50 protein-coding genes and 1 tRNA gene (2 of these 51 only partly in view) are annotated in these 57085 nt (G+C 71.5%); 4 read left to right on the top strand and 47 right to left on the bottom strand.

Annotated elements, in window-relative coordinates:
* The 41 genes from H6693_00465 to H6693_00265 form a co-directional block, all read right to left on the bottom strand.
* On the bottom strand, positions 1-446 hold the 5' portion of the coding sequence (locus H6693_00465) for a hypothetical protein (GenBank protein MCB9514650.1). It extends 367 nt beyond the left edge of the window; 446 of the gene's 813 nt are visible here — the first part of the coding sequence; the start codon lies at positions 444-446; its stop codon lies beyond the left edge, outside the window.
* Between the two features lie 105 nt (positions 447-551).
* Entirely contained in the window at positions 552-1478 is a 927-nt protein-coding gene (locus H6693_00460) for a sugar kinase (protein ID MCB9514649.1), read from the bottom strand.
* A gap of 40 nt (positions 1479-1518) precedes the next feature.
* Positions 1519-3189 (bottom strand): arginine--tRNA ligase, encoded by a 1671-nt coding sequence (locus H6693_00455; protein ID MCB9514648.1) that lies wholly within the window; start codon positions 3187-3189, stop codon positions 1519-1521.
* Complete coding sequence (rsfS, locus tag H6693_00450; protein MCB9514647.1) at positions 3186-3581, bottom strand: ribosome silencing factor; 396 nt, start codon at positions 3579-3581, stop codon at positions 3186-3188. Before rsfS ends, H6693_00455 begins: the two co-directional genes overlap by 4 nt.
* Positions 3581-4576, bottom strand: coding sequence for a polyprenyl synthetase family protein (locus H6693_00445; protein MCB9514646.1), 996 nt, complete (start codon positions 4574-4576; stop codon positions 3581-3583). Before H6693_00445 ends, rsfS begins: the two co-directional genes overlap by 1 nt.
* Before the next feature lie 60 nt (positions 4577-4636).
* Positions 4637-5413, bottom strand: a complete 777-nt coding sequence (tatC, locus tag H6693_00440) for a twin-arginine translocase subunit TatC (GenBank protein MCB9514645.1) — start codon at positions 5411-5413, stop codon at positions 4637-4639.
* Positions 5413-6321 (bottom strand): hypothetical protein, encoded by a 909-nt coding sequence (locus H6693_00435; GenBank protein MCB9514644.1) that lies wholly within the window; start codon positions 6319-6321, stop codon positions 5413-5415. Before H6693_00435 ends, tatC begins: the two co-directional genes overlap by 1 nt.
* A complete protein-coding gene (nrdR, locus tag H6693_00430) occupies positions 6318-6794 on the bottom strand; it encodes a transcriptional repressor NrdR (protein ID MCB9514643.1) in 477 nt (158 codons plus the stop codon). The genes H6693_00435 and nrdR overlap by 4 nt, the downstream gene beginning before the upstream one ends.
* 48 nt (positions 6795-6842) lie before the next feature.
* Positions 6843-8120, bottom strand: coding sequence for a serine hydroxymethyltransferase (locus H6693_00425; GenBank protein MCB9514642.1), 1278 nt, complete (start codon positions 8118-8120; stop codon positions 6843-6845).
* 42 nt (positions 8121-8162) lie between these two features.
* Entirely contained in the window at positions 8163-8624 is a 462-nt protein-coding gene (gene rpiB, locus H6693_00420) for a ribose 5-phosphate isomerase B (protein MCB9514641.1), read from the bottom strand.
* The gene (locus tag H6693_00415; GenBank protein ID MCB9514640.1) at positions 8624-9565 is read right to left on the bottom strand and encodes a branched-chain amino acid transaminase; all 942 of its coding nucleotides are present in this window, start codon (positions 9563-9565) and stop codon (positions 8624-8626) included. The genes rpiB and H6693_00415 overlap by 1 nt, the downstream gene beginning before the upstream one ends.
* Before the next feature lie 30 nt (positions 9566-9595).
* Entirely contained in the window at positions 9596-10051 is a 456-nt protein-coding gene (locus H6693_00410) for a low molecular weight protein arginine phosphatase (GenBank protein MCB9514639.1), read from the bottom strand.
* Positions 10052-10072: 21 nt separating this feature from the next.
* Positions 10073-10723, bottom strand: a complete 651-nt coding sequence (locus H6693_00405) for an L-threonylcarbamoyladenylate synthase (protein ID MCB9514638.1) — start codon at positions 10721-10723, stop codon at positions 10073-10075.
* A gap of 1 nt (position 10724) precedes the next feature.
* Positions 10725-11183: a 5-(carboxyamino)imidazole ribonucleotide mutase gene (purE, locus tag H6693_00400; protein MCB9514637.1), complete on the bottom strand. Its 459-nt coding sequence runs from the start codon at positions 11181-11183 to the stop codon at positions 10725-10727.
* Positions 11180-12502, bottom strand: a complete 1323-nt coding sequence (gene purD, locus H6693_00395; protein MCB9514636.1) for a phosphoribosylamine--glycine ligase — start codon at positions 12500-12502, stop codon at positions 11180-11182. Before purD ends, purE begins: the two co-directional genes overlap by 4 nt.
* Before the next feature lie 69 nt (positions 12503-12571).
* Positions 12572-13456, bottom strand: coding sequence for an ABC transporter permease (locus H6693_00390; protein MCB9514635.1), 885 nt, complete (start codon positions 13454-13456; stop codon positions 12572-12574).
* Positions 13453-14556 carry an ABC transporter permease gene (locus tag H6693_00385; GenBank protein ID MCB9514634.1) on the bottom strand — a complete coding sequence of 368 codons (1104 nt, stop codon included), beginning with the start codon at positions 14554-14556 and terminating at the stop codon, positions 13453-13455. Before H6693_00385 ends, H6693_00390 begins: the two co-directional genes overlap by 4 nt.
* The gene (locus tag H6693_00380; protein ID MCB9514633.1) at positions 14549-16087 is read right to left on the bottom strand and encodes an ABC transporter ATP-binding protein; all 1539 of its coding nucleotides are present in this window, start codon (positions 16085-16087) and stop codon (positions 14549-14551) included. Before H6693_00380 ends, H6693_00385 begins: the two co-directional genes overlap by 8 nt.
* Before the next feature lie 3 nt (positions 16088-16090).
* Positions 16091-17092: a BMP family ABC transporter substrate-binding protein gene (locus H6693_00375; GenBank protein ID MCB9514632.1), complete on the bottom strand. Its 1002-nt coding sequence runs from the start codon at positions 17090-17092 to the stop codon at positions 16091-16093.
* 15 nt (positions 17093-17107) lie between these two features.
* The gene (gene arcC, locus H6693_00370; protein MCB9514631.1) at positions 17108-18064 is read right to left on the bottom strand and encodes a carbamate kinase; all 957 of its coding nucleotides are present in this window, start codon (positions 18062-18064) and stop codon (positions 17108-17110) included.
* Between the two features lie 16 nt (positions 18065-18080).
* The gene (locus tag H6693_00365; GenBank protein ID MCB9514630.1) at positions 18081-19292 is read right to left on the bottom strand and encodes a pyridoxal phosphate-dependent aminotransferase; all 1212 of its coding nucleotides are present in this window, start codon (positions 19290-19292) and stop codon (positions 18081-18083) included.
* A gap of 116 nt (positions 19293-19408) precedes the next feature.
* The gene (murQ, locus tag H6693_00360) at positions 19409-20320 is read right to left on the bottom strand and encodes an N-acetylmuramic acid 6-phosphate etherase (protein MCB9514629.1); all 912 of its coding nucleotides are present in this window, start codon (positions 20318-20320) and stop codon (positions 19409-19411) included.
* Positions 20321-20343: 23 nt separating this feature from the next.
* Positions 20344-24444 (bottom strand): hypothetical protein, encoded by a 4101-nt coding sequence (locus H6693_00355; GenBank protein ID MCB9514628.1) that lies wholly within the window; start codon positions 24442-24444, stop codon positions 20344-20346.
* A gap of 228 nt (positions 24445-24672) precedes the next feature.
* Positions 24673-25251 (bottom strand): hypothetical protein, encoded by a 579-nt coding sequence (locus H6693_00350; protein ID MCB9514627.1) that lies wholly within the window; start codon positions 25249-25251, stop codon positions 24673-24675.
* A 208-nt stretch (positions 25252-25459) separates the two neighbouring features.
* Positions 25460-26035 (bottom strand): hypothetical protein, encoded by a 576-nt coding sequence (locus H6693_00345; GenBank protein ID MCB9514626.1) that lies wholly within the window; start codon positions 26033-26035, stop codon positions 25460-25462.
* Between the two features lie 185 nt (positions 26036-26220).
* Positions 26221-26679 (bottom strand): hypothetical protein, encoded by a 459-nt coding sequence (locus tag H6693_00340; GenBank protein ID MCB9514625.1) that lies wholly within the window; start codon positions 26677-26679, stop codon positions 26221-26223.
* Between the two features lie 271 nt (positions 26680-26950).
* Positions 26951-27583 (bottom strand): hypothetical protein, encoded by a 633-nt coding sequence (locus H6693_00335; GenBank protein MCB9514624.1) that lies wholly within the window; start codon positions 27581-27583, stop codon positions 26951-26953.
* A gap of 340 nt (positions 27584-27923) precedes the next feature.
* Positions 27924-27996 (bottom strand) — tRNA-Val (locus tag H6693_00330).
* On the bottom strand, positions 27987-28223 hold the full coding sequence (locus H6693_00325) for a hypothetical protein (protein MCB9514623.1): 237 nt from the start codon (positions 28221-28223) through the stop codon (positions 27987-27989). The genes H6693_00330 and H6693_00325 overlap by 10 nt, the downstream gene beginning before the upstream one ends.
* Positions 28224-28270: 47 nt before the next feature.
* The gene (gene larE, locus H6693_00320) at positions 28271-29149 is read right to left on the bottom strand and encodes an ATP-dependent sacrificial sulfur transferase LarE (GenBank protein MCB9514622.1); all 879 of its coding nucleotides are present in this window, start codon (positions 29147-29149) and stop codon (positions 28271-28273) included.
* Between the two features lie 42 nt (positions 29150-29191).
* Positions 29192-30202: an endolytic transglycosylase MltG gene (mltG, locus tag H6693_00315; GenBank protein ID MCB9514621.1), complete on the bottom strand. Its 1011-nt coding sequence runs from the start codon at positions 30200-30202 to the stop codon at positions 29192-29194.
* Positions 30199-30651, bottom strand: coding sequence for a Holliday junction resolvase RuvX (gene ruvX / locus H6693_00310; GenBank protein ID MCB9514620.1), 453 nt, complete (start codon positions 30649-30651; stop codon positions 30199-30201). The genes mltG and ruvX overlap by 4 nt, the downstream gene beginning before the upstream one ends.
* Positions 30641-32875 carry a PP2C family protein-serine/threonine phosphatase gene (locus H6693_00305; protein ID MCB9514619.1) on the bottom strand — a complete coding sequence of 745 codons (2235 nt, stop codon included), beginning with the start codon at positions 32873-32875 and terminating at the stop codon, positions 30641-30643. Before H6693_00305 ends, ruvX begins: the two co-directional genes overlap by 11 nt.
* Positions 32876-32895: 20 nt before the next feature.
* Complete coding sequence (locus tag H6693_00300) at positions 32896-33366, bottom strand: ATP-binding protein (protein ID MCB9514618.1); 471 nt, start codon at positions 33364-33366, stop codon at positions 32896-32898.
* Positions 33367-33400: 34 nt separating this feature from the next.
* Positions 33401-33742, bottom strand: a complete 342-nt coding sequence (locus H6693_00295) for an STAS domain-containing protein (GenBank protein ID MCB9514617.1) — start codon at positions 33740-33742, stop codon at positions 33401-33403.
* A complete protein-coding gene (locus H6693_00290; protein ID MCB9514616.1) occupies positions 33739-34725 on the bottom strand; it encodes an RluA family pseudouridine synthase in 987 nt (328 codons plus the stop codon). The genes H6693_00295 and H6693_00290 overlap by 4 nt, the downstream gene beginning before the upstream one ends.
* 23 nt (positions 34726-34748) lie before the next feature.
* Complete coding sequence (gene lspA / locus H6693_00285) at positions 34749-35246, bottom strand: signal peptidase II (protein MCB9514615.1); 498 nt, start codon at positions 35244-35246, stop codon at positions 34749-34751.
* Positions 35227-38412 carry an isoleucine--tRNA ligase gene (locus tag H6693_00280; protein MCB9514614.1) on the bottom strand — a complete coding sequence of 1062 codons (3186 nt, stop codon included), beginning with the start codon at positions 38410-38412 and terminating at the stop codon, positions 35227-35229. The genes lspA and H6693_00280 overlap by 20 nt, the downstream gene beginning before the upstream one ends.
* Complete coding sequence (locus tag H6693_00275; protein ID MCB9514613.1) at positions 38409-39254, bottom strand: purine-nucleoside phosphorylase; 846 nt, start codon at positions 39252-39254, stop codon at positions 38409-38411. The genes H6693_00280 and H6693_00275 overlap by 4 nt, the downstream gene beginning before the upstream one ends.
* An 83-nt stretch (positions 39255-39337) precedes the next feature.
* A complete protein-coding gene (locus tag H6693_00270) occupies positions 39338-40057 on the bottom strand; it encodes a YggS family pyridoxal phosphate-dependent enzyme (GenBank protein ID MCB9514612.1) in 720 nt (239 codons plus the stop codon).
* A complete protein-coding gene (locus H6693_00265; GenBank protein MCB9514611.1) occupies positions 40054-40629 on the bottom strand; it encodes a thymidine kinase in 576 nt (191 codons plus the stop codon). Before H6693_00265 ends, H6693_00270 begins: the two co-directional genes overlap by 4 nt.
* Before the next feature lie 197 nt (positions 40630-40826).
* Between H6693_00265 and H6693_00260 the strand changes: the two genes are divergently transcribed.
* Complete coding sequence (locus H6693_00260) at positions 40827-42488, top strand: alpha/beta fold hydrolase (protein ID MCB9514610.1); 1662 nt, start codon at positions 40827-40829, stop codon at positions 42486-42488.
* Positions 42489-42658: 170 nt separating this feature from the next.
* Positions 42659-43306, top strand: coding sequence for a 50S ribosomal protein L3 (gene rplC / locus H6693_00255; GenBank protein MCB9514609.1), 648 nt, complete (start codon positions 42659-42661; stop codon positions 43304-43306).
* Positions 43307-43395: 89 nt separating this feature from the next.
* Here the strand turns inward: rplC and H6693_00250 are convergent, their stop codons facing one another.
* A complete protein-coding gene (locus H6693_00250; protein ID MCB9514608.1) occupies positions 43396-44550 on the bottom strand; it encodes a citrate/2-methylcitrate synthase in 1155 nt (384 codons plus the stop codon).
* A gap of 174 nt (positions 44551-44724) precedes the next feature.
* Between H6693_00250 and H6693_00245 the strand changes: the two genes are divergently transcribed.
* Positions 44725-46410, top strand: coding sequence for a hypothetical protein (locus H6693_00245; protein MCB9514607.1), 1686 nt, complete (start codon positions 44725-44727; stop codon positions 46408-46410).
* Between the two features lie 129 nt (positions 46411-46539).
* On the opposite strand, the gene H6693_00240 is transcribed toward H6693_00245, so the two are convergent.
* The 4 genes from H6693_00240 to H6693_00225 form a co-directional block, all read right to left on the bottom strand.
* Positions 46540-49632 carry an SUMF1/EgtB/PvdO family nonheme iron enzyme gene (locus tag H6693_00240; GenBank protein MCB9514606.1) on the bottom strand — a complete coding sequence of 1031 codons (3093 nt, stop codon included), beginning with the start codon at positions 49630-49632 and terminating at the stop codon, positions 46540-46542.
* A complete protein-coding gene (locus H6693_00235) occupies positions 49629-50339 on the bottom strand; it encodes a T9SS type A sorting domain-containing protein (protein MCB9514605.1) in 711 nt (236 codons plus the stop codon). The genes H6693_00240 and H6693_00235 overlap by 4 nt, the downstream gene beginning before the upstream one ends.
* 83 nt (positions 50340-50422) lie before the next feature.
* Positions 50423-51325, bottom strand: a complete 903-nt coding sequence (locus tag H6693_00230; protein ID MCB9514604.1) for a Ppx/GppA family phosphatase — start codon at positions 51323-51325, stop codon at positions 50423-50425.
* Complete coding sequence (locus H6693_00225; protein MCB9514603.1) at positions 51322-53448, bottom strand: Na/Pi cotransporter family protein; 2127 nt, start codon at positions 53446-53448, stop codon at positions 51322-51324. Before H6693_00225 ends, H6693_00230 begins: the two co-directional genes overlap by 4 nt.
* Positions 53449-53693: 245 nt before the next feature.
* Here H6693_00225 and H6693_00220 point away from each other — a divergent pair, with 245 nt between their 5' ends.
* Positions 53694-56174, top strand: coding sequence for a T9SS type A sorting domain-containing protein (locus H6693_00220; GenBank protein ID MCB9514602.1), 2481 nt, complete (start codon positions 53694-53696; stop codon positions 56172-56174).
* On the opposite strand, the gene H6693_00215 is transcribed toward H6693_00220, so the two are convergent.
* Positions 56171-57085, bottom strand: the 3' portion of a protein-coding gene (locus H6693_00215) for an MBL fold metallo-hydrolase (GenBank protein ID MCB9514601.1). The gene runs 495 nt beyond the window's last position; the window shows 915 of its 1410 coding nt (coding positions 496-1410); the start codon falls outside the window, past its right edge; it ends in the stop codon at positions 56171-56173. The genes H6693_00220 and H6693_00215 overlap by 4 nt on opposite strands.

The following is a 57085-nucleotide window of genomic DNA, read 5'->3' as shown; positions in this document are numbered from 1 at the left end:
CCCTGGGCGTGCGTCACCGTGAGCTTCTCGTAGAGCACGCGCGGGGCCATCAGATCCTCGAAGTCGCCGGAGTCTAGCGAGTCGTCGTCGTCGGGCTCGTCGAGCAGGACGTCGGGCTCGGGCTCGAGCTCGGGGGCGGGCTGCTCGTCCTCCTCCACGATCAGCGACTCGAGCGCCTCCGCCGGCGCCGCCTCCACCAGGAGTTCCCCGTCGGGGGCCGTCGCGCCCGGTCGGTGCGCGGCGGGGTCCAGGAGGGCGACCTGGATCTTCCGGTGGTCGATCTCCACGCCACCCTTCACCTGCAGGATGGTGTTCACGTCCCGGGCGATCTGCTTGGGCGCGCGGTCGGAAATCGCCGTGACGTAGACGTCCGAAATCTCCCCGCCCGCGTCCACGACGATCCGGCAGCCCACGACTTCGCGCAGGCCCGTCACCATGGACTCCAAGTTACTGATATTGATAGGGTTGCCTGCCATGTTGTCGCTGCCGGGCTGAGGGGTCGTGGCAAGAGTGTGGCTGCGGCCTATCGTATCACATTCCTGCGAGGGATGCTAGCCGCCCGCGAGGGGCGGCGCCATCAGCCGCAGCAGGTCTTCGCGGCGCCGGACGAGGTCGGCCGGCCGCCGGGCCGCGAGCCCCGCCGTGCCGAGTCCCTCCACCGCGAAGCTGGCCACGGCGCTGCCCGTGACGAGGGCGCGCCGCAGCGCGTCCAGGTCCCAGCGGCCTTCGCGCGCGAGATGGCCCATCACCCCGCCCGCGAAGGCGTCGCCGGCGCCGGTGGGGTCCACCAGCGCATGCACGGGGTAGGAGGGACAGGGATAGACCGCGTCGCCGGCGAAGAGCAGCACGCCGTGCTCGCCCTTCTTCAGCACGCAGTAGCGCGGGCCGAGCTCGAGCAGCGCGCGGCCCGCCCGCAGCAGCGAACGCTCGCCCGTGAGCTGGCGGGCCTCCTCGTCGTTGATGAAGAGCAGGTCCACGCGGCGGATCACTGCCAGCAGATCCGCGAGGGCCGAGTCAATCCACAGGTTCATGGTGTCCATGGCCGTGAGCCGCGGCGAGCGGACGGCGTCCAGCACCCGCGCCTGCAGCGAGGGCCCGATGTTCGCCAGGAAGACCAGCTCGCAGGCGGCGTGTTCGTCCGCCAGCGCGGGGGCGAAGTCGGCGAAGACGCCCAGCTCGGTGAACAGCGTCTCCCGGCCGACGAAGTCCTCGCCGTAGCGGCCGCCCCAGCGGAAGCTGCTCCCGCTGGCGCGCGCCACGCCGCTGACGTCCGCGGGCAGGGCGGCGAGCAGCTCGAGGTGCTCGTGCTGGAAGTCCTCGCCCACCACGGCCACCAGGACCGGCGCGGCGCCCGCGAGGGCGGCGGCCAGGCTGAAGTGCGACAGGCTGCCGCCCAGGAGGCCTCGACCGGCCGCCACGGGCGTCTCGATGTCGTCGTAGGCCAGCGAGCCCACGGCCAGCAGGCGGGTCGTGCTCATCCCGTCTCCCTCGGCTCGGCGACGCGCCCCGCGCGCCGCGCTACATTCGCTCGGGCGCGTCCACGGCCATCAGGCCGAGCCCGTTCGCCAGCACCTGCCGCGTGGCGCGGCAGAGGGCCAGCCGGGCGCGGCTCAGCGCCGCATCGTCCCCCACCACCTGGCGCTCGTGGTAGAAGCGATGGAAGCCGGCGGCCACGTCGCTGAGGTAGTTGAAGAGTCGGTTCGGCTCGCGCGCCGCCGCGGCGCCGGCCACCTGGTCGGGGAACTCGGCGAGCGTCCGGATCAGGCCCAGCTCCTCCTCGCTGGTCAGGCGCGCCAGGTCCTCGCCCTCGGGGGCGGCGTCCAGCCCCGCCTCCTCGGCCTTGCGCAGGATCCCCGCGATGCGCGCCGTGGCGTACTGCGCGTAGAAGACGCGCGACTTGCTGCTCTGCTCGCGGGCCTGCACCAGGTCGAACTCCAGGTGGCTGTCCCGCCGCCGCGCGAGGAAGTAGGTGCGCGCGACGTCCACGCCCACGTCGTCCACCAGATCGCCCATGGTGACGAACTCGCCCGCGCGCTTGCTCATGGCCACCGTCTCGCCGTTCTCCACGAGCGTGACCCACTGCAGCAGCAGGATCTCGAGCCAGCCCTCGGGCGCGCCGATGGCCTGGGCGATGGCCTGCATGCGGGCGACGTGCCCGTGGTGGTCCGGCCCCAGCACGTTCAGCGCCTTGTCGTAGCCGCGCCGCAGCTTGTCCAGGTGGTAGGCGGCGTCCGCGAGGAAGTAGGTGGGGCGGCCGTCGCTGCGCAGCACGACGCGGTCCTTGTCGTCGCCGAAGTCGCTGGAGCGGAACCAGCGCGCGCCGTCGGCCTCGTAGACGAGACCCTTCGCCTCGAAGAGGGACAGCGCCTCGTCCAGCTTGCCGCCGTCGTGGAGGCTGCGCTCGCTGAACCACACGTCGAAGTCCGTGCGGAAGCGGGACATCTCGCTGCGCAGGCTCTCGACGATGCCGGCCAGCGCGTGCTCGGCGTAGGCCCGGCCCCGGGCCTCGGCGGGCAGCGTCTCCCAGGCGGCCACCTGGGACGGATCCAGCGCCTCGGCCATCGCCTTGACGTAGAGCCCGTGATAGCCGTTCTCGGGCAGCGCCAGCGGCTCGCCCTGCAGCTCGCGCCAGCGCGCGCGCAGGCTCTCGCCCAGGGCGTCCACCTGCGAGCCGGCGTCGTTCAGGTAGTACTCGCGCGTGACCGCGTGGCCCGAGAAGGCGAGCAGGTTGGCGAGCGTGGAGCCGAAGGCCGCCGCCCGCGCGCTGACCACCACCGGCGGACCCGTCGGATTCGCGCTGACGAACTCCAGGTCGACCTTCTGGCCACCGCCGGCCTCGCTGCGCCCGTAGTCGGCGCCCGCCGCCAGGATGCGCGCCACCAGGTCCTGATGCGCCGCAACGGGCAGCCGGAAGTTGAGGAAGCCAGGCCCGGCCACCTCGGCCCGCAGCCCCGGCAGACGCTCCTCGCACCAGCGCGCTAGCGCGAGGGCCAGCTCCCGCGGCGGCTGCCCGCAGAGCTTGGCCGTCACCATGGCGGCGTTGCTCGCGAGATCGCCGTGCGCGGCGTCCCGCGGCGGCTGCACGGCGAACTCCGCCGGACCCTGGTCGCCGCCGTCGAAGGCCCAGTTCAGCGCGGGAAACTGCGTGCGGAAGTAGTCCGCCAGCAGGGCGGCCAGCCGTTCCTTCACGCCTGCGGCCTCCCCGCTGGGGGCGCGGGCGGGTCGGCGATCTCCTCGCGGGGCGCGTCGCCCCAGAAGCGCTCGAGGCCGTAGTAGTCGCGCGTCTCGCTGCGGAAGACGTGCACCACCACGTGGACGTAGTCCAGCAGCACCCAGCGCAGGGTGTCGTAGCCCTCCATGTGCCAGGGCTTGGCCTTGCGCTCGCTCTCGAGCAGGCCGTCGCGCACGCCGTCGGTGATGGACTTGACGTGCGCCTCGCTCAGCCCCGTGGCCAGCACGAAGAAGTCCGCGATGGGACTCAGCCCGCGCAGGTCGAGGACGAGCAGGTCCTCGGCCTTCTTCTCGAGGGCGAACTGGGCGGCTTCCCGCGCCAGGGCGTGGCTGTCGGTGCCTGTCTTCATCAGAGTTCGCGCTCGATGACGTAGTCCACGGTGGCGTCCAGGGCGTCGCGCACCTCGCCGGCGGGCAGACGGCCCAGCGCCTCGCGCGCCGACTCGCCGTAGCGGCGCGCCTCGGCCAGCGCGGCCCGCGCGCCGCCCAGGGAATCCACCAGGCTCAGGATCTCCTCGCGCCCGCCGTTGGTGTCGGCCAGGAGCGTCTCCAGCCGCGCGCGCTCCGCCGGCGGCGCCGCGGCGTGGGCGAGCAGCAGCGGCAGGGTCTGCTTGCCCTCGGCGATGTCGCTGCCCACGGGCTTGCCCAGGGTGTCGGGGTCGGCGGCGTAGTCGAGGACGTCGTCGACGATCTGGAAGGCCATGCCCACGTTGCGCCCGAAGTCGCCGAAGGCAGTGACGGTCCGCGCGTCCGCGCCCGACAGGATCGCGCCGCTCTGGCAGCAGGCCTCGATCAGCCGGGCCGTCTTCTCGTAGATGACGTGACGGTAGGCCTCCTCGGAGAGCAGCCGGCTGCGCCGCAGGTCGAGCTGCAGCAGCTCGCCCACGCTCATGCGGTGCACCGTGGTGGCGAGCAGTCCCAGCACCTGGGTCAGCTCGGCCTCCACCAGCAGCGTGATCGCGCGCGAGTAGACGTAGTCGCCCATGAGGATCGCGGCGCCGTCGCCGACCTCGGCGTTCAGCGTGGGACGCCCCCGCCGCCGCAGGCTGCCGTCCACGACGTCGTCGTGCAGCAGCGTGGCGGTGTGGATCATCTCCACCACCGCGCCGGCCAGCAGCACGGCGCCTGACGACTCGCCCGGCCGCCCGGCGGCCAGCAGCACCAGGGCCGGGCGCAGGCGCTTGCCGCGGGGCGCGAGGACCGTCTCGTTCAGCCCCTCGATGAAGGGCAGGTCCGAGCGCAGGCTCTCGCGGATCAGGCGCTCCACCTGGGCCAGATCGCGGTCCATGGCGCTGCGCAGCGGCGCGCTGCCCAGCTTGATGCCCTTGAGGAAGGCAGGCTTCATTGAACTCCAGCGCGTCCCGGGCCGAGGTGAGTGGCTAAGCGGCTGCCGGGACGCAAATTATCACAGGTTCTCGGGGGTGTCAACGGAGCCGCCGTCCGTCGCTTCACGCTTCCGGCGCTCCACGAGCAGCGCCACGACGGCGCTGACCAGGTAGAGCAGGAAGAGCGGCCCGGCCATCAGCAGCTGGCTGACCACGTCCGGCGGCGTGAGCACCGCGCTGAAGACGAGAATCAGCACGATGGCCACCCGCCACTGCCCCAGCAGCCAGCGCGGCGAGACCAGCCCCAGCAGGGTGAGCAGGAAGATCACCAGCGGCAGCTGGAAGACCACGCCGAAGGCCACGCTGAGCTTGGCCACCACCCCGAAGAGCTGCGTGACGCCGATGGTCATCTGCATGCTGTCGGTCAGCAGGCGAAAGAAGTAGCCCATCGTGATGGGGATGATCACCAGATAGGCGAACGCCGTGCCGGCGTAGAAGAGCAGCGTCGACAGGATGAAGAGCGCGCTCACCCGCCGCCGCTCCGCGCGGTAGAGTGCCGGCGCGAGGAAGGACCAGACCTTCCACAGCACGATCGGGGCGCCCGCGAAGAGGCCCGCCGCCGCGCTCACCTTGAGCCGGATGAGGAAGGCCTCGGCCGGCGCGAAGACGTGCGCGGGCATGTCGTCCGGCAACAGGCGGATGACGAAGTCCAGCAGACGCCCGGCGAAGGGCCACGCCACGAGCGTGCCAACGCCCACCACCACCAGCGCGGTGATGAGCACCGAACGCAGCGCCTCCAGATGCTGGAGGAAGGGCATGCGCGGCAGGCTGTCGCGCTCGCTGGAGCTGGCGGCCATCAATCGCCGGTGTACTTGATCTTGAAGCTGAGGTTCTGCACGAGGCTCTGCTCCGCCCCCTTGGGCTTGCCGCGCTCGTCCAGCTCGCGCTGGTTGATGATCACCTTGGACTTGCCCTCGACCGAGAGCATGAAGCCGCGCGCCTTGTCGTACAGGTTGTCGCCCTGGCTCTCGATCTTGCCGCTGACCCGCGCGCGGCTGCCGGCCATGGGCCCCTGGTCGGCGGTGAGTTCGCCGTCCAGCGGGATCTTGCCTTCGAAGCCCAGGCGGGCGCAGTCGCGGCCGGCGAAGGTCTCGTCGCGCAGGTAGCGCACGGTGGTGACCGAATCCTGCATCACGGTCCGCAGCTGGCCCAGCGAGCCGTCGTTGGCCGTTTCCTGCCAGCTCTGGCCGACGCTGACGGGCGACGGCGGCGTCTTGAAGTCCAGCGGCGCGAGGCCGGCCTGGAGCTGACGGAACATGCCCATGAACTCGCCGTCGCGCGCGGGCTCGAGCACGGGCTCGAAGCCCTTGCCGTCCTTGCGGTAGCGCGTGGTGAAGCCCTCGAGCTGGTCGAAGCCCTCGATCGGCTCCATGCCGATGCCGCTGCCGCTGCGCATGGCCGCCTTGATGTCGCTGAAGGTGACGTCACAGGTCCAGGCCTCGCCCTCCTGCTTCCAGTCGCGCGCGCTCCAGCTGTAGCGGATGCTGGCGATGTAGGCCGTGCCGTGGAACTCGGACTCGCTGCTGAAGTCGACGCTGAAGCGCATCGGTTCCACTGGCGTGAATGCGAAGCTGAGCACCTCGCCGGTGGCGGCCGTCTGCATCGCCACGCCGCCCCCCGCGCCGCCGCCGCAGCCGAGCGGAGCGAGCGCGAGCAGGGCGACGAGCGCCAGGTACGGAAGCGGGGACAGGCGCGCGCGGATCATCGTTTTCCCTCCTGGTCACGTTGATCGAGAAGCCGGTTGAGCTCGGCGGAGAAGTGGCTGAGATCGGCGAAACGCCGGTAGACGGACGCGAAGCGCACGTAGGCCACCTCGTCCAGGGCCGCCAGGCGCTCCATCACGGCCTCGCCGATGGCCTGCGAGGTCAGCTCGCCGCCGAGGCTGGCGTAGACCACGTCGCGCTCGACGTCCTCCACCAGCTGCTCGAGCGATTCGCGCGACACCGGCCGCTTCTCGCAGGCCCGCAGCAGGCCGTGGAGGATCTTCTCGCGGTCGAAGGACACGCGGCGGCCGTCGGCCTTGACCACGGTGACGGGACTGCGCTCCACGTACTCGTAGGTGGTGTAGCGCGCGCCGCAGCCCAGGCACTCGCGGCGGCGGCGCACGGCCTCATCGTCGCGGGTGCTCCGCGAGTCCACGACGCGGTCTTCCTTGTGCGAGCAGAAGGGGCACTTCACCGATATCCTCCCGGCGCGGACGTCACGCCTCGCGGCGACGCCCCGTGGCTACCAGACGGCGCGGCTGCCCGCCGCGTAGAGCGGGAAGCTGGCCGCCAGCTCCCGCGTGCGCGCCTTCGCCCGGCGCTCGCGGTCCTCGCGCGCGGCGTCGGACGCGCCCTGCGCGTCCAGCACGTCGGCGATCAGACCGCCCACCTCGCGGAACTCCGCCTCGCCGAGGCCGCGCGTGGTCAGCGCGGCGCTGCCGACGCGAACCCCGCTGGTGACGAAGGGACTGCGCTCCTCGAAGGGCACCGTGTTCTTGTTGACGGTGATGCCCGCGCGCTCCAGCGCCGACTCCGCGTCCTGGCCGGTGATCGCCATGCCGCGGAAGTTGATCAGCAGCAGGTGATTGTCCGTGCCGCCGGAGACGAGCGTGTAGCCGCGGTCGAGAAGCGTGCGCGCGAGCACCTGCGCGTTCGCCACCACGCGCGCGGCGTAGTCCTTGAAGCCGGGCTTCAGCGCCTCGCCGAAGCAGACGGCCTTCGCCGCGATGATGTGCATGAAGGGTCCGCCCTGGTTGCCCGGGAAGTTGACCTTGTTGATGACGTTGACGTGTTCCGCCTTCTCCAGGATCAACCCGCCGCGGGGACCGCGGAGCGTCTTGTGCGTGGTGCTGGTCACGACGTCCGCGTAGGGCACGGGGCTCGGGTGCGCGCCGCCGGCCACCAGGCCCGCGATGTGCGCCATGTCAACCACCAGCACGGCGCCCACCTCGTCGGCCACCGCGCGGAAGCGGGCGAAGTCGATGAAGCGCGGATAGGCGCTCGCGCCGCACATGATGAGCTTGGGCTTCTCGCGGCGGGCGGTCTCGGCCATGGCGTCGTAATCGAGCGTCTCCTCGCCCTCCTTCACGCCGTAGGAGACCACCTTGAAGAAGCGGCCGGAAAAGTTCAGCGGATGCCCGTGGCTCAGGTGCCCGCCGTGCGAGAGGTCCAGGCCCATGATCGTGTCGCCGGGCTCGAGAAAGGCCATGTAGGCGGTGATGTTCGCCTGCGTCCCCGAGTGCGGCTGCACGTTGGCGCGCTCGGCGCCGAAGAGCTCGCGCGCCCGCTCGCGGGCGAGGCGCTCGGCCTCGTCGACGATCTCGCAGCCGCCGTAGTAGCGCTTGCCGGGATAGCCCTCGGCGTACTTGTTGGTGAGCACGGAGCCCATGGCCTCGAGCACCGCCGGAGAGACGAAGTTCTCCGAGGCGATCATCTCGAGCCCCTCCTCCTGACGGCGCAGTTCGCCGATCAGGGTGGCGTGCAGCTCCGGATCGGCCTTCGCCACCTGCTCCCACTGCATCCAGTCCACGCCTTCGACCTCCCTCGGGACGGCCGGCCCGGCTCAGCGCCGCGGCTCGTCCTGCCGGTCCCGTTCGTAGTTCGTGATGCGTCCCACGCGGCGTTCGTGGCGGCCGCCCGCGAAGGGCGTCGCGAGCCAGAGCCGCAGCCACTCGCAGGCGCGGCCTGACTCGAGCCAGTTGCCGGGCAGGACGAGGATGTTCGCGTCGTTGTGCTCGCGGGACAGGCGCACGGCGTCTTCGTCGTAGACGAGGGCCGCGCGCGCGCCCTGCACCTTGTTGGCCGCGATCGACATGCCGATGCCCGTGCCGCAGACCAGCACGCCGCGCTCGGCGCGCCCGGCGGCCACGCGCTCGGCCACCGCGATGGCGAAGTCGGGGTAGTCCACCGACGCCGCGCCGTGGCTGCCGAGGTCGTCGACCTCGTGGCCCGCCTCACGGAGGCAGGCCACGAGAGCGTCCTTGAGCGCCACCCCGCGGTGGTCGGTGGCGACGGCGAGGCGCACTAGCCCTCCACGGGCGCCGGCTTGACCGGAGTCAGCCAGCCGTAGCGGTCCTCGTAGCGGCCGTTGAACATGCCGAAGAAGCGCTCCTGGAGCTGCTTCGCCACCGGCCCGCGGCTGCCGCTGCCGACGGTGATCCGGTCGATGCTGCGGATGGGCGTCACCTCGGACGCCGAACCCGTGAAGAAGACCTCGTCGGCGATGTAGAGCATCTCACGCGCGATGGTCTCCTCCCGCACCGTGTAGCCCAGCTCCTTCAGCAGCGTGATGATGGTGTTCCGCGTGATGCCCACCAGGATCGAGCCCGCCATCGGCGTGGTCCAGACGACGCCGTCGCGCACGAGGAAGAGGTTCTCGCCGCTGCCCTCGCTGACGTAGCCGTTCACGTCGAGGCCGATGCCCTCGACGTAGCCGTTGGTGATGGCCTCCATCTTGATGAGCTGGCTGTTCATGTAGTTGCTGCCGGCCTTGGCCATGTTGGGCATGGTGTTCGGCGCGCTGCGGTTCCAGCTGGCGACGCAGACGTCCACGCCCTGCTCCAGCGCCTCCGGGCCGAGGTACTTGCCCCACTCCCAGACGGCGATGGCCACGTCGATCGGGCAACCCTTCGGGTTCACGCCCACCTCGCCGTAGCCGCGGTAGACCAGCGGGCGGATGTAGCACTCCTCGAGGCCGTTGACCGTGACGGTCTCCAGCATGGCCTCGCGCAGGGCCGCGAAGTCGTAGGGCACCTGCATGCGGTAGATCTTCGCGGACTCGAGCAGGCGCCGAACGTGCTCGTCGAGGCGGAAGACCGCCGGCCCGTCCGGCGTCTTGTAGACCCGGATGCCCTCGAAGACGCTGCTGCCGTAGTGAAGCACATGGCTGAGGACGTGCACCTTGGCCTCATCCCAGGGCACGAGCTTCCCGTTCATCCAAATCGTGTCGGCCTTCTTGACCGGCATTGCCGCCTCCCTTGCCTGGGCCGGCGCGCGCTAGAGACGCGCGAGGGCCCGCTTGATGTAAGCCTCGATTTCGTCGGCTGTCCGGGCGTAGTCGGCGAGACTGCCGCCGATGGGGTCGGCGATCCCCGGCCCCAGACGCGGCGCTCCCGCCCACTCGCTGAGCAAGACCACGGACTTCAGTGCTGCTGCGGGGTACTCCTGGACGGCCAGGCGGTGTTCCTCCTCCATGGCCACGATCACGTCGGCCCAGGCCACCAGCTCACCGTTCAGTCGCTGGGCCTGGTGCCCGCTGATGTCGATCCCCCGCTCGCGCAGGGTGCGCACGCCGTTGTCGCTGGCGGCGAGCCCGTTGCGGGCGATCAGCCCCGCGGAGGCACAGTCCAGAGCATGCCCCAGCGCGGCGGCGTGGTGACGGGCGAGACCCTCGGCCATGGGGCTGCGACAGATGTTGCCGGTACACACGAAGAGCACGCGCAGCGCCGCCATGTTGTCCTTCCGGGTCTCACATCACGTGGCCCCCATCGTCAGGACGAAAGGGGTCCGGCCCTCCCGCAGTACCTTCGGCGGCCGGCAGGTCAGGTCCACCAGGGTCGAGGGCAGGGCCCCCTCCTCGGCGACCCGCAGCTCCAGCTCGGAGTCGGCGACCACGAGATCGACGTTGTCCCCAAACAGCTTAACAATTTCCTCCGCGCTTTCAAGAGGCGGCTCGCCCGCCCGATTCACGCTGGTGGAAAGCAGGGGCGCCTCCAGGCAGCCGAGCAGCTCCTTGAGGAAAGGCGTCTCGGGCAGGCGGAAGGCGACGCGCGGCGCGTCGTCCTCGCCCAGGCTCGTCCAGGCTCGAGGTGTCGCCGGCAAGGCCTTGAAAATGAACGTGATGGGACGATCGCGGTTGGCGTCCACGTGGCCGCGCTGTTCCGCGTCCAGCTCCGCATAGCGCTCGATGCAGGCCGTGTCGGGGGCCAGCAGGATGAACGGCCGGCCCGGCGACTCGTAGCCCTTGAGGCGCGCGATCTTGTCGACGATCCCGGGCGAGGTCGCCAGGCCGTGCAGCCCGTAGAGCGTGTCCGTGGGCAGCACGGCCACATGCCCCATGACCAGCGCGCGGGTCGCCTCCAGCAGTGCCCGCCGCTCGTGGACGGAGATCGAGTGATCCTTCATCTCAGCTCCATTCCTCCCTGTAACTGACCAGCTTGGCCGCGATCGCGTCATCGCTGACACCCAGGATCGCCGCGGCCAGGAGCGCGGCGTTCACCGCCCCGCCGCGCCCGATGGCCACGGTGGCCACGGGGATGCCGCGGGGCATCTGAACCATGGAGAGCAGGGCGTCCACGCCGGACAGCGCGCCGGCCTGCACGGGGACGCCGATCACGGGCAGCGTGCTGTGCGCCGCCACCACGCCGGGCAGCGCGGCGCTCAGCCCCGCGATCGCGATCAGAACCTGGAGCCCGCGGTCCCGCGCCGTGCGCGCCCATTCGGCCACGCGCTCGGGATTGCGGTGCGCGCTGGCCACCAGGCTCTCCGAGGGGATGCCCAGCTTGGCCAGCGTTTCCTCGCAGGGGGCGAGGGTGTCCTTGTCCGATGCGCTGCCGAGGATGATGCCCACGCGCGCGTTGCTCATGTCCGACCTCCGGCTCGGGAGAGGGCGCGCCAGCCGATGTCCCGGCGCAGGTAACGGTTCGCGAAGCGGATGCCGTCCACGCGTCGATAGCAGCGGTCGGCGGCCTGCTGGAGATCGCGCCCGAGGGCGGTGACCGCCAGCACGCGGCCTCCCGACGTGAGCAGGCGCTCGCCGTCGAGGCGCGTGCCCGCGTGGAAGACCCAGCAGTCGTCGTTGTCGGCGGGGGCGTCGAGGCCCTCGATGGGCAGCCCCGTCGCGTAGCTGCCGGGATAGCCCTCGGACGCCAGCACCACGGTGAGGCTGGCCTCGGGCCGCAGCGGCAGCCCCGTCGCCGGCAGTTCCATCGCGCCGGCGGCGGCGCCGGCGAGCAGGCGGCCGAAGTCGCAGTCCGCCGCCAGGCGCGGCAGCACGGCCTGCGTCTCGGGATCGCCGAAGCGGCAGTTGAACTCGAGGACGCGGGGGCCGGCCGGCGTCATCATCAGCCCGGCGTAGAGCACGCCGCGGTAGTCCACGCCCTCGGCGGCGAGGCCGTCCAGGGTGGCGCGGAAGATCCCCTCGGCGACGGGCAGCAGTTCGCCCTCGGGCAGCTCCGCCACGGGGCTGTAGGCGCCCATGCCGCCGGTGTTGGGGCCCAGATCGCCGGCGCCCGCGCGCTTGTGGTCCTGGCTGGCGGGCAGCAGGGCGAAGCGGTGGCCGTCGCAGACGGCGAGCAGGGACAGCTCGTAGCCCTCGAGCCGCTCCTCCACCAGCAGGCGACGGCCCGCGCCGCCCAGGGTCTCGCCGGCGAGCAGCTCGCGTCCCGCGGCCAGCGCCTCGGCGCGGGTGGACGGCAGCAGCACGCCCTTGCCGGCGGCGAGGCCGTCGGCCTTGAGCACCACCCGGCCGTCGCCCGCCGGGGCGAGCGCGTCGAGGGCCGCCTCCAGGCCGGCGGGGTCGTCCACCTCGCGCGCTGCGGCGGTCGGCAGGCCGTGGCGCTGGCAGAAGGCCTTGGCGTGGACCTTGGATCCCTCGAGGCGGGCGCCGTTGGCGCCGGGGCCGAAGGCGGGGACGCCCGCGGCGCGCAACGCATCGGCCAGCCCCGCGACGAGGGGGGCCTCGGGGCCGATCACCACGAGGTCGGGGCCGAGGGCCGCCAGAGCGGCGGCCTGGGCGCTTACGGGTCCGTCCGCGCGCAGGTCCGACGCGTCGAGGCTCCACCCCGCCCGGGCCGTGCCCCCGTTGCCGGGCCAGACCTGGACCCGCTCCACCGAGGGAGACTGCGCCAGACGCCAGGCGAGCGCATGCTCCCTGCCGCCGGAACCGATGACGATGACGCGCACGGGTAATCCTTTCCTTGCTGGATTGCAAATCTACCGCGAAGGCGCGTCATCGACAACCAGATTCAGGACTCAAACGCGGGAAAAGCGACGACCCAGCGCCGCGGGCGCTCGGCTCCGCCCGATGACCCCCGCGAGGGCCACCATCGTGAGCAGATAGGGCAGCATCTGCACGAAGCGCAGCGGCAGCCACGGCAACTGCAGCTGTCCCTGCAGCGACTCGGCGAAACCGAAAAGCAGCGTCGCCGCGAGCACGCCCCGCGGCCGCCACTTGCCGAAGATGAGCGCCGCCAGGGCGATGTACCCGCGCCCCGCGCTCATGTTCTTGACGAAGTAGCCCGCGCCGAGGCTGAGGAAGGCGCCGCCCAGCCCCGCGAGCGCGCCGCTGAGCAGCACGCCGGCGAGGCGCAGGCGCAGCACGGGCAGGCCCAGCGAGTCCGCGGCCTCGGGGTGCTCGCCCACCGCGCGCAGGCGCAGGCCGAAGGGCGTGCGGAAGAGCGCCCAGCCGCAGAGCGGCACGGCCGCGAGCGCGAGCAGCGTCAGCGGCGGCAGCTCGACGAACACGCGCCCCAGCGCGCCGCCGGGTCCCGTCAGCGCGATGCGCGGCGAGTTGGCGCCGCTGCCGTAGAGCATCCACATGAGGAACTCGGTGGCGCCCATGGCGAGCATGTTGAGCGCGACGCCGCTGACGATCTGGTCGACCCCGAAGCGCAGCGTGACCAGCGCGTGCAGGCTCGCCAGGAGCACGCCGGCCAGCACGGCCGCCAGCAGCGCCACCGGCAGCGAGCCGGTGGCGATCGCGGCCGCGGCCGCGGCGAAGGCGCCGACGAGCAGGATGCCCTCCAGCGCGATGTTCACCACGCCCCCCCGCTCGGAGAACATGCCGCCCAGGCCGGCGAAGAGGAGCGGCGTGGCCGTCCGCAGCGTGCCGAGCAGCAGGCCCAGGACGAGGTTCATCGCGTCCCCCGTTCGCGCGCGAGGCGACGGCGCCGCCGCGCCGCCAGCTCGCCGATCGTCACCACGAAGAGGATGATCAGCGCCTGCAGCACCACCACCAGTTCGCGGGGGACGTCGGTGAAGATGTCGATCTCCAGCGCGCCGGTGCTGAGGAAGCCGAAGAGCAGCGCCGCGAGCAGCACGCCCAGCGGGTGGTTCTTGCCCATCAGCGCCACCGCGATGCCCAGGAAGCCGAGCCCCGAAGAGAAGTTGTCCAGGAAGCGGTGGCGGTAGAGGAGCACCTCGTGCACGCCCACCAGCCCCGCCAGCGCTCCGCTCACGGCCATGGCCCGCAAGGTGACGCGGCCCACGTCGATGCCCGCCTGCCGCGCGGCCGCCGGACCTTCCCCCACCGCCCGCAGCCGATAGCCCGCCACGCCCCAGCGAAAGACGGCCCACACCGCCAGCACCGCCGCCAGGGCCAGCAGCAGCGATGGCCCCAGCGGATTCGCCGACTGGAGCCCCAGCCACGCGCCGAGCCGGCTGTCTGCAAAGGGATGCAGGTGATAGCTCGCGGCGATCGCGCGGGTGTGCGGGATCATCTGATCCGGCTCCTTGAGCGTCCGCTCCACCAGGTAGCCGGTGATGCCCACGGCCAGAAAGTTCATCATGATCGTGTTGATGACCTCGTGCACGCCGTAGCGCGCCTTGAGCCAGCCCGGAATCGCGCCCCAGAGCCCGCCGCCGAGGGCCGCCGCGACGATGGCCGTGGGCAGCGCGATCCAGCGCGGCGCGCCGGGCAGGGCCAGCGCCACGGCCGCGGCGCAGAAGGCGCCGGCGTAGAGCTGCCCCTCGCCGCCGATGTTGAAGAGCCCGGCGCGGAAGGCGTAGGCCACGCTGAGACCGGTGAAGATCAGCGGGGTGGCGTCGAAGAGCACGCGGGCGAAGCCGTCGGTGGAGCTGAGGCCCTGCTTGAAGAGCATGGGCAGCACCACCCACGGCGACGCGCCGATGGCCGCGACGATCACGCCGCAGACCACGAAGGCCAGCGCCAGCGCCGCCAGCGGCGGCCAGAGCGCCTCCCAGGCCGCGCGCGCCCAGCGTGCCGTCCGCTCAGGCACGGCGACCCTCCGCGGGCGTGGCGGCGCCGGCCGCGCCGGTCATCCAGAGGCCCAGGGTCTCCTCGTCCACGGCGTCCGCCGCGAAGCTCGCCACGAGCCGGCCCTTGTAGAGCACCGCGACGCGATCGCTCAGGGCCAGCAGCTCGGGCAGCTCAGAGGAGATGAGCAGGATCGCGAGGCCGTCCGCGCGCAGCGCCAGCAGCTGGCGGTGGATGGCCTCGATGGCGCCGACGTCCACGCCGCGGGTGGGCTGCGCCGCCACCAGGACGCGCGGACGGGCGTCCAGCTCGCGCGCCAGGATGAGCTTCTGCTGGTTGCCGCCGGAGAGCTCGGCGGCCAACTGGCCGGGGTCGGTGACGCGCAGGTCGTAGTCGGCGATGCGGCGGCGGGCCAGGGCGTCCACCGCCGCGGGGCGCAGGAAGCCGAGGCGGCTGAGGGCGGGGTCGTCCTCCTGGCCGAGGATGAGATTCTCGCGCAGGCTCATGGAGAGCACGAGGCCGCTCTTCTGACGGTCCTCGGGCACCAGGCGGATGCCCAGCGCGCGGGCGCGCTTCGGGCTGAGCGGGCCGACGCGCCGGCCGTCCAGGTGGATCGACCCGGCGTCGGGCGGCAGCAGGCCCGCCAGCACCGCCGCCAGCTCGCGCTGCCCGTTGCCCTCGACCCCCGCCAGGCCGACGATCTCCCCCGCACGCAGCTCGAGGTCCACCTTCGTCAGCGGCGCCACGCCCGGCTGGCGGTCCACGCAGAGGCCCTTCAGCGCCAGCCGCACGGGCCCCGGCGTGGCCGGCGGCTTCTCCACGCGCAGGAGCACCTCGCGGCCCACCATCATGCGCGCGAGCGTGGCCGCGTCGGCGTCCTCGCGCTCGAGCCGCCCCACGTGACGCCCCCGCCGCATCACGTCGACGCAGTCGGCGAGCGCGAGCACCTCGTCGAGCTTGTGTGTGATGAGGACGATGGTCTTGCCCTCGCCCTTCAGCCGCCGCAGCATCGCGAAGAGGAAGCGCGTCTCCTGGGGGCTGAGGACGCCGGTGGGCTCGTCGAGGATGAGGACGTCCGCGCCGCGGTGCAGCACCTTCAGGATCTCGAGCATCTGCGCCTGGCCGACGCTGAGGTCCTCGGCGGGCAGGTCGGGATCGAGTTCCAGGGACAGCCGCTCGGCGCTCTCCGCCACGGCGCGCCGCGCCGCCGCGCGGTCCAGGCGCAGGGGCGAGCCGGGCTCGGCGCCGAGCACGAGGTTCTCGGCCACGCTCAAGGTGTCCACCAGCATGAAGTGCTGGTGCACCATGCCGAGGCCGCGCGCGATCGCGTCTTCGCTGCTGCGGAACTGGACGGGCTCGCCGTCGAGGAGGATGCGCCCCGCGTCGGGCCGCAGCATCCCGAAGAGCAGGCGCATGAGGGTGGTCTTGCCGGCGCCGTTCTCCCCCACCAGGGCGTGCAGGCGTCCCGGCGCGAACTCGACGCTGACGTCCTGCACCGCGGCCACGCCGGGGAAAGAGCGGCTCACGCCCTCCGCTGCCAGGCGCCGCGCCACGCGCTATTCCCGGGGCACGCGGATGCGTCCGGCGACGATCTCCGCGGCCAGCGAGTCGGCCATGGCGGTGAGATCGGGCGTGAGCACCTCGCGGTTGTACTCGTCGACGGTGTAGCCCACGCCGCCCGAGTCGAGGCCGAACTCCTGCACGCCGCCGGCGAAGTGGCCGGCCGCGACGGCCTTGATCGTCTCGAAGACCGCGCGGTCGACGCGCTTCTCCATGCTCGTGAGCACGGTGCCGGGCGCCATGAAGTCCTGGTTGGAGTCCACGCCGATGGCGAAGACGCCCTTCTCCCGCGCCGCCTCGATCACGCCGTTGCCCGTGGTGCCCGCGGCGTGGAAGATGACGTCCGCGCCGCGGCCGATCTGCGACAGCGCCAGCTCCTTGCCCTTCACGGGGTCGGCGAAGGCGCTGGGCGTCACGCCCGCGTAGCCCACCAGCACCTTCACGTCCGGGCGCACGGCCTGGGCGCCGGCGCGATAGCCCGCCTCGAAGCGCTTGATGAGCGCCACCTCCATGCCGCCGACGAAGCCGATCACGCCGCTCGCGCTCTTCTCGGCGGCGATGGCGCCCACCAGGTAGGAGCCCTCCTCCTCGCGGAAGAGCAGGCTGGCCACGTTGGGCCGGCCCTCCACGCGGCCGTCCACGATGGCGAAGTGCGTGTCGGGGTAGTCCGCCGCCACCTTGCCCACGGAGTCCGAGAAGAGGAAGCCCACGCCGACGATCAGGTCGAAGCCCCGCTCGGCGAGCTTGCGCAGGCCCTGCTCGCGGTCCGAGTCCTGGCCGGGCTCGAACTCCACGGCCTTCACGCCCAGCTCCTGCTCGGCCTGCAGCAGCCCGCGGTAGGCGGAGTCGTTGAAGGAGCGGTCGCCCTTGCCGCCGATGTCGAAGACCATGCCCACGCGCAGCGCGTCGCCACCCTCGTCGGAGTCCGAGCCGCAGGCGGCGGTCAGCAGCAGGAGCGCGGTGAGCAGCAGCGCGAGTCGTCGCACGATGACCTCCATGCCCGGCGAACGGGTCTAGACGGTGACGCGGGTGCCGTCCGTGCCGGCCAGGGCCTCGCCCAGGTTCTCCGGCGCGCAGACCAGCACTTCCCTGCCCCCGCGCTCGAGGAAGCGCGCGGCGGCCTCCATCTTGGGGCCCATGCTGCCCGCGGGAAACTCGCCCGCCGCCTGGTGGCGGCGCAGCTCGGCCAGGTCGATGCCGTCCAGATCGCGCTGGTCCGGCTGGCGGAAGCGCACGGCCACGCGGGGCACCCCGGTGACGAAGACCAGCACGTTGGCGCCCAGCTCGCGCGCGAGCTCGGCCGCCGCGAAGTCCTTGTCGATGACCGCGTCGATCCCCTTCAGCAGCCCCTCGCGGTTGCGGCGAACGGGCACGCCGCCGCCGCCGGCGGCGATGACCACCACGCCGCTCTCCACGAGGCGGCGGATGGAATCGATCTCCACGATGTAGCGCGGCTCGGGGCTGGCCACCACGCGACGGATGCCGCGGCCGGCGTCCTCGCGCATCACCCAGCCCTTGTCGCGCGCCAGCGCCTCCGCCTCCTCCGGCCCGTAGAAGGGCCCGATGGGCTTCGTGGGCGCGCTGAAGGCGGGGTCGGCGGGGTCCACCTCCACCTGGGTCACGACCGTGGCCACCGGCCGGCGGTCGCCGATCAGGTGCAGCTCGTTGCGCAGCGCGTTCTGGATCATGAAGCCGAGGCCGCCCTGGCTGTCGGCGCCGCAGATGAAGAGCGGCATGGGCGGGATCTGGCCCTTGGCGGCCTCGTTGCGCAGCACGATGTTGCCCACCACGGGCCCGTTGCCGTGGCTCAGCACCACGCGCACGCCTTCGCGACAGAGCGAGGCCACGTGCGCCATGGTGCGCCGGGTGGTGTCGAACTGCTCGTCGATCGTGCCCGAGGACCCCACCGGCAGGACGGCGTTGCCGCCCAGGGTGATGACGAGCAGATCTGCCTGGGTATAGCGCCCCATGCCCCCCGGCCCTGGCCTAGAGGATCCGCTCGAGGGTGCCGCGCATCTGCTCCAGCGCCTGCTCGATGTTCTCCACGGAGTTCGCGTAGGAGAAGCGCAGGTAGCCCTCGCCGTGAGCGCCGAAGGACGTGCCGCTCAGCGCCGCCACGCCGGCCTCTTCGAGCAGGGCGTCGGCCAGGGGCTTGGACTTCCAGCCCGTCTCCTTGATGTTGGGGAACACGTAGAAGGCGCCTTTGGGGCTGAGGCAGCTGAAGCCCGGCAGGGCGTTCAGGCCGTTCACGATCACGTCGCGGCGCTCCTTGAAGGCGGCCACCATGCGATCCACCTCGCCCTGGGGGCCGGTGAGCGCCTCGGCGCCGGCCTTCTGGGTGAAGGCCGCGGTGCAGCTCGCGCTGTTGGTCATGAGCTTGGCCACGCGCTCGGCGAGGTGCGCGGGGAAGGCGCCGTAGCCGAGGCGCCAGCCGGTCATGGCGTAGGTCTTGGAGTGGCCCTCGAGCAGCACGGTGCGCTCGGCCATGCCCGGCATCGCGTAGAGGCTCTTGTGCTCGCCCTCGTAGATGATGCGGCTGTAGATCTCGTCGGACAGGACGAGCAGGTCGTTCTCGCGGGCGATGGTCGCGATCTCCGTCAGCTCGGCCTCGCTCAGCACGCCACCGGTGGGATTCTGGGGCGTGTTGATGATCAGCATGCGCGTCGCCGGCGTGATCGAGTCCTTGATCTTCTGGATGTCCATGCCGAAGCCGGTGGACTCCAGCAGCGGAATGGGCACGGCCTTGGCGCCCACGAAGTTGATCATCGACTCGTAGATGGGGAAGCCGGGATTCGGGTAGAGCACCTCGTCGCCGGGCTCCACGCAGGCGAGGATCGTGTAGAACATGATCGGCTTGGCGCCGGGCGTGATGACGATCTGGCCCGCGTCGACCTTCGTCCCGCGCGTGCGGGACAGGTAGTCCGCGAAGACCTCGCGCACCGCGGGGATGCCCGCGCTGGGCACGTAGTGCGTGTCCCCGCCCTGCAGGGCGGCCACGGCGGCGTCGATGATGTTCCGCGGCGTGTCGAAGTCCGGTTCGCCGATCTCCAGGTGGACGATCTTGCGGCCCTTGGCCTCGAGGGCCCGGGCCTTGGCGAGCACCTCGAAGGCGGTCTCGGTGCCGAGACGGGACATGGCGTTGGCGTAGAAGCGGCCGCGGCGGCCGCTGCCGGGAAGGGCCTTCTCGATGGACTGCATCGCGAACCTCGACTTGCTTGCTGGATGGAGTGCTGGCGCCTGCTGTCAGGCGCGGCGCGGGGCCAAGGACATCAAGGTACACGGGGTCCGGAGGGCTGTCAATCCGGAGCGGGCGGTCAGGATCGAGGGCCGTCCGAGGCGCCGGGAGCGCCGTCGAGCGCGCGCCGCAGCTGCCCGCCGGCCGCCGCGAGCCGCGCCTCGGCCGTCCGCCGATCCACCGCGGCGAGCTCCATCAGCAGCGCCGTCTTCACGCTGCCGCCGGCCTCCACCAGCCGCGACGACGCCGCCGCGTAGTCCAGGCCCGCCAGTTCCATCAGCAGGCCGCGTCCGCGCTCCACCAGCTTCGCGCTGAGCGCCTGCAGGTCCACCATCCGGTTGCCGTAGACCTTGCCGCTCAGGACCATGGCGGCCGTGCTGATCATGTTGAGGACGAGCTTCTGCGCCGTCCCCGCCTTGAGCCGCGTGGAGCCGGTCACGGCCTCGGGACCGACCAGCAGGCGGATGACCACGTCGCCGGGCACCGCGACCTCGGCGTTGGCGGTGATGAAGGCGGTGGCGCAGCCGCGCCGGCGCGCCTCCTCGACGGCCGCCACGGTGTAGGGCGTGCGGTGGCTGGCGCTGATCCCCACCACGGTGTCGACGGGGCCGGGGTCGAGCGCGGCGAGATCGTCCACGCCGGCCTGGGCGCTGTCCTCGACGCCCTCGGCGCTGCGCAGCAGGCTCGGCGCGCCGCCCGCGATGATCCCGACCACCTGGCCGGGCGGGCTGCCGAAGGTGGGCGGACACTCGGCGGCGTCCAGCACGCCCAGGCGCCCGCTGGTGCCCGCGCCCACGTAGATCAGCCGCCCGCCCGCCGCGAAACTCGCCGCGGCGCGCTCGGCCACCTGTGCCACCGCGGGCAGCGCGGCGGCCACGGCGGCGGGCACGCGGGCGTCCTCGGCGCTCATGCGCTGCACGATGCCCAGCGCGTCGAGCCGATCGAGATCGACGGTGTCCGGGTTCACCTGCTCGGTGCTCAGTCCGCGCAGCTGCCTGAGCAGTTCCTCGCCCACTAGCGCATCCTCACGACGCGGTCTTCCCAGACCACCTCGTCGCCCGCCAGATCCGTGAAGACCAGGCGCATCAGGTAGACGCCGTTGGCCACCGGGTCGCCGACGTCGTCGTGGCCGTTCCAGCTGAGCACGTGCTTCTCGCCTTCGGACAGCGCGCTCACCTGCTCGCGGTGGATGCGCCGCCCGCTCAGCGTGTAGATGCTCAGCGAGCCGTCGCGCACGCCGCCGCTCAGGGTGTACTGGAAGGTCGTGACCGCGCGGAAGGGGTTGGGGAAGATCACGCCGTCGAGCAGGCGCGCGCGCGCGTCCACCTGCAGGGCGATGCTGTCGTAGACGTCGCCCTGGTGGTGAAGCTCGAGCTGGTGCTCGCCGGGCGCCCAGGCGTAGTCGGCGTCCATCAGGTAGAGCGTGGTGTCGGGATTGTCCCCGGCGAAGGACGCCACCACGTCGGCGCGCAGCGCGCCGTCCTCCCAGAAGCTGAACTCGCCCGGCGCGAAGGTCGTGGACGGCACGCGGATCCGCATGTGCAGACGCCCCTCGCTGCGCACCCACTGGCCCTCGCGCAGGCTGTCGCCCTGGTCGCTGTAGAAGCGCACCACCTTGGCGGCCGGCAGCTCGAAGCGGCCCTCGCGGCCGGCCTGGTCGGTGACGGAGACCGACAGGTAGTCGCGGTCGCCCTCGTAGGGGACGCGCGCGGCGAGATACCAGCCCCTGGCGCCGGCGCCCTGGTCGGCGGCCAGGCTGTCCAGGGGCGCGGTCAGGTCCACCAGCAGGGTGTCGGTCTGGGTGAGCAGGCTGTCGAAGAGCGCGCTGTCCGCGTGGAAGGGCACCCAGGCCGCGCGGAGGTCGGCATTCAGGGGGCCGAGCTGGTCGTCGAGGCGCGGGGGCGCCATGCGGCTCTCGTCGACGGCCAGCGCCTCCAGCAGCAGCGTGTCGCCCGGCGAGAGAACGGGAATGTAGTCCTCGCGACCGAGCTCCACGCCGTCGGCAAAGAGCCGCACCCGCGGCGGGCGTGGATCCACGCGCGTGAGCGGGTCGCCGAGGAGGTCGTAGCGCAGGCTCGAGTTGTACTGGCCGTAGCGCAGCTCGGCGGCGAGCTGCAGGGTGCCCAGGCGCCAGTCGGGCGACAGCTGCAGCTCCGTCGGGCTGGTGCTGAACATGAGATGGATGAGCTGGCGCTCCAGGTCGACGTTGGGGAAGAGGTACTCGTAGCCGGCGCTCGCGTAGCTGGCCACCGCCCCCCGGCCACCGGAGAGGAAGAGCAGCTTCTCGCCCATGCAGTCCGCCGCGAGGTTGCCCTCGTTGAAGACGGCGAAGTCGTTGCCGTGACAGCCCAGGACCGACCACACGAAGGGCTTGCCGCCGTTGGTGAGCAGCTCCTGGTCGTCGGCCCCGTAGAGCGTCTTGAAGTACTCCTCGTGCCCGAGCAGGTTGCGGTTCGCGTGGCTCTGCACGGTCACGAAGCCCCAGCCCTTGCTCAGCGTGTCCGTGAACGCCGCCGACACGATGGGCCGCAGGTTGCTCTGCACCTCGGAGAGGATCGCCGTGGGGTGCTCGGCGAACCAGGGATCGGTGAGCACCGACAGGTACCAGGGCTCGGCGTGCAGGTCGCCGGGCACGTTCTCCGCCGCCATGTAGCTGCGCAGCTCCTCCTGCCCGCCCTCGAATTCCATCTCGTGGGTCTTGCACTCGAAGGGCTCGTAGTAGCCGTCGTAGACCCAGCAGTCGTCGGCCGCGAAGAGGAAGCGGCTGCGCCAGTCGTCGCCGCCTGCGTTGCCGTAGGTCTCGTAGCCCTCGATCTTGTCGAGCAGGGTATTCAGCTCGGTGACGTTGCCCACCGGCAGCCGGCCCATCATGAGCGAAGGCCAGGCGCCGATGCTGAACTTGACCGCGGCCTCGTCGAGCGTGACGAGCTCGTAGTTGCCGAGCACGTCCTCCTGCCGCTGGAAGCTCGGCACGAAGTCGGGCCGGGCGAGGGCGTTGACCTCCCGCGCGTCCTTGTTGGAGTCGCCGACCAGGACCAGCGCGGCGGCCCCCCACTGCTGATGGGCGAAGCGGGCGGCGTTGCGGATCGCGACGCCGCTGCGCACGCCGCCGCCGAAGAGATCCCAGACGGTGTCGTTGTCCAGCAGCCGCGCGCGGTAACCCTGGGACTCGCGGAAGTCGACCCAGCGCTGCATGCCGGCGACGAAGTCGGGGTGGCTCACGGCGAGGACGTCGCAGGGGCCGGCCTCGCCCAGCACCGCGACGTCGGCCGCCGCCGCGAGGGTGGGCGCGCGGAGCGCGTTCTCGTCCACCAGGAGAAAGCGCTCATCGCCGAGCGTGCTCTGGCGCAGGGACAGCGTGTAGTCCCCGGCCGTGCCGCTGGCGTTGGCGGCCTCGAGGAGCAGCCGCGTGGGCGTGGCGCCGGGAGCGCCGACGCGCAGCAGCTGCCAGCCCTGCCAGGGGCCGCTGAGGCCCCCGACGCGAAGCTCCAGGTCGCCGGAGAGATCGCCGCAGGTGAAGGCCAGGGAGTCGTCGACGGCCTCGTAGCGCGAGCGGTAGCTCAGCATCCAGTTGTCCAGCAGCGCGCCCCAGATCCGGTCGCGGCGAATGCGCAGCGTGTTGTCGCCGTCGGCGAGCGCGCCGGCGGGCACCACCGCGCCGTAGTCGTAGGGTTGCGCGAAGGCGAAGACGCACTGATCCAGCGCCGTCGTGCCGCCGCCGTTGACGATCTCGATGTCGAAGACGCGGGCCGTGGCGCTGTTCAGCGAGCCCTGGAAGTGCAGGTCGAGCCGGGCGGGCACGCCGTCCACGCGGCCCGGGCTGGCCATGGGCGTGTTCAGCGTGAAGCCGTCGGACGCGCTGGGCAGGTTGAAGTAGTAGAGGTTGGACGCCCAGCGCTCGTTCACGCTGTCGTAGAGCACCGTGGGCGGAAAGGCGAGGAAGTAGTCCTCGCCGACCGCGCGGCGGCGGCGCTCGAAGTCCGCGGGAGTGGTCCAGACACCGCCGTCCGTCCAGGCGGGCTCGGTGGCCATGTCGGACACCAGCGCGGGATCCACGCCCACGAAGACGGCCGCGTCGCGACCGTACCACTCGAGCCGGTCAGGGCTGTCCGTCTCGTCGGCCAGGCGTCGGCCGAGGAAGACGAGCACGTCGTCATCGTTCAGCAGCCCGTCCGCGTTCCGGTCGATCACGTAGCGCTCGCGAGGGGACTGGGTGAAGATGGGCTCGCCGCCACCGCTCCAGCTCAGGCGCTGCGTGAACACCGCCAGGCTGGCGAGCGGCGTGCCGCTGGCGATGCCCCAGCCGCCCAGCTGCGCGCCGGTGATGCCGTAGAGGCCGTCGTCGTGGGTGAGCGCCTTCACGCTGGCCTGCGCGCGCCCCGCCCGGTCGGCGTTCACCGGCGGCACGCGCCGCGCCCAGCCCGCGGCGACGTCGGCGTTGAGCAGCGCGCTGTCGTAGATCGGCTGAAAGAGCCGGTCGGGGCGCCGCAGCGTTTCGGCCGCGCCCGCCGCGGCCGCCGCATCGGGCACGAAGCGCAGTTCGATCACGAGCGTGTTCGCGAGGCGCAGGCCGCTGCCCGGCGTCCAGCTCGCCGGCGAGACGAGCAGTTCCTGAACCCGCTGATCGCGAAGCTGCCGCAGGGCGCCCAGGCGGACGTCCACGGGGTAGTCGCGGCCATAGGCCAGCGGATCGCGCAGGTACCGCTCCGAGGGCAGGCTCTCGGGCCCGCCGATGTCGTCGCGCGGGGTCGGAAAGGGCAGCGGAGCACCCGCCAGGGGCGTGCTCCCCAGCAGCTGCCAGCTCAGCACGGCGCGCTTGCCCGGGGGCAGCGCCACCTGTCCGCGCCAGCGCGGCAGCAGCGGCGCGCCCGTGAGGACGGAGTCGGCCGGCCCGGCGCTCTCGAGGTTGCAGCCGTCCAGTCGCAGGAGCACGCCGTCGGCGCTTTCGCGGATGGCGTCGGTGTCGAAGTCGAGCCGGAGGCGCAGGCCGTCGGCATCGTTCCGGAGGACCTGGCTGACGGGCGCGCCCGAGCGCGCAGCGGCGGGTCCAGCCGGCAAGGCGAGGACCAGCCCGGCGCCCAGGAGCATGGGGAACAGCAGGCGTCGAAGCTGCACGGATCCCTCCCGGTGAGGGTTGGGGTGAAGGATCGCATCCAGCAGGGATGGTGGCACAGGGCAGGTAGAGCGGCCCCTGGCTTCAATTTAGCATCCGGCGCGGGCCCTGTCCAGCGCCGCACGGGCCGGGGGGCGCAGCCGTGGCCCGAAGCGCAGAATCCCTCCCCTCGCGGTACAACCGCGTGGAGAGGGATTCTGCGTGAAGCGCTCCAGGAGGGCGCTAGTCGACTAGTACAGCGACTTGACGCTGCCCCAGCTGCTGACCTCGGTGGCCGTGCCGCAGCCGCAGCTGCAGTTGCCGGTGGTGCAGTTGACCGTGAAGGTGCAGCCGCTCACGGGGATCTCATCGAAGTTCGTGTCCACGATGATGATGTTGCCGCCGCCGCCGACGTCGCCGGGCACGATCTCCATCTGGTAGTCGTTGCCGAGCCAGGTGTCGCTCAGCGGGAAGAAGTCCACGGTGCCCAGGAAGGCATCGGGGCCCGCGAGGGGCACCTGGAAGGCCAGCGAGAGGTCGGTGGCCGGTCCGCCGATCACCAGCTCGGTGTCCCAGTTCTGGGTGATGAGTCCGCCGGCGCCGGGCCAGTTGGCCACCTTGAACTCGACGGAGGTGCACGCGTCGATCTCGGCGGGATCCATGTGGGCGTAGAAGTACACGGTGACCGTGACGTAGGCCGTGTTCATGACGGCGTCGCAGGACGACATGAGGTCGTCGCTGTAAATGCCGATCCACGAGGTCTGAGACTGCGCCTGCGCGGAGCCCACAGCCAGCGCCAGCAACGCAAACACCACGAGCATTTTCTTCATCATGACCCTCCTGCGGGTACCTCGGAGTAGAGCAATCCGTCGCCTGAGTACGGCGTCGAGCCCGGGTAAACTAACACCGGGCTTTTCGGAGTGTCAATAAAAAGGGGGCCGCCGTGTGGGGAATTCACGCGATGTTCTCGCGGAAACAGAGAAGGCCGCCGGCGATGCCGGCGGCCTTCGAAAACCAGGACTTGTGCTAGCGTCTAGACTAGTACAGAGCCTTGATCTGGCCCCAGGTCGCATCCTCGGTCGCGATCGTCTCGGTGCAATCGCAGCCGTAGGGCAGGCCACCCGTGCAGTTGAAAGTGAAGAAGTGCTGCGCGGTCTCGCAGGGCACCTCGTTGAAGTCCGTGTCCACGACAACCAGGTTGCCGCTGTCGTTGCTCGCCATCACGGTCATGCGGAAGTCCGGACCGAAATCGCTGAGCACGAAGAAGTCAACGGAACCCATGAAGGCGTTCGGACCAGGAATGGCCGGCGAGAAAGCCAGCGCGATGCCGTAGCCCAGATCACCGATCACCAGGGTGGTCTCCCAGTGAGGGGTCATCAGCGCCATGGTGGCACCGGGCAGGTTGTCCACGCTGAACTCGGCCGCGGTGATCGCGGTGATTTCCGGAGGCAGGACCGCGAAGAAGTACACGGTCGAGGTGGCGTACTGCGTCACGTCCGCCTGGCAGAGCACACCCTGATCGTCGGCGTACATGCCGATGAAGGGCTGCGTCTGAGCGGCGGCGAGGCTGCTCATGGCGGCCAGAAGCAGAAGAGCGACCATCAGTTTCTTCATGTTGCAACTCCTTGAGATGTAAGAAGTGGTGTCAAGCCTGAGCTTGGTACCTTTTGCCCAGTTTAGAGCCTGAGCTTCGCTCTTCGAACCCTGCTTGCCAGCCGGAGACGTCTCCAGGTACTCGGCCGGCGTTTCTGGGTGGGGCCACCGGAGAACCGGCGGCCCCGATCAACCGCAAGTCGAAACTAGTACAGAGCCTTGATCTGACCCCAGGTCGCATCCTCGGTCGCGATGCCGTCCTGGCACTGGCAGCTGCCGTAGACGCCGCCGGGCGTGCAGTTCACGATGCAGCTCCAGCCAGCGGCCGGAATCTCGGCCGCCGTGTCCGCATCCACGACCAGGATGTTGCCGGCGCCCGAAGGCACGACTTCCATCGCATGATCCGCCGGGACGGCGGCCAGCAGGAAGTAGCTGATGCTGCCCAGGTAGGCCAGAGGCGCATCGAGCGGCGTCGTGAAGGCCAGGGCGACGCCATCCGGGGTCATGATGTCACCGATCACCAGGGTGGTGTTCCAGGCGACGGTGGCGATGGCCATGCCGGTCAGGTTCACGCCGGAGGCGCCGAACTCACAGGCGGACATAGCGCCGATGTCGTCCAGCTGGGCGAGGAAGTAGACGGGCACGGTCGTATACTGAGCGGTCATGTTCGCAGTGCAGTTCAGGGCACCCTGGTCACCGAAGATACCGATGACGCTGGCGCTGGCCGCACCGGCCATGAGCATCAGGCTAAGAGCCAAAGCAGCGATCACACTCTTTTTCATTGGGCGAACTCCTCTACTAGTTGATGCCGACAGGTGAACAAGCTGCAACGCCAACGTACCGTTTTCAGCTTACACTCTTCGGTTCCGGGTCCCTTCCAGCGGGCCCCGGTGTGCCCCGCGGCGATCCGCGGGGCACAGTGGGGTCAAACCTCGATTAAGGGCAGTCGCTGTTGTTGTAGAACCCAGCGAAGATACCGAAGTCCGCGACCGTAACGCTGGGCGTGCCGCCGCTCTCGTTAAAGTCCGCGCAAGCAAAGCTGCCCTGGTAGTACGCACCGAAGATACCGAAGTCGCCAGCCGTCACCGCGCCGTTCCCATTCAGGTCCGGGCTGTTGAAGCTGAGCGTCAGGTTCTCGATCACGTTACCCACGGCAACGACGTCCATGCTGATCGTGGCGCAGTCGTAGTCCACACCGGACACGCGAGCCGCCACGCCGCCGCGGGGGGTACCCGTGAACGTGGTGTGGCCCTCGTCAGGCGCGAAGGTGGAGCTGTCCGCAACGACGCCACCGGGGCAGAAGGACGTGATGGAAGTGGGATCACTCAGCCAGATGTCGGAAGCGACCACCTCGACCGGGTTGTTGCCCGTGTCGTTCAGGTAGACGTCGATCCGATGGTTGGTCGGGATCGTGAAGCTGTCGGCGCCGCCGGGCGCGATGGTCATGATACCGGTAGAGGCGATCGTCGCGTAGCTATTCGTAGGATCGACGATACCGGCGTTGGCGATGGAATTGATGGCCAGGAGCGCCAGCGCAGCCATCAGCGCGAAAACCTTCCTGCTAGTCATTGGCAGAAGCACCTCCTACAAAAGGTAGCATTGAGCGACAGTCCCGACTGGCAAGGACGAAGCGATCGCTCGGTTGTATGTAAGCAAGGGCACTACTTGCAGGGGCCTTAAGGATACCACCTTCGTCCCCACTTACTCAAGCCACAGTTGCGTTACCGTTCGCTGAACAGCTCCACTCCCGTGGGGAAACTTCCTGCGGTGGATTGGAATTATATCAGAGCCCCAAAATCCGTGTCAACCGGCATTCTGGGGTGACTGGCAATACTAACGCTGTCTTGTCAAACCGCTTACAGGACATGCAGGGCCTTTTCGACCCGGACCGGGAAGCCCGGGGACTCGGTGGGCGAAACAGGGCTCGAACCTGTGACCTCCTGCGTGTAAGGCAGATGCTCTCCCAGCTGAGCTATTCGCCCTCGCGGCGCCCGGCGCCGGCGCCCTTCCGCTCCCCAGCCCCGGGTCCCGGCCCGGAGTGGCCGAGTCGGAAGAGGGCCGTCGGGATCAGCACGCAGTAGCCCACGACCAGCAGTGCCGGCGCCAGGGTCATGCTGCCCCCCTTGAGCGTCAGGTAGCCGAGAACCACGGCCGCCAGCCCGGTCAGGAACAGGCTCTTGAATCCGAAGACCTTGAACGCGATGGCCACAGTTCTCCTCCTCCTGGGGGTCGGCGACGGGCGCGCCGACGTGAACGCTACGCGGAGGGCTCGCTCCCTGTCAAGCCGCCGCTCTCCCGTGTCCGCGGGCCGCGGCTCATGGCGCTGAGGCTGCCCGAACTGAACGGCCGCAGATCCAGCGAGACGGAGGCGAAGCCGAGCGCGCGCAGCCCCGCGTCCACGGCATCGCGTCGCGACGGGTCGGTCAGGCGCTGCCACTCGTCGGCGCCCAGCTCGATGCGGGCCAGCTTGTCGTGGTGGCGCACGCGGTAGTCCCTGAAGCCCAGGTCGCGAAGCAGCTTCTCGGCGGCGCCGAGCTGCGTCAGCTTGGACTCGGTGACCTCGGAGAAGTGCGGGATGCGGCTGGCGAGACAGGCCCGCGCCGGGCGGTCCCAGATGGCCAGGTCGAGCTCCCGCGCAAGGCGGCGAATCTCTCCCTTGGCCAGACCCGCCTCGGCCAGCGGCGCCCGCACGCGGTAGCGGCGCGCGGCCTCTGCGCCCGGACGGTGCTCGCCGAGATCGCTGTGGTTCCCTCCGTAGATCAGCGTGTCGAAACCCTCCGCCGCCGCCAGCGCCTCCATGTGCTGGAAGAGCTCCTGCTTGCAGAAGAAGCAGCGGTCGGGGGCGTTGGCCCGGTAGCTGGGATTGTCGATCTCGTGGGTGGCCAGCACCCGCACCGGGATGGACTGCCCGCGCGCGAAGTCCAGCGCCTCGTCCCGCTCCCAGTCGGCCAGCGAGGCCGAGTCGGCGAGGACGGCCGTGAGGGCGTCGCCCAGGAGTCGATGCGCGACCACGGCCAGATAGCCCGAGTCCACCCCGCCCGAGTAGGCGAGGAGGGTACGGCCGCCGCCGGCGAGGATGTCCCGCAGGCGGGACTCCTTGGCGCGAAGCTGGTCGTCGAGGGGGGGCAGGTCCATGCTCAAAGGGTAGCAAGAAGCGGGCACGGCCGCCAGCCGGGCTCAGCGTCCGTTCTGCAGCCGCCGCAGGGCGGCCACGTTGCGCTGGTGCTCGGCGAAGGTGGCCGAGAAGCGATGGCCGCCCTGTCCGTCGGCCACGAAGTAGAGGCTGGAGTCGGCCGGGTCCGCGGCCAGCGGCGCCGCCAGGCTGGCGCGGCCCGGGCTGCAGATGGGACCGGGCGGCAGGCCGGCGTTGAGGTAGGTGTTGTAGGGCGAGTCCACGGCGAGGTCCTTGAAGTAGAGCCGCGGCTTTCGACGGCCGAGCGCGTACATCACCGTGGGGTCGGCCTCCAGCTTCATCCCCCGCGCCAGCCGGTTCAGGTAGACCGCGGCGATGCGCGGCCGCTCCTCGGCCAGCTGGGCCTCCGCCTCCACGATGGACGCCAGCGTGGTCCAGTCCAGGGTGTCCAGGGTCCAGCCCGGCGGCGCCTGGCCGCGCAGCAGCGTGACGCTGCGGTCGAAGGCGTCCAGCAGGACGCGCAGCACACCGTCCGGCGTGACCGGGTACTCCAGGGCGTAGGTCTCCGGCAGCAGGAAGCCCTCGAGATTCGGCCGCCCCGCGAGGAAGTCGTGGGACGGCCAGCGCGCCGGGTCGCGCACGGCCGCGGCCAGCTCGAGCGAGTCGAGGTCGAGCTGGGCGGCGATCTGCGCGACGGCCTCGTCGAGCCAGAGTCCCTCGGGCAGCGTGAGCCAGACCTTCTCGGTGCTGCCGGCGCGCAGCTGACGCGCGAGCTGGGCCGGCGAGCTGGGGCGGCGGAAGCGGTAGCGCCCGGCGCGGAGTTCGTCGGCGGCGCCGGCGAGACGGAGCCCCCAGACGAAGACCCGCGGACTCGTCAGCACGCCCGCGCCGTGGAGCTGCCGCGCGATGGCCCGCGAGCTGGCGCCCGGCGGCACGACCATGACCGTGTCGGGCGCGGCCGGCGCGCCGGCGTGCCGCCAGACGCCGCGCGCCCCCATGGACAGCAGCAGCGCCAGCAGCAGCGCGCCCCCCGCCAGCGGCAGCGCGCGCCTCACGCGGACGCCTCCGGCTCGGTGCCCGCGCGCGCGTCGAGCCAGGACTGCAGGATGAAGACCGCGGCGAGGCGGTCCCAGTCCTTGCGGCTGCCGGCGGGGAAGGCGCGCTGGGCCGCCGCGCTGGTCAGCCGCTCGTCCCAGAGCTCCACCGGCAGGCCCAGCGCCGTGGCGATGCGCGCGGCCAGCTGCCGCGCGGAGGCGGCCGCGTCGCCCTCGCCGCCGTCGAGTCGGCGGGGCAGTCCCACCACCACGCGCTCGAGGGCGTAGTCGCGCGCCAGCGCTTCGAGATGGGCCAGCAGGCTGCCCCGCCCGCGGACGAAGGTCTCCAGCCCCTGCGCCGTGAGCCCCAGCGGATCGCTCACCGCCAGCCCCACGCGGCGCGCGCCGGGATCGACACCCAGCACGCGGGGGCGCTCCGCGAGCGGTGAGCGCGGCGGATCAGCGTGCACCCCGCGCCTCCCCGGGCGTCGCCAGGCCGGGCGCGCAGCCCTGGAGCACCAGCAGGGTGCAGTCGTCGTCGGGTTCGCCGCTGGCGCTGAACTGGGCGATGTCCGCGAGGAGGGCGGCCACCACCTGGTCGGGCTCCCCGTTCAGCCGGGCGAGGGACTCCGCGAGACGGCGATCGGAGAACTGCTCGCCGTGGCGATTGACCGTCTCGCTGACGCCGTCCGTGAAGCAGACGAGGCGGTCGCCCTGGCCGAAGGGAATCGCGTGGGTCTGGAACGCGCGCGCGGGGAAGGCGCCGAGCACGATGCCGCCCTCCTGCAGCGGCACGGTGGCGCCGTCCGCGCGCGTGAGCAGCGGCGGCGGGTGGCCGGCCGACGCGTACTCCAGCTGGTTCTCGCCGCAGTGGAGGCGTCCCAGCCAGAGCGTGACGAAGCGGTCGGACGGGCTGTTCTCGTAGATGATCTGGTTCAGTTCGCCGAGGATCTCCCCCGGCGGACGCGGCCGGCGGATCACGCTGCGGAAGGACGCCTGCAGCGTCGCCATGAGCATGGCCGCAGGGATGCCCTTGCCGGACACGTCGCCGATCACGACGAAGAGCTCGCGCTCCGTCTCGTGCCAGTCGAAGTAGTCGCCCCCCACCTGCCGGCTGGGCCGGCTGTGGCCGTGCAGGCGCAGGCCGGGCAGGCTCGGCTTGCGCGTGGGCAGGAGCCCCGACTGGATGCGCCAGGCGAGCTGCATCTCCTCCTCGAGCATGCGCTTGTCCAGCAGCTCGCCGAGCAGGGCGAGATTGCGCAGGGCCGCGGCCACCTGCCCGCCCAGCAGCACCAGGTGCTCGCGCTCGGCGCCGCGCAGCTTGCCGCCGCCCTCGCGCGGCCCCATCAGCAGCAGGCCGCGGCAGGCACCTTCGTCAACCAGCGCCAGCACCTGCTCCCAGTCGCGCGCGCCGCTGGGCGGGTGGAGGTTGTTGCGCTCGCACCAGTGGCCGAACTCGTCCCAGCGCAGCGGCTCGGTGAGCAGGCGCAGCAGCTCCTGCTGACCCGCCAGCGCCACGAACCACTCGGGATCGGGCGCGGCGCCCTCGCGGCGCGGGCAGTCCCAGACCAGGAGCTGAAGGGTGTCGACGTGGAACACGTCCTGCAGCACCGGCCGCAGCGACTCCTCCACCTCCTCGCGCTCGCTCACGTCCCCCAGCCGCGCGCCCAGCCGGCGCAGCGCCTCGCGGCGGGGGTCGCCCGAGTGGCCGAAGAAGCGCCGGTCCAGCAGCGCTTCCACGCGCGAGACCAGCGGCTGGAAGAGGATGATCGCGAAGACCGTCAGCCCCGCCTCGAAGAGCGCGCCCAGGTTGCCCAGGTAGGCCGTGAACAGCGACTGGAAGCGCTCAAGCAGGAACAGGTAGAGCAGCGCGAGGAGCAGGGAGACGGCCACGTCCAGCACGCCGCGCCGGGCCAGGAGGCGGATGCGCAGGAAGCGGTGACGCACGGCGGCGTAGGCCACCACCGCGCTGGAGAGGATCATCGACGCGGCGAGCAGGTGCGGCTTGAGCGTCGCCGACGGGCTCCCGCCCAGGAAGATCGGCAGCGCCTCGGCGAGCAGGTAGCCCATCAGCGGCAGCGCGAAGCCCAGGCTGAGCAGCAGCCGCTGACGCCGCAGCGCCACGCCCCGGCGAAGCTCCTCGCTGCGCGCGAGGAGGATCAGCGCCGTCAGGCCCATCAGCAGGTTGACGCCGGGAAAGAGCAGCGCGTGCAGCGAGACGCCGAGCCCCCAGACCGTGTCCAGGGCGGAGAGCCGTCCGCCCAGGAGCCCGGCCGTGTCCTCCACCGTGTCGAAGAGGCGCGAGGGCGACACCCGCCGCACCGAGAGGATGAGCAGCAGGTGCACCACGTGCGGCAGGTAGAGCAGCACCGGCAGGGCGCGGAAGCGGTCGAGGATCGCGCGCCGCCGCGGGAAGACGAGCGCGAAGAGCAGCAGCGTCGGGAAGAAGAACTCCCAGGTGTAGCTGAAGCGGTCGAGGAAGTCGCCGAGCAGGTAGATCTCGCCCTGGTCGCTGCGGGGCTGAACGAGCCCCACGCCGGCGAGGATCGGCGCGATGCCGCCGAAGAAGAGCATGAAGGCGACGACGCGGTGCAGCTGCTCGTGGCCGAAGCGCCTGAGGAGGCCCAGGCCCCAGACGAGCATGAGCGCGCCGGTGACGAAGTAGATGAGGGGAAGGAAGGTATCAGGAGCCATGGCCGCCTTCCCGGATCCCGCTAGCCGTCGACCGTGTCGCCACCCACCGCCTTCTCCAGTTCCACCACGAAGCGGCCGGCCTCGTCCCTGCGGATGCGGATCGAGTCCATGATCTCCCGCATGATGAAGATCCCGCGCCCGCGCGCGCCGAGGAAGGCGGGGTCATCGGGCGAGGGAGCCTCGGCGTCGAGGCGGTCGACCGGGAAGCCCGGGCCGCCGTCGGTGACCGCGATGCGGAAGCGGTTCTCCCCCACGCCCAGCTCGATGCTGACCCGCAGCGAGCCGTCGAAGCGGTTGCCGTGCTCGATCGCGTTGCTCACCGCCTCGATGCTGGCGATGGAGATCTGATTGAGCGCGTCCTGCTCCCAGTCGAGGGCTTGCCCGATCTCCTGGAGGGCGGCGTTGATCACGCCGAGCCACCTGAAGTCGCTGGGCAGATCCCAGCGCAGGATGTCGACGGCTCCATTGTCGCTGCTCGATGCGTGGGGCATGGCTTCGCTCCGGATCGCGACCCGCTGACCGGCCTCAGCCGGCGAAGCTGGCGAGCGCCTCTTCCTCGGTCTCGAAGGTCTCGAAGATGCCGGCCAGCTTGGTGACCATCAGGATCGACTCGATGCGGTCGGAGATGTTCGCCAGTTTGAACTGCCCGCCGGCGTCCTGCACCGAGGTGTACCCCGCGATGAGGATGCCCAGACCCGTGCTGTTGATCCAGTTGACCTTGCCCAGGTTCACCAGGATCTGCTTCTTGCCCGCCGCAAGCTGGCTCTTGACGAGCTCGTGGAAGGTGTCGGCGTCGGGACCGCCCATCACCTGGCCACTGACGTCGAAGACCACCACCTGGCCCGCGTCGCGCGTCTTGACCTTCATCCAAGCTCTCCTTCGTGGTCTGGAGTCCAGTGCGCGCGTCCCAGCAGGGCCAGGACCGCGCACATGTCCGCCGGCAGCGGCGCGGTGAACGTCTCCTCCGCCGCCGTGACGGGATGCCGGAACCGAAGCCGCCAGGCGTGCAGGGCCTGCCGGCCCATCAGATCCAGCGCGGCGCGCTCGCGCTCCCGGGCCGCGCGTTCCTTGGCGCGCAGTCGCGCCCGGCGTCCCCCGTAGAGCGGGTCTCCCAGCAGCGGGTGTCCCAGGTGGGCCATGTGGACCCGGATCTGGTGCGTCCGCCCCGTCTCGAGTGCCACGCGAATATAGTCGAAGCCCGGAAGGCTGTCTATGCGGGAGTAGCGGGTGAGCGCCGGCTTGCCGCCGCGCTCCAGGACGGCCATCCGCTTGCGGTTGCGCGGGTCGCGCCCCAGGTTCGTGGCCACCTCCCCCTCCGCCGCGGCCAGCCGGCCCCAGGCGAGGGCCAGGTACTCCCGCTTCACCTCCCTGGCCGCGATCATGGCCGACAGGGCCCGGTGGGCGACGTCGGTCTTCGCCACCAGCAGCAGCCCGCTGGTGTCCTTGTCCAGACGGTGGACGATTCCCGGCCGCAGCCGGTCGCCGATGCCGGCGAGCCCATCGAGCCGCGCGAGCAGGCCCTGCACCAGGGTCCCCGTGGCGTTGCCCGCCGCGGGGTGCACCACCACGCCGGCGGGCTTGTCCACCACGGCGAGGTGCTCGTCCTCGTGGACCAGGGTGAAGTCCACCGCTTCGGGTTCGAGGTCGAGGGGGACGGGCTCGGGCAGGCGCAGCAGCAACTCCTCGCCGCCGCGCAGGGCCTGCCCGGCGCGGGCCGGCCGGCCATCGACGGTCAGGGCGCCCTCGCGGATCAGCCGCGCCAGCGCGCTGCGGCTGCGCTGGGGCACCGCGCCCGCCAGCCAGCGATCGAGCCGCTCGCCCGCGGCCTCGGCCGGCACGCGCAGGCGCAGCTCCTGCCCGGCGGGGGCGTCCACTAGGCGTCGCCGGGGGCGTTCGTCGCGGCCGGCCTGCGCTCCCCGCGCAGCAGCGTGAGGACGATGAGCACCGCCCCGATGCTGATCGAGGCGTCGGCGATGTTGAAGACGTACCAGTGCCGGCCGGCCACCGTGAGGTCGATGAAGTCGATGACCTCGCCGGTCCCGCGCAGGCGATCCATCAGGTTGCCCAGCGCGCCGCCGAAGACCAGCGCCAGCGGCAGCGTGAGCCGGCTCTCCTGGCCGCGTCCCAGCAGCGCGAGGATCACCACCAGCGCCGCCAGCTTGATCGCCACGAAGGCGCCCCGCGCGCCCGCGAAGAGGCCGAAGGCGGCGCCGGGGTTGTCCACGCGCACGATGCGCAGCAGGCCCCAGAGGTACTCCGCGCGCCAGTGCCCGGCCACCACCAGGTGCTTCGTCACCAGGTCCGCGGCGAGCACCAGCAGCACGGCGGCGACGAAGAGCCGCCAGTCGGTGCTAGGCCTTGTCGAGTTCAAGCGCAACCTCCTCGTCGCCCAGCGTGTAGCGCTCCGCTGCGCCCTCGCCGCTGAGGCCCTCGCTCAGGTCCACGGCGAGGGTCTCCCCCATCAGGCTCGGGCCGTGCTCGGCCAGCGTGGCGCGGGTCAGCTCGCCGCCCTCCCAGCGCAGCCGGATGCGGTCGGAGACCTCCAGCCCGGCGCCCTTGCGCAGGTTCTGCACGCGGTTCACCAGCTCGCGCAGGTGCCCCTCGCGGGCCAGCGCCGCGTCCACGGTGATGTCCAGCGCGCCGCAGAGCGCGCCGTCCATGCCCACTTCGTAGGCGCCCACGGCCTCCGCGCCGAAGTCCAGTTCGTCGCGAGTGAGCGTGAAGCGCTGGCCGTCGGCCTCCACCTGCAGCTCGCCCTGACGGTAGCCGTCCAGCACCGCGTCGGGGGGCAGCGTCGCCACCGCCGCGGCGACGGCCTTCATCGCCCCGCCCAGGCGCGGTCCCAGCTGCTTGAAGCGCGGCTTGGCCACGAAGCGCATGCGGTCACCGGCGTCGTCGAGGAGGCCCACGGCCTTGACGTTGAGCTCGTCGAGGACGAGCTCGCGCAGCGCGGGATCCGCGAGCGCCGCGCGCACGGCGTCGCCGCCGCCCGCCACCTCGAAGCTCGCCAGCGGCTGGCGCGTCTTGAGGCCCGACTGGTTGCGCAGCGTGCGGCCGAGGCCCACCACCTGCAGCACGGCGCCCATCGCCGCCTCCAGCGCCACGTCCCGGCGCGACGCGTCCGCGACGGGGAAGCGGTCGAGGTGGACGCTGCCGGCGTCGTCCGCGTCGAGATCGAGCCCCCGCAGCCCGCGATAGACGGCCTCCGGCAGGAAGGGCACGAAGGGCGCCACGAGGCGGCTGACGCCGTCGAGCACGCCGTAGAGCGTCTCGTAGGCGCCGGCCTTGTCCGCGGTCATCTCCCCCTTCCAGAAGCGGCGGCGGCTGCGGCGCACGTACCAGTTGCTCAGCTCCTCCACCACGAAGGCCACGATGCCCTTGGCGGCCTTCGTGAGATCGAGGGCGTCGAGCGAGGCGCGGGTCTCGGCCACGAGCGTCTCGAAACGCGAGCGGATCCAGCGGTCCATGAGGCTGAATTCCGGCGACGCGCAGCCCGGCGTCCACCCGTCGAGATTCGCGTAGAGCGCGAGGAAGGCATAGGTGTTGCGCAGCGTGCCCAGCAGCTTGCTGTTCATCTCGCGCGGGCCGGCGGGATCGAACTTGAGCGCGGTCCACAGCGGCGACGTGGTGGCCATGTAGAGGCGCAGGGCGTCGGCGCCGTCGGCGTCCAGCACCGCGAAGGGGTCGACGCTGTTGCCCAGGGACTTGCTCATCTTCTTGCCCTGCACGTCCACGACGTGGCCGCTCACCAGCACGCTCTTGTAGGGCACCTGGCCCTTCATGAACACGCCGATCGCCAGCAGGCTGTAGAACCAGCCGCGGGACTGATCCACCGCCTCGCAGATGAAGTCCGCCGGGTACTGTCCCTCGAAGCGCTCCTTGTTCTCGAAGGGATAGTGCCACTGCGCGAAGGGCATGGAGCCCGAGTCGAACCAGGCGTCGATGACGTCCGGCACGCGCCGCAGCGTCTCGCCCGTCTCCGGGTGGCGCAGGGCGATCGCGTCCACCATCGGCTTGTGCGGATCGATGCGCTCGGGCAGCGGCTCCATCGACAGCTTGCGCAGCTCCTCGAAGCTGCCGACGCAGACGGCGCGCTCGCCGTCCTCGCTCACCCAGATCGGCAGCGGGGTGCCCCAGTAGCGGTCGCGCGAGAGCGCCCAGTCCACGTTGCCCTTGAGCCAGTCGCCGAAGCGCTTCTCGCCCATCTCCGGCGGCACCCAGCGCACCGCGGCGTTCGCGGACAGGAAGCGCTCCTTGAGCGCCGTGGTGCGGATGAACCACGCCGGCTGGGCGTAATAGATGAGCGGCCCCTTGTCGCGCCAGCAGTGCGGGTAGCTGTGGGTGACGGTCGCGCGGGCAAAGAGCAGCCCCCGCTGCTTGAGGTCGGCCATGATGGGCGGGTCGGCCGCCTTGAAGTCCAGGCCCGCGAAGGGCGCGGCCTCGGGACGCACCTTGCCGTCCGGTCCCACCAGGTCGATGAAGGCGAGATTGCGCTCGCGGCCGGCCTCGTAGTCGTCGGCGCCGTAGGCGGGCGCCATGTGCACGAGGCCGGTGCCGTCCTCGGCGCTGACGAAGTCCGCGCAGATCACCTCGGCGATGCGCTTGCCCTCGGGCGCGGCGGCGAAGTCGTAGAGACGCCGGTAGCGCCAGCCGGCCATCTCGGCGCCCTTCATGCGCCAGAGCTCGTAGCGCTCCCGGCCCGCCAGCACGGCCTCCACGCGGTCCTCGGCGAGGATCACGCTCTCGGCCTCGGCCGCGTCGGTGTCCGCGAGGCGCAGCTTCACGTAGGTGAGCTCGGGGTGTACGGCCACGGCCACGTTGGACAGCAGCGTCCAGGGCGTGGTCGTCCAGACCAGCAGGCTGCCGTCCTCCCCGTCGAGGGGGAAGCGCACGGTGACCGACGGGTCCTCCACGTCGGCGTAGCCCTGCGCGACCTCGTGGCTCGAGTAGACCGTCCCCAGGCGCGGGTTGTAGGGCAGCACCTTGTGGCCCTTGTAGATGAGATCCGCATCCCAGAGCTGCCTGAGCAGCCACCACACGGATTCGACGTAGTCGTCGTCGCAGGTGATGTAGGGGTGCTCCAGGTCCAGCCAGTAGCCGATGCGGCGCGTGAGCTGGCGCCATTCCTTCTCGTAGCTGAAGACGCTCTCGCGGCACTTGGCGTTGAAGGCCTCGACGCCGTAGGCCTCGATGTCCGCCTTGGTCTTGAGGCCCAGGCGCTTCTGCACCTCGAGCTCCACGGGCAGGCCGTGGGTGTCCCAGCCCGCCTTGCGCAGGACGAAGTGGCCGTCCATCGACTTGTAGCGGCAGATGGTGTCCTTGGCGAGACGCGTGATCACGTGGTGCACGCCGGGATTGCCGTTGGCCGTGGGCGGTCCCTCGTAGAAGACGAAGTGCGGGCGCGACGACTCCACCTCGGCCGCCTGGGTGCGCGCGAAGATCCCCGCGCGGTCCCAGTAGCTCGCCACCGCCCGCTCCAGTTCCACCGGCTGCTTCGCCAGCTCGGGGAAGCGCTGCCTCGTGCCTTGCTCGCTCATTGCTCCACACCTTTGCGTTCGTTCAGGGCCTTCGCGAAGTCCAGGATCAGGGCCTCGAGGCGAGGCCGCGCCGCGGCCGCCGCCGCGAGGATGGCGGGCACGTCCACGGGCTCGAGGGCGTCGGGATCGCAGCGGTCGGTGACCACCGCGAGGCCCAGCACCTCCATCCCCATGTGCACGGCGGCCAGGGTCTCCGGCACCATGCTCATGCCCACCAGGTCCGCGCCGATCGACCGCAGGAAGCGGTACTCCGCCGCGGTCTCCAGATTGGGTCCGGCCACTCCCGCCAGCACGCCCTCGGGCAGCGCGTGGCCGGCCGCCGCCGCCAGCTCGCCGGCCAGCCGACGCCACGCCGGGCTGTAGGGCGCGGAGAAGTCCGGGAAGCGGGGGCCCAGCCGCTCGTCGTTGGGGCCGATCAGCGGATTCGCGCCCATCAGGTTGATGTGATCGCGCACGGCCACGACGTCGCTCACCGCGAGCGACGGCGCCAGCCCGCCCACCGCGCTGCAGAGCACCACGCCCTCGGCGCCCAGCGCCCGCAGCGCGCGCAGGGGATGCACCACCTCGGCCATGCTGTGGCCCTCGTAGTAGTGGAGGCGTCCCTCCAGCACGGTCACGGGCAGGCCCGCGAGCCGTCCCCAGTGCAGCGTGCCGGCGTGGAAGTCCACGGTGGAGGACGCGAACCGCGGCACCTCGCCGAAGGGCAGGCTGCCGGCCGCCTCGAGGCGCGAGGCGAGGCCGTCCAGCCCCGAACCCAGCACGATGACCAGCGAGGGCCGCGGCAGGCCGCGGTCCCGCAGGAACGCCGCCGACTCCTCGACGCGTGAGTAGAGATCGTCCATGCCGGGTCCTCTGGCTGGGAGTTCGCCGCGCCGCGCAGGGCGCGGGGACAAGGTTCGGAATCTAGACCGCTTGCGAGAGGGATTCAAGCGTCGAGCGGCGACGCGCCGAAGATGGCCGCGCCCACGCGCAGGATCGTGGCGCCCTCCTCCACGGCGATCTCGAAGTCGCCGCTCATGCCCATGGACAGCTCCTCCACGGGCAGGCGGGGCAGGTCGCGGCCGCGGAGCCCGTCGCGCAGCGCCGCCAGCTGGCGGAAGCTCGCCCGGACGGCCTCGGCCCCGCCACTCTGGAGCGGAGGGGCCATGGTCATGAGGCCCTTCACGACGATCCCCCGCAGCTCCGCCAGCGCCAGCGCCAGGTCCTCGGCCTCGCCGGGCGACACGCCCTGCTTGCTCTCCTCCCCCGAGCAGTTCACCTGCAGCAGCACCGGCGTGAGCAGCTCGCGCTCCAGGGATTTCTCCGACAGGCGCTGGCCCAGCTCGAAGCCGTCCACCGCGTGGACGAGATCGAAGCGCCCGAGCACCTTGTTCACCTTGTTGCTCTGCAGGTGGCCGATGAGATGCCAGACCACGTCGTCGGGCAGCAGGTCCAGCTTGGGCAGGGCGTCCTGGACGCGGCTTTCGCCGAACTCCCGCTGCCCGGCGGCGTAGGCCCCCAGCACCTGGGCCGGCGTGGCCGCCTTGCTCACGGCGACGAGGCGCACCGCCGCCGGCGAGCGCCCGGCGCGGCGCGCCGCCTCCACGATGCGCGCGCGGACCTCGCGCAGGCGCTGACCCACCTGTTCCCGGGGCGGTTCGTTCATGCCGGCGCCTCGAAGCAGTCGCGACAGCGGGGCTCGTAGGCCTCGCTCGCGCCCACCAGCACGCGGCCTTCATCCGCCACGATGCGCTGGCTGTGCGAGGCCGGGGCGCCGCAGACCAGGCAGACGGCGTGGGTCTTGGTGACCTCCTCGGCCACGGCCATGAGCTGCGGCACCGGCTCGAAGGGCTCGCCGCGGTAGTCCATGTCCAGTCCGGCGACGATCACGCGCTTGCCCGTCCGCGCCAGCTCCACGCAGAGCGCGACCACGGCGGGGCCCAGGAACTGGGCTTCGTCGATGCCGATCACCTGGGTCTCGGGGGCCAGGGCGCGGCGGAGCGCGGCCACGTCCGCCACCGGGGTGGACTCGATGCTCGTGGCGTCGTGGGAGACGATCGCCCCGGCGTCGTAGCGGTCGTCGATGCTCGGCTTGAAGGCCTGCACCGCCTGCCGCGCGATCCTGGCGCGGCGCAGGCGCCGGATGAGTTCCTCCGACTTGCCGCTGAACATGCCGCCGGCGATGACCTCGATCCAGCCCGCGTGGGCGGGGCGCAGGCGCGGTGTCGCTGAGTTCATGCCCACCTCCGGCCCACTAACTAGCACCTGGGGGGCGGGGCCGCAAGGCCGGGGCTGGAACTCCCCGCCCCGCGCGGAGTTGACTGCGGCCTCGGCCCCACGGTCGCCCGTCGCCGGGACGCGGACCATTGCCATTCCGGCGCGGTCCGCCTATGCTGGAGCGCCTGTCGCCCACCCATCCATCCACGGAGACCGTCATGACCGCTCCCGCCTCCCTCGGCCTGAGCCTGCTGCTGCTCGCCGCCTCCCTGTCCCCCGCCGTCGCCGCCGCCCCCGCTCCCGCCGAGGCCGGGACGCGGCAGTTCGTCTACTTCGTGGGGGGGCAGAGCATCGGCTCGGAGCGCTTCGACGTGGAGAACCGCGGCGACACGCTGCTCGTGTCGGGCGAGCTGGTGCTGAACCAGCCCATGGAGCGCCGCCTGCGGGCCACGACCCGGGTGGCGGGCCCGGACGAGCACTTCGTGTCCTACCTGCTGCGCACCACGCGCGGCGACAGCCTCGGCGCCTCGGTCTTCGGCGACTCGCTGCACCTCTTCGCCATCGGCCCCAGCTTCAACCGCGAGTCCAACGTGGCGGCGGGCGAGGCCAGGACCACCATCGTCGACAACGGCATCGCCTCGCACCTGTGGCTGCTCGGCCGGCATCTCGCCCGGGATCCCGACCGGCACGACGCCCTGCTCGCCGTGGTCCCCCAGCAGGTCTGGACGGGACCGCTGCTCCGCGACGCGGCCGAGCCCGCCACGGCGACCCTCGAGGGCAAGCCACTCGAAGTGCTGCGGCACCGCTTCACGATCGCCGGCATCCTGACCTTCATCGACACCAGCGCGGACGGTGAGTTCTACGCGCTGAACGTGCCCATCCAGAACTTCGAGATCCGGCGGCCCGGCTACGAGGCCCCGCTGCAGGGCGCCGCGCCCAGCGCCGCGCGCCGGCAGTTCCCCACCGAGGGCGTCACGGTGGAGGGCGGCGGCCCCGCGCTCGGCGGCACCCTCACGCTGCCCGAGGGCAAGGGTCCCTGGCCGGCCTGCATCTTCCTCCACGGATCGGGGCCGATGGACCGCGACATGGCGCTGGGCCCCAACCGCGTCTTCGCCGAGCTCGCCGACGGCCTCGCGGCCCGGGGCATCGCCAGCCTGCGCTACGACAAGCGGACCTACGTCATGAACCGCGGCAAGCAGAACCCCGCGGTCTACGAGGATCGCACCTTCACCCTGAAGGAAGAGGTGATGGACGACGCCCACGCCGCCTACGCGCTGCTGCGGGGCGACAGCCGCTTCGACCCCAACCGGCTCTTCCTGCTGGGTCACAGCCTGGGGGCCGGCGCCGCGGCCACGCTGGCGCTCGAGTTCGAGGACGAGGGCGAGCCCCTGGCGGGCATCGTGCTGCTCGCCCCGCCGGGCCGGGACCTGCTGACCATCCTCGTGGACCAGTACGACGTGCTGCTCGCCCAGGGCAGCGTGACCAAGGACGAGGTCCAGCGCGCCCAGTACCAGGCCGAGCAGATGCGAAGCGGCAACGTCGGCGAGGACAACATCATCTTCAACGCCAAGGCGCGCTACTGGGAGTCCGTCCTCTACTGGAAGCCCTGGGACGACTACCGCGCCCAGCACGCGCCGGCGCTGGTGCTCTTCGGCGCGCGGGACTACCAGATCACCACCCCCGACCAGGAGAAGTGGCGGGAGGTCATGGACGCCGACGGCCGGACAGGCTCCCGGCTCGAGGTGCTTCCGCGGCTCAACCATCTTTTCCTGCCGGGGACCGGGACGCCGGGGCCGGCCGAGTTCGGCGTCCCGGGCCATCTCGAGGCCCCGTTCCTGGAGGAGATCGGCGGCTGGATGCTGGCCCAGCGGGCGCACTGACCGCCCCCGGCGCGCCGGAAAAATGGCCCGCGCCCCTGGACAGGGCGCCTCGGGCCGCCTATCCTGTCCCGTCTCGCACGCCGCGAGCACATGAACGGCCCCGCCCAAGGGCAAGGGGCGCAACCCGCTGCGGACGTCTCAGCCGCATGGTTGTCGACGAGGAGGTACCCATGGCACTGAGGCTCCTGGGCAAGAAGCTCGGCATGACCCAGATCTTCGAGGAGGGCGGCGTCCTGACGCCGGTCACCGTCATCGAGCTCGGCCCCAACTACGTCGTCCAGAAGAAGAGCGCGGACAGCGACGGCTACTCGGCCGTCCAGCTGGGCTTCGAGCCCATGCGCGCCAAGAACAGCAACAAGCCGCGCCTGGGCCACCTGGCCAAGGCCGGTCTGGAGGCGCTGCGCTACCTGCGCGAGAGCCGCATCACGGCCGAGGAGGCCGAGGGCTACACGGTCGGCGACGCGATCACCGTCGAGAAGTTCGCCGCGGGCGACAGCGTCGACGTCAGCGGCCGCACCAAGGGCCGCGGCACGGCGGGCGTCATCAAGCGGCACGGCATGCACGGCGTGCTCAGCATGACCCACGGTTCGCACGAGGTGATGCGCCACGCGGGCTCCATCGGCTCGAGCGCCACGCCGTCCCGCGTCTTCCGCGGCAAGAAGATGGCCGGCCGCTATGGCTTCGCCCGCCAGACCATGCAGAACCTGCGAGTGGTGGCGGTGCGCGCCGAGGAGAACCTGCTGCTGGTGAAGGGCGCCGTCCCCGGCCCCAACGGCAGCCTGGTGCTGGTCACCAAGAGCATCAAGAGCAAGGGCTAGCGGGACGCTTCCGCCCCCCTCGTCACGACGAAGGGCCGACCCCAGCGGGGCCGGCCCTTTTTGCGTGCTCCCGGTGGCCGGGCGAAGGTCTAGCGCTTCTCGAGCGGCACGTAGGGCGAGCCCAGCTCGCGGCCGATGTAGGCCAGACGCGGACGGTAGATGCGGTTGTTCTCCATCTGCTCGAAGTGGTGGCCGACCCAGCCCACCACGCGCGCGATGGCGAAGACCGCCGTGAACATGTCCTTCGGCAGGCCCAGCGCCTTGTAGACCACACCGGAGAAGAAGTCCACGTTGGGCCAGATCTGCGTCTTGCCCATCTCGTCGAGCTTCTTGCGCGTGACCTCCATGAAGCGGATGGCCTTGGCGAGGTCGTGGTCGTCGTGGCGCTCCTTGGCCAGGTCCTCGGCCATGCGCCGCAGCACGGTGGCGCGCGGGTCCAGCGTCTTGTAGACGCGGTGCCCGAAGCCCATGATCTTCTTGCCCTCCTTGATCATGTTTTCCACGAAGGGCTCCACCTGGCTGAGATCCTCGATCTGCTCGAGCATCTCGATCACGCGCTCGTTGGCGCCGCCGTGCAGCGGGCCCGACAGCGAGCCGACCGCCGCGATCACCGCCGTGTAGAGGTCCGCCTCCGTGGACGTGACCACGCGTGCCGTGAAGGTGGAGTTGTTGCAGCCGTGATCCATGTGCAGGATCAGGGCGACGTCGAAGATGCGCTCCTCCTCGGGCGTGGGCACGCGGCCGGTCAGCATGTAGAGCATGTTCGCCGAGTGCGAGAGGTCGTTGCGGCGAACCACGGTGCGCTCGCGTCCGCGGAGATTGTCGAAGTAGGTCACCACGAGCGGCATCTTGGCGATGATGCGCATGGCCTTGCGCCGCTTGGCCTCGATGGAGCGGTCGGCCAGCTCCGGGTCGTGCATGGCCAGCTGCGCCAGCAGCGCCTGCAGCACGGCCATCGGATGCCCCTCCTTGGGGGTCAGCACGATGATCGCCTTCAGGTGCGGATCCAGGTAGCGCTCGCGGATCAGGTCTTCCTTGAAGGTCTCCAGCTCGCCGCGCGTGGGCAGCCGCTTGTAGAGCAGCAGGAACGCCACGTGCTCGAAGTTGCAGTTCGCGGCCAGGTCCTCGATGGAGTAGCCGCAGTAGTAGAGCTTGCCCTGCTGTCCGTCGACGAAGCTCATGCCGCTTTCGTTGACGTAAACGCCTTCCAGCCCGGGGAAGTAATTCTCCAGCCGATCAGTCATCCCTCTCGCCTCCTCGCAGTGAGCTGATGCCAGGGGGGGAACATACCAGTCCTGCGGATCCCGTTCAACAGGGTGAACAACGCTAACTGACCCGCCCTCTCGGGGGCCCTTGGCCGGACGGCGGGGATGGGTTAGACTCTGTATCCCACGTCACCCAAACGGGAGGAACGCCGCATGACCCGCCTCACCCGTCCCGCCCTGGCCCTCGCCCTGGGCCTGGCGCTCGGAGCGCTGGCCGCCCAGACCGCCAGCGCCACGCGCTGCCTCACCCCCACCCTGCCCCGTCCCGCCGACGCCGCCGCCCTGCGGGCCGAACTCGAGGCCGAGGGACGCTTCGTCCGCAGCGGCGACGCCGACCGGACCCCGCCCTCGGACCCCCAGGTGGGCGATACCTGGCTCTGGTACATCTGGGACCTCGGGGGCTTCCCCGCGGCCACGCTCAAGCCCTGCACGGTGCGCGGCATGGGCGACAACGTCTACGTGGTGGTGGACGACGACGAGTGGAACGTCGGCATCGACCAGGCCGACGTCGACCAGATCGTCGAGAACTTCGAGAACAGCAGTCCCGGCAACTTCCCCACCCAGGGCGTGTGGGATCTGAACACCGGCCACTTCGGCGACCCGCCCAACCCGCTCGACGGGCTGGATCGCATCTTCCTGCTCTACTATCGCTTCAACATCTCGTCGGACGGCTTCTTCTGGTCCTTCGACCAGTTCCCCGACGGCAGCCAGCCCTTCGCCAGCAACGAGGCGGACGTGGTCTACCTCGCGGTGGACAACGGCAACCCGGCCGGCAACTATATGCTCGCCGTGATGGCCCACGAGTTCGAGCACCTGATCCACTTCGCCCGGGACACGAACGAGGATTCGTGGCTCGACGAGGGCATGGGCGAACTGGCCATGTGGCTCTTCGGCAACCCGGACACGATCTCGAGCTTCAACACGAATCCGGACAACAACCTCATCGACTTCGGCGGCGCCTGGGCCGACTACATCCAGACCTACCTCTGGAGCCTCTACGCCTACGAGCAGCTCGGCGGGCAGCCCTTCATCTGGGACCTCGTCCACAGCCCGCTGAACGGCATGGCCTCCTACGACGCCATCATGACCGCGCACGCCATCGGCTACGGCACGGACACGCTCTTCCGCAACTGGGCGGTGGCCAACTACCTGGACGACACGAGCGTCCCCAACGGCGAGTTCGGCTACACGGGCGACACCCTGCCGCCCTTCAACCCCTGGCGGACCCACGGCACCTACCCGGCCAGCAGCAGCGGTTCGCTGCAGGGCTGGGCCGCCGAGTACATCCGCTGCACGGGCGTGGACGGCGTGCTGCACCTGGACTTCAACGGGCTGGACAGTCGGAACTTCCGCGTGGCGATGCTCGGTCTCGACGGGACCCTGCCCACGCAGGTGGAGTTCGTCACCCTGGACAGCGCCCAGGACGGCAGTCTCGACTTCGCGGCGGCGCAGGGCTACGACGAGGTGATCGTCTGCGTGGCCAACCTGTCGCCCAGCCTGGCCACCTACACCTACGATCTCAACCTGCTCGCCACCCCGGTGGAGGACGGCGCGCCCGCGGCCACGGCCCTCGCGGGGGTTCAGCCCAACCCCTTCAACCCGTCCACCCTGCTGCGCTTCACCAGCGACCGCGAGCAGCAGCTCCGCCTCGAGGTGCTCGACGCCTCCGGCCGGCACCTGCGCACGCTGGCCGACGAGCGCTTCGGCGCCGGCGACCACCAGCGCCGCTGGGACGGCCGCGACGACGCGGGCCGGCAGCTGCCGTCGGGGCTCTACTTCGTGCGGCTCAGCGGTGACGCGGGCGTCGTGGACACGGGGAAGGCGGTGCTCCTGAAGTAGCGAGCTTGTGCCCTCTCGCGCGCCGCTTCGAAGGCGCGCGACCCGGGCACAAGGCTCGCTCGCCTGGCAGAGAAGAAGGGGGAGTCGCGAGGCTCCCCCTTTTCGCAGGCAGCGGGCGCCGGCGGGCGGTTACTGCGGAAAGCCCGCCGCGCCGAGCAGCGCGTCGAGGGTGACGGGGGCGCCGTCCGGCGCCTCGCCCGGGAGCTCGCCGGTGTCGTCCTCCGTGGCGACGATCGCGTCCACCGCGATGCAGCCCCAGTCGTCCGTGGCGAGATCGGCCACCACCAGATAGGCCCAGACGCCGCGCAGGCTCTCGCAGTCCCAGACCCGCGGCGAGAGCACGTGGCTGTCCTCGCCGGTCGCCTGGAAGAGGACGGCCCCGTCGCTGGCGCGCACCAGCGCGACGAACTCGAGGTCCGGCTTGTCGCCGCCCCCCACCAGGAGCTGCAGCCGGTTCCGGCGCAGGCGGAACGGCTCGCTGACGATCCAGCCCTGGCGGCTGAAGTCGCTGTAGTGGTCGCCGGCGGCGCCGGTCTCCGGCGTGGGCTTGCGCTCGTAGGTGGCCAGGTAGCTGTTGCCCGTCATGCCGCTGCTCACGGCGCGCGCGGGATCGGCGAGGGGGTTGTCGCCCCAGGTCGGCTGGTAGGCGAAGGCGTTGCCCGTGGACGGCCCCCGGCGTGTCCAGGTCACGGTCGAGTCCACGACGCCGTCCCGGGTCGCGACGATGCCCTCGATCCCCGAATAGGTCTGCAGCACCGGGACGCCGTCCCCGCTGAGATCGAAGTCCAGCGTGGCGAAGCGCAGCGAGTAACGCTGCGTCGACACCGCGATGCGATGCTGGCTGAACACCCACTGGCCGTTGAGGGGCGTCAGCTCGGCGGCGGTGTAGGACAGCGCCCCCAGGTCGTCGCCCGCCCCCACCGCGCCGGACCAGCCGCCCGGCCCGCCGTAGGGATCCATCGCCATCTGGTGACGCGTTCCGCCGAGCCCGGAGTAGAAGAGGTGCCAGCGCCGCTGCCCGTCCGCGTGGTCGACGGGCCAGAGCTGCGGCGACTCGGGCTGGTGGATGTCCTCGCGGTGCAGCAGCGGCGCCGCCGCGTCGAGCCCCTGGAAGACGAAGCTGTCCGGCGGCGACTGGGCGAGCAGGATGAGCCCCGTACGATCCAGGGCCTTGCCCGTGTTCAGCAGCCACCACCGGCCGTCCTCCTGGAACACGAAGGGGTCGCGGCAGGGCGAGTACCAGTCCACGGAGCCCGGGTCGTCGCTCCAGGACACGTAGGCCGCCGTCGGGTGGTAGAAGGGATTCTGCGCCTCGTGCGCGGCGTCGGCGCGCCACCAGGTGTAGAGATCGTCGCTGTAGGCGATGCCGATCTGCTGCGGACGCCCCTCGCCCGCCACGCCGGTGTAGAGCATGAGCCAGCGCGCCCCCGTGGGGTCGGGGTTCGAGATCACCTGCGGCGCCCAGATCCCCCACTGCTCCCAGGGCTCGCCCTCCCAGACCGGCAGGATGTCGGGCTGCCGCGTCCAGCGCCGCAGATCCGTGCTCGTCAGGTGGCCGAGCTGCTCGGGCGTGGTGTCGGGATATTCGTAGATGTGGAAGCAGTGGTAGACGCCCTCGTCGAGCACCAGCGCGTGGTCCGCCAGCAGCTCCCCGGGCTCGCCCTCGAAGTAGGGCTGATCGAAGTCGATGCGCAGTCCGTCTCCGGCGAGCGGCGCCCAGGACTCGAAGCGCCACTCGGGGCCCCACTGCGTCAGCCCGCCGGCGTCGCGCGCCAGGATCTGCCAGCGCAGGGTGCTGTCGGGGAGCAGGCCCGTCACCGGGTACTCGGGCAGGGCCAGATCGGACGCCGCCAGCGCGCCGTCCAGGTAGACGTCGTAGCGCAGCGGCAGACCGTCGGGGTCGTCCGCGCTCCAGCGCAGGGTGGCGCTGTCCGCGAAGAGGATGCTCCCGTCCACGGGCGACGGGGACGCGGGCGCCGTGGGGAAGGAGTTCTCGCAGGTGCGCGCCACGCGCAGCCCCGCGCCCAGCGCGCTCTGGCCCGGCCCCAGCGCGTCGCGCGCCGTGCTGCGCAGCGCGTCCGCCGTGGCGACGAAGTCGCCGCCGCGCAGCACCCGCTCGCTGCCCCCGGCCGGGCCGACGGGATCGTTGAACGCGCCGTCCGCCAGCGGCTCCCACCAGTCGTTGCAGTGTTCGGCCACGTTGCCCGCGAGATCGTCGAAGCCCAGCTGGCTGCGGCCGGCGTCGTGAAGACCGGCGGGCGTGGTCCAGCCCACGCAGGGCGCGGCGTCGGGTCTGCCGTTGCAGCGCTCGCAGCTCGCGGGCGCCTGGCCCCAGGGATAGGGACGCCCGTCGGCCCGCCGCGCCGCGTACTCCCATTCGGCTTCCGTGGGCAGCCGGTAGCCCTCGGCGGTGTAGGGCTGACCGCCGTTGCAGGTCCAGCTGCTGGTGGAGTAGGCGGGCGTCAGGCCCGCGCGCTCGCTGAGCCAGTTGCAGAGCTCCGCGGCCGCCTTCCAGCTGAGACCGTGCGCGGGATGCGCCGACGGGTCGTAGCCCGCCGGATAGGCCGCCATCGCGCCCGGCGCCTCGCGCAGGGAGAACTGCTGGGCGCCGGCGTCCCAGCTGAACTCGCAGCCGTCGTCGCTCAGCTGGAGGAGCAGGGTGCCGGCCGGCAGCGTGCGCACCTGGCCGCCGTAGACGAGCAGGCGCCCCTGGCCCTGCGCCCACTGCAGGAGCTCCAGCAGCTCGGCGTTGCCGAGTTCGCGCCGATCGAGCATGAAGTCGTGCGTGAGCTGCACCGTGCGCGCGCCGTCGCCCATGGCGAAGCCGCCCGCGCCGACGCGCAGCATGTCCCGGGCGAAGGGCTCGTCGCTCACGAGCAGCCGCAGGCGCAGGGCGTCCAGTTCGCGTCCGGGCAGGTCCCGTCCCGCGTCCCAGTGCAGGGTGCGGCCGAGGCCGGGGCTCACGCCGGGGCCCGCGTCGCCGCTCAGGCTGACGCAGGGCAGCAGCCAGCTGACGCCGTCGTCGTCGCTGCCCTGTAGGCGAACCGTGAGAAGATCGCCGTCCGCGTCCGCGAGATCGAACTGCACGTCCACGATGCCGCTGCCGTCCAGCCGCTGAGCGAAGCTGACGTTGTCCACCGTGGGCACGGCAGCCCGCGCGCCCGGCGCGAGGGCGAGCGCGAGCGCCATCGACAGCGCGGCCCATGCGCGTCGCGCGCTCATTTCAGCAGCAGCAGCTTGCGGGTGAGGCGCGTCTCGCCCTGGACGAGCCGCGCGAAGTAGACGCCGCTGGCCAGATCGCCCGGACGCCACTCGGCCGTGAACCAGCCCGCGTCGCGCGCGCCGTCGAAGAGCAGCGCCACCTGGCGGCCGCGCACGTCGTGGACGCTCAGCCGCACCCGCCCGGCGCGGGGCAGCCCGAAGCGGAGGCGCGTGGACGGGTTGAAGGGATTCGGCCAGTTCTGCTCCAGGCGCAGCACCTGGGGCGGCGCGCCGTCGGCGGGCACCTCGTCGGTGACGATGGGATGCGGCCCCCCCTCGCCCAGGCCCAGGTTGCCGAAGGCGTCCACGAGACTGAGACGCCAGCGGCAGTCCAGCGTGAACTGGTTCGGCACCTGGAGGTCATAGGCGTAGTCCGGCCCGGGGCCCAGCGGCAGCGAGTCCGCGAACACCGGCGTTCCCTCGATGCTCACCACGAGCGCGAGCCGCGTCCCGTCTGCGGGCGGGTTGCCTTCGGCCAGCGTCCAGCTGAGCGTGCGCGTCTCGCCGCCGTAGAGCGCCTCGCCGGGGATGGGAGCCAGCGGCGTCAGGACGGGCCCGCGCGTGTCCAGCGGCCCCGGCGCGCTGACCGCGCTGGCCGTGCCGGCCCGCGCCGGCAGCGCCATGGCCATCGGGAGGCAGAGCAGCAGAACGTGGATGTGCTCGCGCACGTGGCCTCCCCGGCTGCGGTTCGCTGGCGAGAGACTCGAAGTATAGGGGATCGCAGGGAGGTCGGAAAGGCCGCCCTCGCCGCTCACCCCCGGGCGCCGCCCCAGCGGTCCAGCCAGAGCCCGTGGCGCAGCGCGCGGGCGCTCAGGCGCAGCCCCGGGGCGTCGAGGTGACGGAGGATCGCCAGCACGATCGCGGCGCCCGCCAGGATCACGGGGGCGCGCGCGGGCAGCAGTCCCGGCAGCGCCGCCCGCGCCTCCACGCGCAGCGACGCGAAGCGCTCGAGCTGGGCTTCCACCTGCGCGCGGGAGAGCGCCATGCCCTCCAGGCGCGCGGGATCCCAGTCCGTGCCCAGGGCGACGGTGCCGAGGCTGGTCACCGTTCCGCCGATGCCCACGAGCGTGGCGGGTTCGCGGCCGAGCGGGGCGAGGGCGTCCGCCGCGGCGCGCTGCATGGCGGCGAGCTCGTCGGGGCGGATGGGATCGCTGCGCTCGTGGGCTTCGCGCAGGTGCAGACAGCCCAGCTCCAGGCTGAGCCGCGCGCCGAGCGCGTCGCCCTCGCCGCGGATGAACTCCGTGCTGCCGCCGCCGACGTCGAAGAGCAGACAGGGGCCGTCCGGGGCACCCGCCCCGGAGCGCGCCGCGAGGAAGGACAGGCGCGCCTCCTCCTCGCCGGGGATGATCTCCACCGCGAGGCCGCAGCGCGCCTCGGCCCGCCGCAGGAACTCGGCGGCGTTGGACGCGCGCCGCAGGCTCTGGGTGCCCACCGCGGCGAAGTCACTGGCGCCGGCCGCGCGGGCGCGGCGGACCAGGTCGGCGAGGGCGTCCAGCGTGCGTTCCATGGCCGGCTCGGACAGGCGGCCGGTGGCGGGCAGGCTCTCGCCCAGCCCGCAGACCGTCACCGCGTCGAGGCGCGGCGCGTCCAGGCGCTCGGCGGCCACGACCTTCACCGAGTTGCTGCCGATGTCGAAGGCCGCGCGGACGGTCATCGCGTCTCACCCTCTGGCTGTGGGTTCGCGGGGCTGTCGGCACGGCTGTCCCGCGCGAAGCGCGTGAGCATGGCGCGCGCGATGTCCGCCGAGTGGCTGTTGATCTTGCGCAGCGAGTCCATGAGCGCGATGTGCAGCTCGCTGCTGGCCACCGACTCGCTCACCGCGCCGCGGACGCGTTCGAAGTGCGCGCGGCGGAAGCTCTCCTCCAGCGCGACGTAGCGCGCCTGCTTGTGCGTCATGCGCTGCGCCTTCGCGAGGCTGTTGTCGCGGAAGGCGTCCAGCGCCCGGGCGATCTGCTTCACCACCTTCAGGTGATAGGCGCGCACCTCGGCCTCGCCCTGCTCCGAGAACGCGAGCCCCGCGGCCCGCTTCTGCTGCGCGAGGGGTTTGAGCTCCCGGTGGATGACGTCCGAGCTCAGCTCGAAGAGCTTGGTCACGTGGAGCATCAGGTAGACCTCCTCGGTCTGCTCCGGGCTCAGATTGCGCCGGCCGATCTCGAGGAGATAGCTGGTGATCTGCGCGTCGAGCGCGTCGACGCGCTCCTCCGCGGCGTCGAGCGCGGCCAGCTGCTCCGGATGCCTGCCGCAGAGCGGCTCGATGACGAGCTCGGTCATCTCCTTCACCTGCTTGCCCAGGCGCAGTATCTCCACCTTCGCCAGATTCAGGGCCAGCGCCGGCGTCCCCAGCAGGCTGGGCTCCAGGTGGCGCGCGCGCAGGCGCTCGGGCAGCGGCGGCTCGGGCCGATCGGGCAGCAGCTTCACCACGGCCCGGGCGCAGAGCCCCGTGAAGGGCAGGAAGAGCAGGGCCAGTCCGACGTTGAAGATCGTGTGCGCGTTGGCGATCTGACGGGGGAGCTCCGCGTAGAGCCCGGCTCCGTCGGGCGCCACCGCCGGCGCCGCCGGCGAGATGGCCCGCACCAGCGACGCCAGCTGCGGAATCCAGGCCACCGCCAGCAGCACGCCGAGCACCTTGAAGGCGGTGTGGGCCAGCGCCACGCGCTTGGCGGGACGGCCCATCTTCAGGCTGCCGAGCGCGGCCGTGACGCAGGTGCCGATGTTCGCGCCGAACATGAGGGGGATGGCCGCGTCGAGGCTCACGAGCCCCTGCTGGGCCAGCACGATCACGAGGCCGAGAAAGGCGGCGCTGCTGTGGATGAGCGCGGTGAAGATCGTCCCCACGACGATGCCCGCCACCGGGTTCTCGAGCTCCTGGAGCAGCGCGAGGAAGGGAAGGTGGCTGCGGAGCGGCGCCATGGACTGCGACATGACGTGCATGCCGAAGAACAGCAATCCGGCGCCGAGCAGCACCTCGCCCGCGTGCCGCAGCCCGGGACGGCGTGCCAGCGTGCGCAGGAGGAAGCCGAGCCCGATGGCGAGCAGCGCGTACTCCGTGAGCTGGAAGGCGATGAGCTGCGCCGTCACCGTCGTGCCGATGTCCGCGCCCAGGATCACGCCGAGGGTCTGCGTGAAGCTCATCAACCCGGCCTGCACGAAGCTGACGAGCAGCACCGTGGTCGCGCTGCTGCTCTGGATCAGCACCGTGACGAAGGCCCCCACCACGAGCCCCATGAGCCGGTTGCGGGTGAGCGCGCTGAGCAGCGCGCGCAGCCGCCCGCCCGCGGAACGCTGCAGCGAGGCGCTCATGAGGTCCATCCCGAAGAGGAAGATCCCCACCCCGCCGATGAGGCCGAAGAACATGATCAGGATCCAGCCGCGGGGGTGCACCTGCACCTGGTAGAGCAGCCGGCCCGCGCCGCCCGGGGCGCCCTCCAGCCGTAGCTCCACCACCTGCCCGCCCGTCGGGCCGCCGGGACGGTAGACGAAGCGCGCGAGGCCGGTGGAATCGGTGTTCGCACTGCCGAGGCTGCGCAAGCTCGGACTGATGAGAAGGACGCTCACCGTGGCGTCGACGAGGGGCGCGCCGTCGTCCCCCACCGCGCGGGCGAGGAGCAGCGTCTCGCCGCCCTCCACCAGGCTGAGCCGCTGGCCACCCGGCGTCGCCAGCGAGGTCGGGCCGGCGAACTCCAGACGCGCCGCCATCGCGCGACCGGCCGCCGAGATCAGGGCGAGGAGGACGAGCAGGGCGGCGAGACGGTGAGGCCATGCGCGGCGGCTAGTCATGGGTGTCGCGGTCGCGTCCTTTCTTGCACGCCCGAGCTCGGCACGGCCTGCAGATGCTCCATCTCCTCCTCCGCGCTCCGGGCGAGGGCGAACAGGGCAGGCTAGTGCCTGCGGACCGCTTTGGCAAGAACCGAGGCGGCCGGCCCCTTGAGCCGAACCCGCGCGGCGAGCTACACTTGCGGGGCTCGTGACACCGTCCCTTCCCGCCGGCGGCCGCCGGCGGTCCATCGCGAAAGTGAGAGAGCATGTCCGCACGCACAGGACGTCCCCTGCTGAGCCTCGCCCTCCTCGTCGCGCTCGGCGCCGCGTTCGCCTGGCAGCTGGGCCGCGCCGAGCGCCCCCTGCCCCGCCCCACCGAGCACCGGCTCGACGAGGCCGCCGAGGAGCGCAACCACGAACTGCGCGAGCAGTGGGTCGAGGCGATGCACCGCGCCGCGCCGGGCACCGACTGGCGCGCCCTGGAGCGCGCGAACGGCGAGGCCCGCGAGCTGGCCGCCGCCGGCCGCGAGCGGGTGGGCGCCTGGACGGAGATCGGCAGCCACAACCAGGCGGGGCGCATCCACTGCGCGGCCGTCTCCGTGGCCGGCGACAGCCTCTACGCCGGCGCGGACCTGGGCGGCCTCTGGAAGGCGGATCTCGCCGGCAACGGCTGGCGCCCGCTCTCGGACAACCTCTACGGCGGCGTGCGCAACGGCGTCTGCGCGGCGGGCGTGAGCCCCGAGGTCGTCACCGTGCTCTCCACCAGCACGGTGATCCGCTACAGCGAGGATCAGGGCGCGACCTGGCTGCTGCCCGCCGGCCTGCCCGCCTCGCCCCAGAACGGCCTGCGCATCCAGCGCGATCCGGCGAACGCCGACCGCGTCTACCTGCTGCTCGCCTCGGCCGGACTGGGCACCGAGCTCTACCGCTCGGATGACGCCGGCCGCAGCTACCAGCTCGTCAACCACACCAACAACAGCGTGGCGGACTTCTGGGTGGACCGCGTGGCGGGGCACGATCTCTACCTGATGATCAGCCGCACGCTCTACTTCAGCGGGGATCTCGGCGCCACCTGGACACCTCTCGGCCAGATGCCGAGCACGCCGAGCAAGGTCATCCTCGCCGGTTGCGAGGCCGGCGCGCCCACGTTCTACGTGGCCGCGCGCATCGCCGGCGTCTGGGAGCTCTGGCGCAGCACCGACAGCGGGGCGAGCTGGGCCTTCCGCTACGGCATCGACGACTTCTGGGAGACGATGAACTGCTCCACCACCAACCCCAACCTGGTGGCCTTCTCCGGCGTCGAGGTCTGGCGCAGCGTGGACGGCGGCGGGAGCTTCGCCAAGGTCAACGGCTGGGGCGAGTACTACGGCGACCCGCTGAACAAGCTGCACGCCGACAACCCGGGGCTCGAGGTCCTGAGCATTCCCGGCGTGGGCGAGCGCTGGTTCCCCTGCACCGACGGCGGCATCTACATCAGCGCCGACGGGCTCGCCAGCGTGACCAACCTCTCGCTCGCCGGACTCGGCGTGGGCCAGTACTACGACGTGCTCACCAGCGCGCTCTCCCCCACGCGCATCGCGGTCGGCGCCCAGGACCAGGGCTACCAGCGCGCGGACGGCTTTCGCGGCCAGGCGGCGGACTTCCAGCAGCTCATCAGCGGCGACTACGGGCACCTGACCTCGGGCGACGGGACGCACACGATCGTCTTCTCGGTCTACCCGGGCTTCACGCTCGTGCACTACCACGAGATCGGCCCCACGCTGCACTACCTGGACTTCCCCGCTGGCTCGAACCACCTCTGGCTGCCGCCGATCGTGGCCGATCCGGAGGACCTGCAGGCCTTCTACTTCTGCGGCCAGTACCTCTATCGCGGGCGCTGGACGGGGGCGGACAACGTCACCTACACCAACAACCCGCAGAACTTCACCACGGCCGGCGGGTCCTACCTGAGCGCCTTTGCGATCAGCCCGGTGGACCTGGACCGCCGCCTCGCCTCGACCGACTCGGGCGAGCTCTGGTACAGCGCGGACCGCGGCGCGACCTGGACCCACTCGCCGGACCAGGGACCGAGCTCGCACTACTTCTACGGCAACGCGCTCGTCTGCTCGCCGCTGGATGCCCAGCGCGCCTGGCTCGGCGGCAGCGGCTACAGCGGCCCGGCCGTCTACCGCACGGACGACGGCGGCGTGAGCTGGACGCCCCTCGGCGACGGCCTGCCCCCCACGCTCGTCTACATGCTCGCGACCCAGGGTCCCGACAGCGAAACGCTCTACGCCGCCACCGAGTCCGGCCCCTACCGGCTGGAGGCGGGGAGCAGCACCTGGCAGTACATCGGCGACGGCGTCCCCCTCACGCTCTTCTGGAGCGTGGAAGCCGTGCCCGCCATGGGCGTCATGCGCTTCGGCACCTACGGCCGCGGCATCTGGGACTTCGATGCGAGCGCGGTGACGGCCGCACCGGCCACGCCGACCGCCCCGCTCGCGCTGGCCAGCTTCCCCAATCCCTTCAACCCGCAGACCACGCTGCGCTTCGCGCTGGACGCGCCGGGGCGCGCCACGCTGTCCATCTACGACGTGCGGGGACGGGCGGTCCGCCAGCTGCTCGCCGCCGCGCTGCCGGCGGGCGAGATGACGGTGACCTGGGATGGACGGGACGAGGCCGGCCACGCGCTGCCGAGCGGCGTCTACTTCGCGCGCCTGACGGCGGCGGGACAGGTGGACAGCGAGCGGCTGACCTTGCTGCGCTAGCCGAGCGCGAAGCGGGCGCCGTAGTCCGGCACCTCGACGCGGGTCGCGCCCTTCTCGCGAAGGGCGTCAGCCAGCGCTTCGGACTGGCGCTCCTCGCCGTGCACCAGGAAGACCTGGCCGGGCTTCTCGCGCATGCCTTCGTAGAAGCGCAGGAGGTCGAGCTTGTCGGCGTGCGCGCTGTAGGCGTGCAGCGCCACCACCTCGGCGTTCACCACGAACTCCGAACCCAGGATCCGCACGCGCCGCGCCTTCTCTTCGAGCCGCCGCCCCAGCGTGTGGGACGCCTGGAAACCGACGATGAGCACGGTGTTCCGCTCATCCTCGACCGTGTTGGCCAGGTGGTGCAGCACCCGGCCCGCCTCGCACATGCCCGAGGCGGAGATGATCACGCAGGGCCCCTGGTGGTTGTTCAGCCGCTTGGACTCCTCCACGCTCTCGACATAGCGCATCCGCTCGAAGCCGAATGGATCGCCGCCCTTGGACAGGATCGCCCAGGTCTCCGCGTCGAAGCACTCCTCGTGCCGCGCGAAGATCTGGCTGACCTTGGCCGTGAGCGGACTGTCGATGTAGACGGGCAGCTCGGGGATCTCCCCGGCCGACATGAGCCGGTGCAGTTCGTAGACGATCTCCTGGCTCCGGCCCACGCTGAAGGCCGGAATCACCACCTTGCCGCCGCGCTTCGCGGTGCGCTCCACCACGGCGCCCAGGGCGTCCTCGGCGCCGCGGATGTCCTCGTGGAAGCGGTCGCCGTAGGTGCTCTCCATCACCAGCACATCGGCGGCGTCGGGCTGCTCGGGATCCTTGAGGATGGGCAGGTGCCTGCGCCCGAGGTCGCCCGAGAACACGAGGCGCAGTGGGCGGTCGCCGGTGACGCTCGCGGCGAGTGCCATCTCGACAAAGGCGCTGCCCAG

This window comes from Candidatus Latescibacterota bacterium (genome assembly GCA_020633725.1).
In the GTDB taxonomy this organism is placed as follows: Bacteria; Krumholzibacteriota; Krumholzibacteriia; order JACNKJ01; family JACNKJ01; genus VGXI01.
This window is presented reverse-complemented; position numbering and strand designations above follow the sequence as displayed.

Bases quoted from the DNA above. Each gene is read 5' to 3' on its own strand.
- H6693_00460 (MCB9514649.1), bottom strand. From the start codon at position 1,478: ATGAGCACGACCCGCCTGCTGGCCGTGGGCTCGCTGGCCTACGACGAC.
- rsfS (MCB9514647.1), bottom strand. From the start codon at position 3,581: ATGAAGACAGGCACCGACAGCCACGCCCTGGCGCGGGAAGCCGCCCAG.
- H6693_00445 (MCB9514646.1), bottom strand. From the start codon at position 4,576: ATGAAGCCTGCCTTCCTCAAGGGCATCAAGCTGGGCAGCGCGCCGCTG.
- tatC (MCB9514645.1), bottom strand. From the start codon at position 5,413: ATGGCCGCCAGCTCCAGCGAGCGCGACAGCCTGCCGCGCATGCCCTTC.
- H6693_00435 (MCB9514644.1), bottom strand. From the start codon at position 6,321: ATGATCCGCGCGCGCCTGTCCCCGCTTCCGTACCTGGCGCTCGTCGCC.
- H6693_00425 (MCB9514642.1), bottom strand. From the start codon at position 8,120: ATGCAGTGGGAGCAGGTGGCGAAGGCCGATCCGGAGCTGCACGCCACC.
- H6693_00415 (MCB9514640.1), bottom strand. From the start codon at position 9,565: ATGCCGGTCAAGAAGGCCGACACGATTTGGATGAACGGGAAGCTCGTG.
- H6693_00410 (MCB9514639.1), bottom strand. From the start codon at position 10,051: ATGGCGGCGCTGCGCGTGCTCTTCGTGTGTACCGGCAACATCTGTCGC.
- H6693_00405 (MCB9514638.1), bottom strand. From the start codon at position 10,723: ATGAAGGATCACTCGATCTCCGTCCACGAGCGGCGGGCACTGCTGGAG.
- purE (MCB9514637.1), bottom strand. From the start codon at position 11,183: ATGAGCAACGCGCGCGTGGGCATCATCCTCGGCAGCGCATCGGACAAG.
- H6693_00390 (MCB9514635.1), bottom strand. From the start codon at position 13,456: ATGAACCTCGTCCTGGGCCTGCTGCTCGGCACGCTGCGGACGGCCACG.
- H6693_00375 (MCB9514632.1), bottom strand. From the start codon at position 17,092: ATGGAGGTCATCGTGCGACGACTCGCGCTGCTGCTCACCGCGCTCCTG.
- arcC (MCB9514631.1), bottom strand. From the start codon at position 18,064: ATGGGGCGCTATACCCAGGCAGATCTGCTCGTCATCACCCTGGGCGGC.
- H6693_00365 (MCB9514630.1), bottom strand. From the start codon at position 19,292: ATGCAGTCCATCGAGAAGGCCCTTCCCGGCAGCGGCCGCCGCGGCCGC.
- H6693_00350 (MCB9514627.1), bottom strand. From the start codon at position 25,251: ATGAAGAAAATGCTCGTGGTGTTTGCGTTGCTGGCGCTGGCTGTGGGC.
- H6693_00345 (MCB9514626.1), bottom strand. From the start codon at position 26,035: ATGAAGAAACTGATGGTCGCTCTTCTGCTTCTGGCCGCCATGAGCAGC.
- H6693_00340 (MCB9514625.1), bottom strand. From the start codon at position 26,679: ATGACCGCTCAGTATACGACCGTGCCCGTCTACTTCCTCGCCCAGCTG.
- H6693_00335 (MCB9514624.1), bottom strand. From the start codon at position 27,583: ATGACTAGCAGGAAGGTTTTCGCGCTGATGGCTGCGCTGGCGCTCCTG.
- larE (MCB9514622.1), bottom strand. From the start codon at position 29,149: ATGGACCTGCCCCCCCTCGACGACCAGCTTCGCGCCAAGGAGTCCCGC.
- H6693_00305 (MCB9514619.1), bottom strand. From the start codon at position 32,875: ATGGCTCCTGATACCTTCCTTCCCCTCATCTACTTCGTCACCGGCGCG.
- H6693_00300 (MCB9514618.1), bottom strand. From the start codon at position 33,366: ATGCCCCACGCATCGAGCAGCGACAATGGAGCCGTCGACATCCTGCGC.
- H6693_00295 (MCB9514617.1), bottom strand. From the start codon at position 33,742: ATGAAGGTCAAGACGCGCGACGCGGGCCAGGTGGTGGTCTTCGACGTC.
- H6693_00280 (MCB9514614.1), bottom strand. From the start codon at position 38,412: ATGAGCGAGCAAGGCACGAGGCAGCGCTTCCCCGAGCTGGCGAAGCAG.
- H6693_00275 (MCB9514613.1), bottom strand. From the start codon at position 39,254: ATGGACGATCTCTACTCACGCGTCGAGGAGTCGGCGGCGTTCCTGCGG.
- H6693_00270 (MCB9514612.1), bottom strand. From the start codon at position 40,057: ATGAACGAACCGCCCCGGGAACAGGTGGGTCAGCGCCTGCGCGAGGTC.
- H6693_00265 (MCB9514611.1), bottom strand. From the start codon at position 40,629: ATGAACTCAGCGACACCGCGCCTGCGCCCCGCCCACGCGGGCTGGATC.
- H6693_00260 (MCB9514610.1), top strand. From the start codon at position 40,827: ATGACCGCTCCCGCCTCCCTCGGCCTGAGCCTGCTGCTGCTCGCCGCC.
- rplC (MCB9514609.1), top strand. From the start codon at position 42,659: ATGGCACTGAGGCTCCTGGGCAAGAAGCTCGGCATGACCCAGATCTTC.
- H6693_00250 (MCB9514608.1), bottom strand. From the start codon at position 44,550: ATGACTGATCGGCTGGAGAATTACTTCCCCGGGCTGGAAGGCGTTTAC.
- H6693_00245 (MCB9514607.1), top strand. From the start codon at position 44,725: ATGACCCGCCTCACCCGTCCCGCCCTGGCCCTCGCCCTGGGCCTGGCG.
- H6693_00240 (MCB9514606.1), bottom strand. From the start codon at position 49,632: ATGAGCGCGCGACGCGCATGGGCCGCGCTGTCGATGGCGCTCGCGCTC.
- H6693_00230 (MCB9514604.1), bottom strand. From the start codon at position 51,325: ATGACCGTCCGCGCGGCCTTCGACATCGGCAGCAACTCGGTGAAGGTC.
- H6693_00225 (MCB9514603.1), bottom strand. From the start codon at position 53,448: ATGACTAGCCGCCGCGCATGGCCTCACCGTCTCGCCGCCCTGCTCGTC.
- H6693_00220 (MCB9514602.1), top strand. From the start codon at position 53,694: ATGTCCGCACGCACAGGACGTCCCCTGCTGAGCCTCGCCCTCCTCGTC.